At 69.4% G+C, this 55,863-nt stretch carries 51 protein-coding genes and 1 pseudogene (2 of these 52 running past the window's edge); 24 read left to right on the top strand and 28 right to left on the bottom strand.

Going from position 1 to position 55,863, the window contains the following annotated elements; translation table 11 throughout:
- Positions 1-804, bottom strand: partial view of a DNA polymerase IV gene (locus MSPGM_RS24445; RefSeq protein ID WP_003600780.1) — the 5' portion only. The gene continues 474 nt to the left of window position 1, outside the view; 804 of the gene's 1,278 nt are visible here — the first part of the coding sequence; the start codon lies at positions 802-804; its stop codon lies beyond the left edge, outside the window.
- Positions 805-860: 56 nt separating this feature from the next.
- Here MSPGM_RS24445 and MSPGM_RS24450 point away from each other — a divergent pair, with 56 nt between their 5' ends.
- Both MSPGM_RS24450 and MSPGM_RS24455 read left to right on the top strand, forming a co-directional pair.
- Entirely contained in the window at positions 861-1,682 is an 822-nt protein-coding gene (locus tag MSPGM_RS24450; protein ID WP_003600778.1) for a cobalt-precorrin-6A reductase, read from the top strand.
- Between the two features lie 70 nt (positions 1,683-1,752).
- On the top strand, positions 1,753-3,210 hold the full coding sequence (locus MSPGM_RS24455) for a cobyric acid synthase (protein WP_003600777.1): 1,458 nt from the start codon (positions 1,753-1,755) through the stop codon (positions 3,208-3,210).
- Positions 3,211-3,280: 70 nt separating this feature from the next.
- Here MSPGM_RS24455 and cbiB read toward each other — a convergent pair whose 3' ends face one another.
- Positions 3,281-4,282, bottom strand: coding sequence for an adenosylcobinamide-phosphate synthase CbiB (gene cbiB / locus MSPGM_RS24460; protein WP_015857618.1), 1,002 nt, complete (start codon positions 4,280-4,282; stop codon positions 3,281-3,283).
- A gap of 26 nt (positions 4,283-4,308) precedes the next feature.
- Between cbiB and cobD the strand changes: the two genes are divergently transcribed.
- Positions 4,309-5,304, top strand: a complete 996-nt coding sequence (cobD, locus tag MSPGM_RS24465) for a threonine-phosphate decarboxylase CobD (protein ID WP_015857619.1) — start codon at positions 4,309-4,311, stop codon at positions 5,302-5,304.
- Here the strand turns inward: cobD and MSPGM_RS24470 are convergent.
- Positions 5,297-6,481 (bottom strand): MFS transporter, encoded by a 1,185-nt coding sequence (locus MSPGM_RS24470; RefSeq protein ID WP_015857620.1) that lies wholly within the window; start codon positions 6,479-6,481, stop codon positions 5,297-5,299. The genes cobD and MSPGM_RS24470 overlap by 8 nt on opposite strands.
- A 404-nt stretch (positions 6,482-6,885) precedes the next feature.
- Here MSPGM_RS24470 and MSPGM_RS24475 point away from each other — a divergent pair, with 404 nt between their 5' ends.
- From MSPGM_RS24475 to MSPGM_RS24485, 3 genes are all read left to right on the top strand, one after another.
- Complete coding sequence (locus tag MSPGM_RS24475; protein WP_003603680.1) at positions 6,886-7,089, top strand: hypothetical protein; 204 nt, start codon at positions 6,886-6,888, stop codon at positions 7,087-7,089.
- Positions 7,090-7,290: 201 nt separating this feature from the next.
- Positions 7,291-8,700, top strand: coding sequence for a malonyl-CoA decarboxylase (locus MSPGM_RS24480; protein ID WP_015857622.1), 1,410 nt, complete (start codon positions 7,291-7,293; stop codon positions 8,698-8,700).
- Between the two features lie 136 nt (positions 8,701-8,836).
- Positions 8,837-9,193 (top strand): CsbD family protein, encoded by a 357-nt coding sequence (locus tag MSPGM_RS24485; protein WP_003603685.1) that lies wholly within the window; start codon positions 8,837-8,839, stop codon positions 9,191-9,193.
- Between the two features lie 153 nt (positions 9,194-9,346).
- Here the strand turns inward: MSPGM_RS24485 and MSPGM_RS24490 are convergent, their stop codons facing one another.
- Positions 9,347-10,132 carry a 3-hydroxybutyrate dehydrogenase gene (locus MSPGM_RS24490; protein WP_003603686.1) on the bottom strand — a complete coding sequence of 262 codons (786 nt, stop codon included), beginning with the start codon at positions 10,130-10,132 and terminating at the stop codon, positions 9,347-9,349.
- 213 nt (positions 10,133-10,345) lie between these two features.
- On the opposite strand from MSPGM_RS24490, the gene MSPGM_RS24495 reads away from it, so the two are divergent.
- The 5 genes from MSPGM_RS24495 to MSPGM_RS24515 all read left to right on the top strand — a co-directional run bounded on the left by MSPGM_RS24495 (position 10,346) and on the right by MSPGM_RS24515 (position 14,662).
- Entirely contained in the window at positions 10,346-11,299 is a 954-nt protein-coding gene (locus tag MSPGM_RS24495; protein ID WP_182567907.1) for an acetyl-CoA carboxylase carboxyltransferase subunit alpha, read from the top strand.
- Entirely contained in the window at positions 11,296-12,009 is a 714-nt protein-coding gene (locus MSPGM_RS24500; RefSeq protein ID WP_003603689.1) for a DUF1796 family putative cysteine peptidase, read from the top strand. The genes MSPGM_RS24495 and MSPGM_RS24500 overlap by 4 nt, the downstream gene beginning before the upstream one ends.
- 147 nt (positions 12,010-12,156) lie before the next feature.
- On the top strand, positions 12,157-13,545 hold the full coding sequence (locus MSPGM_RS24505; protein WP_003603690.1) for a murein L,D-transpeptidase family protein: 1,389 nt from the start codon (positions 12,157-12,159) through the stop codon (positions 13,543-13,545).
- A 197-nt stretch (positions 13,546-13,742) separates the two neighbouring features.
- The gene (gene rplS / locus MSPGM_RS24510; protein WP_003603692.1) at positions 13,743-14,147 is read left to right on the top strand and encodes a 50S ribosomal protein L19; all 405 of its coding nucleotides are present in this window, start codon (positions 13,743-13,745) and stop codon (positions 14,145-14,147) included.
- Between the two features lie 140 nt (positions 14,148-14,287).
- A complete protein-coding gene (locus tag MSPGM_RS24515; RefSeq protein ID WP_003603694.1) occupies positions 14,288-14,662 on the top strand; it encodes a nucleotidyltransferase domain-containing protein in 375 nt (124 codons plus the stop codon).
- Between the two features lie 274 nt (positions 14,663-14,936).
- Here MSPGM_RS24515 and MSPGM_RS24520 read toward each other — a convergent pair whose 3' ends face one another.
- Positions 14,937-16,133 carry a lytic murein transglycosylase gene (locus MSPGM_RS24520; RefSeq protein ID WP_003603695.1) on the bottom strand — a complete coding sequence of 399 codons (1,197 nt, stop codon included), beginning with the start codon at positions 16,131-16,133 and terminating at the stop codon, positions 14,937-14,939.
- 287 nt (positions 16,134-16,420) lie between these two features.
- Between MSPGM_RS24520 and rpsD the strand changes: the two genes are divergently transcribed.
- The gene (gene rpsD, locus MSPGM_RS24525; protein WP_003603696.1) at positions 16,421-17,038 is read left to right on the top strand and encodes a 30S ribosomal protein S4; all 618 of its coding nucleotides are present in this window, start codon (positions 16,421-16,423) and stop codon (positions 17,036-17,038) included.
- A 128-nt stretch (positions 17,039-17,166) separates the two neighbouring features.
- Here the strand turns inward: rpsD and MSPGM_RS24530 are convergent, their stop codons facing one another.
- The 6 genes from MSPGM_RS24530 to MSPGM_RS24555 form a co-directional block, all read right to left on the bottom strand.
- A complete protein-coding gene (locus MSPGM_RS24530) occupies positions 17,167-18,219 on the bottom strand; it encodes an NAD(P)H-dependent flavin oxidoreductase (RefSeq protein ID WP_015857626.1) in 1,053 nt (350 codons plus the stop codon).
- A 94-nt stretch (positions 18,220-18,313) separates the two neighbouring features.
- The gene (locus MSPGM_RS24535; RefSeq protein WP_003606209.1) at positions 18,314-19,156 is read right to left on the bottom strand and encodes a CDP-alcohol phosphatidyltransferase family protein; all 843 of its coding nucleotides are present in this window, start codon (positions 19,154-19,156) and stop codon (positions 18,314-18,316) included.
- A 74-nt stretch (positions 19,157-19,230) separates the two neighbouring features.
- Positions 19,231-19,983, bottom strand: a complete 753-nt coding sequence (locus tag MSPGM_RS24540; RefSeq protein WP_261926421.1) for a phosphatidylserine decarboxylase — start codon at positions 19,981-19,983, stop codon at positions 19,231-19,233.
- A 20-nt stretch (positions 19,984-20,003) separates the two neighbouring features.
- Positions 20,004-21,074 (bottom strand): sensor domain-containing diguanylate cyclase, encoded by a 1,071-nt coding sequence (locus MSPGM_RS24545; RefSeq protein WP_261926037.1) that lies wholly within the window; start codon positions 21,072-21,074, stop codon positions 20,004-20,006.
- 110 nt (positions 21,075-21,184) lie between these two features.
- Positions 21,185-23,119, bottom strand: coding sequence for an ABCB family ABC transporter ATP-binding protein/permease (locus MSPGM_RS24550; RefSeq protein WP_043708160.1), 1,935 nt, complete (start codon positions 23,117-23,119; stop codon positions 21,185-21,187).
- A gap of 109 nt (positions 23,120-23,228) precedes the next feature.
- Entirely contained in the window at positions 23,229-24,764 is a 1,536-nt protein-coding gene (locus tag MSPGM_RS24555; RefSeq protein WP_261926038.1) for a LysM peptidoglycan-binding domain-containing protein, read from the bottom strand.
- A 216-nt stretch (positions 24,765-24,980) separates the two neighbouring features.
- Here MSPGM_RS24555 and MSPGM_RS24560 point away from each other — a divergent pair, with 216 nt between their 5' ends.
- Together MSPGM_RS24560 and MSPGM_RS24565 are read left to right on the top strand one after the other, a co-directional pair.
- Complete coding sequence (locus MSPGM_RS24560; RefSeq protein WP_003605957.1) at positions 24,981-25,583, top strand: TIGR00730 family Rossman fold protein; 603 nt, start codon at positions 24,981-24,983, stop codon at positions 25,581-25,583.
- Entirely contained in the window at positions 25,583-26,374 is a 792-nt protein-coding gene (locus tag MSPGM_RS24565; protein WP_003605959.1) for a class I SAM-dependent methyltransferase, read from the top strand. The genes MSPGM_RS24560 and MSPGM_RS24565 overlap by 1 nt, the downstream gene beginning before the upstream one ends.
- Before the next feature lie 56 nt (positions 26,375-26,430).
- On the opposite strand, the gene cysS is transcribed toward MSPGM_RS24565, so the two are convergent.
- A complete protein-coding gene (cysS, locus tag MSPGM_RS24570) occupies positions 26,431-27,819 on the bottom strand; it encodes a cysteine--tRNA ligase (protein WP_003605960.1) in 1,389 nt (462 codons plus the stop codon).
- A gap of 328 nt (positions 27,820-28,147) precedes the next feature.
- On the opposite strand from cysS, the gene MSPGM_RS24575 reads away from it, so the two are divergent.
- A complete protein-coding gene (locus MSPGM_RS24575) occupies positions 28,148-28,471 on the top strand; it encodes a hypothetical protein (RefSeq protein ID WP_003605962.1) in 324 nt (107 codons plus the stop codon).
- Between the two features lie 13 nt (positions 28,472-28,484).
- Here MSPGM_RS24575 and MSPGM_RS24580 read toward each other — a convergent pair whose 3' ends face one another.
- Entirely contained in the window at positions 28,485-29,039 is a 555-nt protein-coding gene (locus MSPGM_RS24580) for a CreA family protein (protein WP_003605963.1), read from the bottom strand.
- 73 nt (positions 29,040-29,112) lie between these two features.
- Between MSPGM_RS24580 and MSPGM_RS24585 the strand changes: the two genes are divergently transcribed.
- The 5 genes from MSPGM_RS24585 to MSPGM_RS24605 all read left to right on the top strand — a co-directional run bounded on the left by MSPGM_RS24585 (position 29,113) and on the right by MSPGM_RS24605 (position 35,311).
- Positions 29,113-30,213, top strand: coding sequence for a DUF2865 domain-containing protein (locus tag MSPGM_RS24585; protein ID WP_015857629.1), 1,101 nt, complete (start codon positions 29,113-29,115; stop codon positions 30,211-30,213).
- A 164-nt stretch (positions 30,214-30,377) separates the two neighbouring features.
- Positions 30,378-32,567, top strand: a complete 2,190-nt coding sequence (locus MSPGM_RS24590; protein WP_015857630.1) for an OmpA family protein — start codon at positions 30,378-30,380, stop codon at positions 32,565-32,567.
- Positions 32,568-32,740: 173 nt separating this feature from the next.
- The gene (locus MSPGM_RS24595) at positions 32,741-33,955 is read left to right on the top strand and encodes an MFS transporter (RefSeq protein ID WP_003605320.1); all 1,215 of its coding nucleotides are present in this window, start codon (positions 32,741-32,743) and stop codon (positions 33,953-33,955) included.
- 88 nt (positions 33,956-34,043) lie between these two features.
- Positions 34,044-34,535, top strand: coding sequence for a VOC family protein (locus MSPGM_RS24600; RefSeq protein ID WP_003605321.1), 492 nt, complete (start codon positions 34,044-34,046; stop codon positions 34,533-34,535).
- Complete coding sequence (locus MSPGM_RS24605; protein ID WP_003605322.1) at positions 34,532-35,311, top strand: class I SAM-dependent methyltransferase; 780 nt, start codon at positions 34,532-34,534, stop codon at positions 35,309-35,311. The genes MSPGM_RS24600 and MSPGM_RS24605 overlap by 4 nt, the downstream gene beginning before the upstream one ends.
- Here MSPGM_RS24605 and gltX read toward each other — a convergent pair.
- The 6 genes from gltX to MSPGM_RS24635 form a co-directional block, all read right to left on the bottom strand.
- Positions 35,308-36,657: a glutamate--tRNA ligase gene (gene gltX, locus MSPGM_RS24610; protein ID WP_015857631.1), complete on the bottom strand. Its 1,350-nt coding sequence runs from the start codon at positions 36,655-36,657 to the stop codon at positions 35,308-35,310. The genes MSPGM_RS24605 and gltX overlap by 4 nt on opposite strands.
- A gap of 56 nt (positions 36,658-36,713) precedes the next feature.
- The gene (locus tag MSPGM_RS24615) at positions 36,714-37,793 is read right to left on the bottom strand and encodes an HlyD family secretion protein (RefSeq protein WP_003605326.1); all 1,080 of its coding nucleotides are present in this window, start codon (positions 37,791-37,793) and stop codon (positions 36,714-36,716) included.
- Positions 37,790-37,984, bottom strand: a complete 195-nt coding sequence (locus MSPGM_RS24620; RefSeq protein ID WP_012255798.1) for a DUF1656 domain-containing protein — start codon at positions 37,982-37,984, stop codon at positions 37,790-37,792. Before MSPGM_RS24620 ends, MSPGM_RS24615 begins: the two co-directional genes overlap by 4 nt.
- A gap of 8 nt (positions 37,985-37,992) precedes the next feature.
- Positions 37,993-40,029: an FUSC family protein gene (locus MSPGM_RS24625; protein WP_015857633.1), complete on the bottom strand. Its 2,037-nt coding sequence runs from the start codon at positions 40,027-40,029 to the stop codon at positions 37,993-37,995.
- Positions 40,026-40,460, bottom strand: a complete 435-nt coding sequence (locus MSPGM_RS24630; RefSeq protein WP_003602798.1) for a DUF4345 domain-containing protein — start codon at positions 40,458-40,460, stop codon at positions 40,026-40,028. The genes MSPGM_RS24625 and MSPGM_RS24630 overlap by 4 nt, the downstream gene beginning before the upstream one ends.
- Positions 40,461-40,622: 162 nt before the next feature.
- On the bottom strand, positions 40,623-40,904 hold the full coding sequence (locus tag MSPGM_RS24635) for a hypothetical protein (protein WP_003602801.1): 282 nt from the start codon (positions 40,902-40,904) through the stop codon (positions 40,623-40,625).
- Between the two features lie 359 nt (positions 40,905-41,263).
- Here MSPGM_RS24635 and MSPGM_RS24640 point away from each other — a divergent pair, with 359 nt between their 5' ends.
- Positions 41,264-41,899 carry a glutathione S-transferase N-terminal domain-containing protein gene (locus MSPGM_RS24640; protein WP_003602803.1) on the top strand — a complete coding sequence of 212 codons (636 nt, stop codon included), beginning with the start codon at positions 41,264-41,266 and terminating at the stop codon, positions 41,897-41,899.
- 901 nt (positions 41,900-42,800) lie between these two features.
- Here the strand turns inward: MSPGM_RS24640 and tolB are convergent.
- The 4 genes from tolB to tolQ form a co-directional block, all read right to left on the bottom strand.
- Positions 42,801-44,141, bottom strand: a complete 1,341-nt coding sequence (gene tolB / locus MSPGM_RS24645; protein WP_003602805.1) for a Tol-Pal system beta propeller repeat protein TolB — start codon at positions 44,139-44,141, stop codon at positions 42,801-42,803.
- A gap of 78 nt (positions 44,142-44,219) precedes the next feature.
- Positions 44,220-45,620, bottom strand: a complete 1,401-nt coding sequence (gene tolA, locus MSPGM_RS24650) for a cell envelope integrity protein TolA (RefSeq protein ID WP_003602807.1) — start codon at positions 45,618-45,620, stop codon at positions 44,220-44,222.
- 14 nt (positions 45,621-45,634) lie between these two features.
- Complete coding sequence (locus MSPGM_RS24655; protein ID WP_003602809.1) at positions 45,635-46,084, bottom strand: ExbD/TolR family protein; 450 nt, start codon at positions 46,082-46,084, stop codon at positions 45,635-45,637.
- Between the two features lie 49 nt (positions 46,085-46,133).
- Positions 46,134-46,850 (bottom strand): protein TolQ, encoded by a 717-nt coding sequence (gene tolQ, locus MSPGM_RS24660; RefSeq protein ID WP_003602810.1) that lies wholly within the window; start codon positions 46,848-46,850, stop codon positions 46,134-46,136.
- Between the two features lie 658 nt (positions 46,851-47,508).
- Between tolQ and MSPGM_RS24665 the strand changes: the two genes are divergently transcribed.
- On the top strand, positions 47,509-48,540 hold the full coding sequence (locus MSPGM_RS24665) for a methyl-accepting chemotaxis protein (RefSeq protein WP_244426822.1): 1,032 nt from the start codon (positions 47,509-47,511) through the stop codon (positions 48,538-48,540).
- Here the strand turns inward: MSPGM_RS24665 and ybgC are convergent.
- The 4 genes and pseudogenes from ybgC to ruvB all read right to left on the bottom strand — a co-directional run bounded on the left by ybgC (position 48,527) and on the right by ruvB (position 52,154).
- Positions 48,527-48,958, bottom strand: coding sequence for a tol-pal system-associated acyl-CoA thioesterase (gene ybgC / locus MSPGM_RS24670; RefSeq protein WP_003602815.1), 432 nt, complete (start codon positions 48,956-48,958; stop codon positions 48,527-48,529). The genes MSPGM_RS24665 and ybgC overlap by 14 nt on opposite strands.
- Positions 48,959-49,128: 170 nt before the next feature.
- On the bottom strand, positions 49,129-49,845 hold the full coding sequence (locus MSPGM_RS24675; protein ID WP_003602817.1) for a DUF4142 domain-containing protein: 717 nt from the start codon (positions 49,843-49,845) through the stop codon (positions 49,129-49,131).
- Between the two features lie 305 nt (positions 49,846-50,150).
- Positions 50,151-51,091 (bottom strand): annotated as a pseudogene (locus MSPGM_RS24680) (metallophosphoesterase).
- Entirely contained in the window at positions 51,084-52,154 is a 1,071-nt protein-coding gene (ruvB, locus tag MSPGM_RS24685) for a Holliday junction branch migration DNA helicase RuvB (protein WP_003602820.1), read from the bottom strand. The pseudogene MSPGM_RS24680 and the gene ruvB overlap by 8 nt, the downstream one beginning before the upstream one ends.
- A 262-nt stretch (positions 52,155-52,416) precedes the next feature.
- On the opposite strand from ruvB, the gene MSPGM_RS24690 reads away from it, so the two are divergent.
- Positions 52,417-54,177, top strand: a complete 1,761-nt coding sequence (locus MSPGM_RS24690) for a L,D-transpeptidase family protein (protein WP_015857637.1) — start codon at positions 52,417-52,419, stop codon at positions 54,175-54,177.
- A gap of 148 nt (positions 54,178-54,325) precedes the next feature.
- Positions 54,326-54,853: a Dps family protein gene (locus tag MSPGM_RS24695; protein WP_003607126.1), complete on the top strand. Its 528-nt coding sequence runs from the start codon at positions 54,326-54,328 to the stop codon at positions 54,851-54,853.
- Between the two features lie 109 nt (positions 54,854-54,962).
- Here MSPGM_RS24695 and MSPGM_RS24700 read toward each other — a convergent pair whose 3' ends face one another.
- Positions 54,963-55,863: the 3' end of a bifunctional acetate--CoA ligase family protein/GNAT family N-acetyltransferase gene (locus MSPGM_RS24700; RefSeq protein WP_015857638.1), read on the bottom strand. It continues 1,802 nt past the right edge of the window; only the last 901 of its 2,703 coding nucleotides appear in the window; its start codon lies beyond the right edge, outside the window; it ends in the stop codon at positions 54,963-54,965.

Below are 55,863 nucleotides of genomic sequence, written 5' to 3' on the forward strand. Positions count from 1 at the left end.
GCGCACCGGCCGACGGTCCCGGCCGGCCGCGAGATCGATGAGACGCAGCGCATCGCGCCCGAGGGATGCCTGGAGGCGCGTCGGATCTGCCCGCGGGATGTCGCCGACGCGGTGGATGTTGAGGGCAGCGAGGCGGTTTCGCGCACTTTCGCCGATACCGGGCAGGATGCCGACCGGCTTGTCGGCGAGGAAGGTCGCGGCGTCCTCGCCCGCGATGATCGAGAAGCCGCGCGGCTTGTCGAGGTCCGAGGCGATCTTGGCCAGGAACTTGTTGTCCGACAGTCCCACCGACACGGTGATGCCGACCTCCGCCTCGACCCGTGCGGCGAAGCGGGCGAGCGTGAGCGCCGGGCTCGTCCCGTGCAGGCGCTCGGTGCCGGAGAGGTCGAGGAACGCCTCGTCGATGGAGACCGGCTCGACCAGCGGCGTCAGCGCCAGCATCATCGCCCGCACCTCGCGGCCGACGCGGGCGTACTTCTCCATATCCGGCCGCAGCACGGTGGCATCGGGGCAGCGCTTCAACGCCTCGAACATCGGCATCGCCGAGCGCACGCCGGAGATCCGGGCGAGATAGCAGGCGGTGGAGACGACGCCGCGCTTGCCTCCGCCGATGATGAGCGGCTTGTCGCGCAAAGACGGGTCGTCGCGCTTCTCGATCGCCGCGTAGAAGGCGTCGCAATCGACGTGGGCGATGCTCAAGGCGTCGCGGGCCGCGTGCGTGAGCAGGCGTGGCGAGCCGCATCCGCGGCAGCGCAGGGCGCCCTCGACTTGCATCGTCAGACAATCGCGGCAGAAGGGTCTCACGTCGAAAACCTCGCCCGGCCTTTGCCGGGCTGATGCGGGCGAGACAGGTTGTACGAATGTCCGGAGCCGCCGACCAGGGTTCTCCCGCGCACCATCCCACGCCAAATCCCGATGCCGCTCCCCTGCGCATCCTCGTCCTCGGCGGGACCACCGAGGCCAGCGCGCTCGTCGCCCTTCTGGCGCGCGAGCCGGATGTCTCGGTGACGCTGTCGCTGGCCGGCCGCACCGCCGCGCCGCGGCCCGAACCGGTGCCGACTCGTATGGGCGGGTTCGGCGGTGCGGAGGGGCTGGCGCGGTGGATTGCCGGGAGCGGCATCGAGGCGGTGATCGACGCGACCCACCCCTTCGCCGCGCGGATCTCGGCCAATGCGGCCGAGGCCTGCAGGGCTGTGGCGGTGCCGCTCCTCGCGGTGCGCCGCCCGGCCTGGGAGCGTCAGCCCGGCGACGACTGGATCGCGGCGGCGAACGTGCCGGCCTGTCTCGACGCGCTCGGGGCCGCACCGAGAACGGTATTTCTCACCATCGGCCGGCAGGAACTGGCCGCCTTCGCCCGCGCGCCGCAGCACGCTTATGTCGTGCGCACCATCGATCCGGTCGGCGACGCGCTGCCGGTGCCCAACCTCGTCACCGTCAGCGCCCGTGGCCCGTTCACGCTCGCGGATGAGATCTGCTTCATGCGCGAGGCGCGAATCGAGGTGCTGGTGACGAAGAATTCCGGCGGCGCCGCGACCTATCCGAAGATCGAGGCCGCGCGTCGGCTCGGGCTTCCCGTGGTGATCGTCGACCGCCCTGCCCTGCCGGATGTGCCCGCCATCCCCGATGCCGTGGGCGCGCTTTCCTGGCTGATGGCACGGCGCAGCGAGCGCAGAGCGCCGTAAATCGGCTCGACGCCGCCCGGCCCCGATGCCATGGCAGCGTGATGCCCGCGCCTCGACCAAAGAACCGCCTATGACCCGCGCCCTGATGATCCAGGGGACCGGGTCCGATGTCGGCAAGTCGCTTCTGGTGGCCGGGCTTGCCCGTGCCTTCACCCGGCGCGGCCTGACGGTGCGTCCGTTCAAGCCGCAGAACATGTCGAACAACGCCGCCGTCACTGCCGATGGCGGCGAGATCGGCCGGGCCCAGGCGCTCCAGGCTCGCGCCGCGCGGGTCGCGCCCTCGGTCCACATGAACCCGGTGCTCCTGAAGCCGCAGAGCGAAGTCGGCGCGCAGGTGGTGGTGCAGGGGCGGATGATCGGCACGGCGCGGGCGCGGGAGTACCAAGCCTGGAAGCCGCGCCTGATGGCGTCCGTGCTCGACAGCTTCGCGCGGCTGCGCGGCGAGGCGGACATCGTGCTCGTGGAGGGTGCGGGCTCGCCAGCCGAGGTGAACCTGCGGCAGGGCGACATCGCCAATATGGGCTTTGCCCGGGCGACCGGGACGCCGGTGGTGCTCGTTGGCGACATCGACCGGGGCGGCGTCATCGCCAGCCTCGTCGGCACGCAGGCGGTGCTGGAGCCCGACGATTCGGCGATGATCCGCGGCTTCATCGTCAACCGCTTTCGCGGCGACCCGACGCTGTTTGCCGACGGCATGGCCCTGATCGCCGCGCGCACCGGCTGGTCGCCGTTCGGCCTCGTGCCGTTCTTTCCTGATGCCGGCCGCCTGCCGCCGGAGGACGCGGTGGCGCTCGATGCCCCGCAAGCGCGCCGTGACGGCGCCGTGCCGCTGATCGCCGTGCTGCGCTTTCCGCACATCGCCAATTTCGACGACCTCGACCCGCTAAGGCAGGAGCCCGGCGTCGCGGTGACCTTCGTGCCGCCCGGCGAGCCCGTCCCGGCGGAAGCCGATCTCATCATCCTGCCGGGTTCGAAGACCACGATCGACGACCTCGAATGTCTGCGCGCGGAAGGATGGGACATCGATATCCGCGCCCATCTGCGCCGCGGCCGTCACGTGCTCGGGCTGTGCGGCGGCTACCAGATGCTCGGGCGCTCCATCGCCGACCCGCAGGGGATCGAGGGCGCGCCGCGTGATCTGCCGGGTCTCGGCCTCCTCGACGTCGAGACGGTGATGACGGGTGAGAAGCGCCTCGTCGCGGCCACCGGCACGACGCTCGCGGACGGCGCGCCGTTCTCCGGCTACGAGATGCATATCGGCGACACGACCGGGCCGGACACCGCCCGACCGCTGCTGCGCTTCGCCGACGGCCGGGCCGACGGGGCCGTCTCGGGCGACGGGCTCGTGACCGGCACCTATGTCCACGGCCTGTTCGCCGACGATCGCCAACGCGCGGCCTGGCTCGCCCGGCTCGGCGCCGCGCCGGGCCTCACCCGCTACGAGGCCGGCATCGAAGAGGTGCTCGACCGCTTTGCCGACCATCTCGAAGCGCATCTCGACTGCGACGGGCTGCTGCGCCTGCGCTGAGGGACGCTCAAGCATCATTCCGAAAGGCGGTTGCCGGCTTTCGGAAAAAGATGATGCAAAGACAAGAACCTTAGCGGCCGAAGGTGAGCCAGAGGCCGGTCCCGGCCGCAACCAGCGTGAATTGCAGCGCGCAGGCCGTCCGGTAGAGCTTCAGCGCGCGCACGATGTCGTCGGGGTTGGCCTCGGCCCGCCCGTCGCCCATCCAGGCATCCTCGACGCGGGTGTCGCCGTAGATGCGCGGGCCCGCGAGCCGTAAGCCCAGTGCCCCGGCCATGGCCGCCTCGGGCCAGCCGGCATTGGGCGAGCGGTGGCGGCCCGCGTCGCGGCGGATCGCCCGCCACGCGCCCGCCGCGGAGACATCCCGGCTCAGGGCCGCCGCCGCGATCAGCAGGAGGGCGGTGAGCCGCGAGGCGGGCAGGTTCACGAGATCGTCGAGACGGGCCGAGGCCCAGCCGAACGCCTCGTAGCGGGGGGTCCGGTGGCCGACCATGCTGTCGGCGGTGTTGATCGCCTTGTAGAGCGCGCCGCCGGTGAGCCCGCCCGCGCCGATCCAGAAGGCCGGTGCGACGATGCCGTCGGAAAAGTTCTCGGCGAGGCTCTCGATCGCGGCCCGGCACACGGCCGCTTCGTCGAGGCTTTCCGGGTTTCGGCCGACGATCATCGAGACGGCGGTGCGACCCCCGGCCAGCCCCTCCGTCCGCAGGGCGGCGGAGACGCGCCGGACATGGACGAACAGGCTGCGCTGCGCCGGCAGGCTCGCGGCGAGAATCGCCAGGACCACCAGCCCGAACCCGTGGCCCGTGAGCGCGGCGAGCGCCGTCAGCCCCAGGGTGACAGCGGCCACCGTGGCGAGCAGCCCGGTGAGCGCCAGGATGCCGCCGAGCCGGCGCGTTCGCGGCGTGCCCCGGTTGAGCCCGCGTTCGAGCGCGGCGATCAGCCGGCCGATCCAGGTGACAGGATGGCCGAGCGCCCTGTAGAGGCGGTCCGGATAACCCGCCATGGCCTCGATCAGCAGGGCGAGGGCCAGGATGCCGAGGGTGTCGGGCGGATGGGTCAGGGCGATCCAGGACATCGTTGGTGGGGTCGGTGCGGGGCGGGATGGGCGGACGCGAGGGGCTGACGGACGATTCGCGCGACGGGATCGCGCATGGCGGCGATCTCGACGCGGCCCGCCGGCTGTTTCCGCGCGCGCCCGAGCCGTGGATCGACCTTTCGACCGGTATCAACCCGGTGCCCTATCCCCTGCCGCCCCTCATAGCCAGCGCCCTTTACCGCCTGCCCTCCCCCGCCGACCTTGCCCGGCTCAAATCTGCGGCGGCGGAGGCCTACGGCGCGCCGGGGCCGGACCATGTCGTCGCCGCGCCCGGCACGCAGATCCTGATCGAAACCCTGCCGCGGCTGATGCCGCCGTCCCGCGTCGCGGTGGTCGGGCCGACCTATGCCGAGCACGCCGCCGCCTGGACCCGCTCCGGCCATACCGTGCGGATGGTGACCGATCCGCGCGAGGCGGAGGGCGCCGAAATCGTGGTGGCGGTCAGCCCCAACAATCCCGACGGGCGCGTGTTCTCGGCCGAGGCGCTGGCGCGCGTCGCCGGGCGAGGCCTCGTCGTGCTCGATCAGGCCTTCGCCGACCTTGAACCCGTGGAGCCGGCGCGGCCGGGGCCCGGCCTCGTGATCCTGCGCTCGTTCGGCAAGACCTACGGGCTCGCGGGCCTCCGGCTCGGCTTCGCGCTCGCCGAGCCGGCATTGGCGCGGCGCATCGAATCCGCCCTCGGGCCCTGGGCGGTTTCGGGCCCCGCCATCGCCGCAGGCTGCGCGGCGCTGCCGGATACCGCGTGGCGCCGTGAGGCCGCCGCCGCCCGGGCGAAGGATGCGGGCCGCCTCGACCGGATGATCGGGCGGGCCGGTGGACGGGTCGTCGGCGGGACGGCCCTGTTCCGCACGGCGGATTTCCCGGACGGGCCCGGCCTGTTCCGGGCACTCGGCGAGGCCGGGATCTACGTGCGGCGCTTTGTCGAGGCGCCGGAGCGGCTGCGCTTCGGCCTGCCCCCGGACAAGGCGGCGTGGTGCCGCCTCTCGCGGGTGCTCAAGTAGGCTGGGATCGGCCGCCGAGCCAGGACACGGCCAGCGCGGCGAGCGCAAAGGCCCCGCCAACGGCGCAGACGCCGGGCCAGCCCGCGAGGAGGAAGGCGCGCGAGCCGAGGAAGGCGCCGGCCGCCCCGCCGATGAAGACGGCGGTGAACAGCACGGTGTTGATGCGCCCGCGGGCGCCCGGTGCGAGGGCGTAGGCACGGGTCTGGTTGGCGATCAGCGCGCCGTTGATGCCGATGTCGAGGAGCAGCACGCCTGCCGCGATGGCGAGGAGCGACACCTCACCGGCGAGCGCCAGCACCGCGAAGGCCGCCGCGACCAGGACGCTGCCGACGATCACCACCGGCCGGGCGCCGCGCCGGTCGCTGTAGCGGCCGGAATAGGGGGCGATCAACGCGCCCGCCACGCCGATGACGCCGAACAGGCCCGCGCCCGCCGCGGTGAGGTCGAAGGGCGGCGCTTCGACGAGGAGGGCCAGCGTCGCCCAGAACGCGTTGAAGCTGGCAAACAGCAGGGCCTGCGACAGGCTGGCGTTGCGCAAGATCGGCTGGCTGCGCACGAGATGCAGCAGCGAGATCATCAGCGCGCGATAGCGCAGGCGCTGCTTCGGTGCGCTGCGCGGCAGCGTGCGCCACGCGACCCCCGCCATGGCGACGGCGAGGCCGGCCGCGGCGAAGAACACTGCGCGCCAGCCGAACTGCGCGCCGACGAAGCCGCTCGCGGTGCGGGCGAGCAGGATGCCGGAGAGGAGGCCGGTCATCACCCCGCCGACTATTCGCCCCCGGCTCGCATCGGGCGCAAGCTCGGCGGCGAAGGGCACCGCCTGCTGCGCGGCGCAGGCGAGTACGCCGATGACGAGGCTCGCCGCCGCGAGCACGGCGAGATTCGGGCTGAGCGCGGCGACGACCAAGGCGACGGCCAGCCCCAGCAACTGCCACACGATCAGGTCGCGCCGCGGCAGGGCATCGCCCAGGGGCACGAGGAACAGGATGCCCAGGCCGTAGCCGACGAGGCTGGCCGTGGGCACGAGCAGGGCCGCCCGCTCGCCGAACTCGGCGACGAGGACCGCGAGCAGAGGCTGATTGTAGTAGATGTTGGCGACAGCCCCACCCGCGATCAGGGTGAGCCCGACGCGCGTCGTGGGGGACAGGGCGCGGTCGCCCCCCGCATCACGGCTCATTGCTGCGCCGCCCGCATCTCGGCGAGCTGGGACGGGGGCATCGAGGGGCGGGGAAAACGGCATGGACCGCCCCATACGGCAGGCCACCGCCGGACCGCCAGCCCCGGTGAGACCGTGAGGTGCAGCCATCGCGCGGCAGAATGTCCGATTTTGCTCCGATGGCCCGACGAAACGTGCGGTCAAAGACCGTGTCATCGCCGAGGACGAATGGGGAGCGCACGTCGCACCGGCGACACCCGGACGCGCGGTGGTAGCATCCCCCAAAAGAGCGCCTATATGATCAATTGTAAGAAAAACGCACAGCCTTCGCAGCAGCTTGGCCGGGTAACCATTTACAGATGGGCGCGTGATGGCGCACATTTTCTCCAGGTGGCCGGCCGCCGCTTCAAGATGAGGAGTCGTGTATGTCGAATTACCGCGTCCACTTCGCGAAGCAGATCCTCGGGGTGCCCTTCACGGTCGGCTTCGTCGAGATTTCGCGCGCCCGCGATCCGGAGCGCGCGCTGAAGGCCGCAGAGATCCGCTTTGCCCGCTCACGCGGTGTGAACGATTGGCGCGAACGCGCCGACACGGTGGATCTCGCGCCGCATGCGGAGGCCGAGTTCTGAGGGTCGCCGACGGCTCGGCCTCGGCCGACCATCGCCTGCCGCGACAGGGTGATTCGCGCAGCGGAATGGTGTTGCCGGAGGCGCCCGGCAGGGCTCCCGCATACCTCCCATATCTGGCGCCGAGGCGGCGTAGGCTTTAGGTTCCGGTAACGGCCGAGCCTTGTCTGCGTCGGCTCGGCGGATCCAAGGGCTTGTTCGGTCATGGCGGCGATCTCGTTCCTCGGCGATCTCATCCAGACCATCAGCGACCGGGGCCGGGACCTTATCGGCTTGGCCCGCTCCGATCTGGCGCGGACGGCGAGCGCGGCCGACCTCGCCCGGTTCTGCGAAGACCTGATTTCCCGGCGCGGCGAAGCCTCGGGCGTCGCACTCGCGCGCTTGATCCTCGATCGCTACGCTGCCTTTCCCCTTGAGGACCGGCTCGCCTTCCTCGAACTCATCGCCACCGAATTCGGTGCCGACCACGATGCGGTCGATGCCGCGATCGCCGCTTACCGTGCCGATCCGACGCGGGCCCGGCTCGGCCTGTTGCACGTAGCCGCCGAGCCGCGCTCACAGGAACTGATTCGGCGACTCAACCTCGCCCGCGGCGGCACCCTGGCGCTGGTGCGGATGCGCGAGGATCTGTTCACGCTCCGCAAGCGCCTGAAGGACCGGGAGGCCGCCCCGGAGACGATCGACGCGGCGGTGAGCCTCGACAGCGATTTCGAGCACCTGTTCGCCTCTTGGTTCAATCGGGGCTTCCTCGTTTTGCGCCCGATCGACTGGTCGACGCCGGCTGACATCCTCGAGAAGATCATCCGCTACGAGGCGGTCCACGAGATCGCCGATTGGGACGAATTGCGCCGCCGCATCCAGCCGACGGATCGGCGCTGCTTCGCCTTCTTCCACCCAGCCCTGCTCGACGAGCCGCTGATCTTCGTCGAGGTGGCGCTCACCAACGCCATCGCTCCGGCGATCCAACCGATCCTGGCCGACGGGCGCGAACCGGTGCCCGCGCGCAGCGCCACGACCGCGATCTTCTACTCGATCTCGAACTGCCAGAAGGGCTTGGCCGGCGTCACCTTCGGCAACTTCCTCATCAAGCAGGTGGTCGAGGATCTCGCCCGCGAGATTCCCTCGCTGAAGACCTTCGTCACCCTCTCGCCGGTGCCCGGCTTCCGCACCTGGCTCGACCGGGAGCGTGGCGCCGACGCGCCGCAGGGCCTGACGCGGGAGGATGTGGAGGCGCTGCGCCTGCTCGATACCGAGGATTGGCGCAGCGACAAGACGAAGTGCGAGGCGGTGCGACGCGCCATGCTGCCCGCGGCGGCGGCCTATTTCCTGCGCGCCAAGAATGAGAAGGGCCGCCCGCTCGATCCGGTGGCCCGCTTCCATCTCGGCAACGGCGCCCGGCTGGAGCGGATGAACTTCCTCGGCGACACCTCGAAGAAGGGCCTGAAGCAATCCTACGGGCTGATGGTGAACTACCTCTACGATCTCTCGGCGATCGAGAAGAACCACGAGACCTACGTCAATCTCGGTACCGTCGCGACCTCCTCGGCGGTCAGCCGCGAACTGCGCTCCAACCTGCCGCCGCCGCGGGCGGTGGTGCTGGCCGAGGCGGGCTGATCCGCGTCTTCAGCGGGGCGGCGGACGCCGCTTTTTCGCGGCCGCGCGGGACCGAATCCCTCCTCGCACGTTCTCCTGTCCGACGCCCGCCCGAAACTCTCAAGGTGGCGGGCCTAACAAAAACAGGAGTTCCGCCATGGTGGATTCGGATCGCATCGTCGGCACCGCTAAGGATCTCGGCGGCCGGGCGCAGGGCGTGGTGGGCGATGCGCTCGGCTCGGACCGGGATTCGCTGGAAGGCCGCTACCGGGAAGCCGAGGGCCGCGCGCAGCGCATCTACGGGCAGGCCAAGGACACTGTGCGCGATATCGCCGACGATGTCGGCGGCTATGCGGAAGATGCCTATGACCGCGTCAGCCGCAACGGCGGCACGTATCTGCGCGACGGGCGCGAGCGGGTCGAGACGCAGGTCGGGGAGAACCCGTTCCTCGCTCTCATGATCGCTGGCGCTGTCGGCTACGGCCTCGCCCTGCTGCTGCATTCGCGTCGCTGAGCGAAGTAACCAGAGCGCGGCTCTCGATCATCGTCCTAGATGTCTGATCCAGGACGATGATCGAGGCATTCACTTTTGCATCAGCTTTTTCCGAAAGCCGGCAACCACCTTTCGGGAGCATGCCCTAGTGCCGCGCTCCACTGTTCGTCGGTGCTACTGCGCCGTCCAGCCGCCATCCATGGCGATGTTGGCACCGGTGATCTGGCTGGCGCTGTCCGTGCACAGGAACAGGGCGAGCGCCGCTACCTGATCGATCGTCACGAATTCCTTGGTCGGCTGCGCCTTGAGCAGCACCTCCTCGATCACCTGCTCCTTGGTGAGGCCGCGCGCCTTCATCGTGTCCGGGATCTGGCTCTCCACCAGCGGCGTCCAGACATAGCCCGGTGAGATGCAATTCACAGTGATGCCGTGGGTGGCGAGTTCGAGCGCCGCCGTCTTGGTGAGGCCGACGACGCCGTGCTTGGCCGCGACGTAGGCCGACTTGTAGGGCGAGGCGACCATCGAGTGGGCCGAAGCCGTGTTGATGACCCGGCCCCAGCCATTCGCCTTCATGTGCGGCACGGCCGCACGCAGGGTGTGGAAGGCCGAGCAGAGATTGAGGGCGATGATCTGGTCCCACTTCTCGACCGGAAAGTCCTCGATCGGCGAGACATACTGGATGCCCGCATTGTTCACGAGGATGTCGATGCTGCCGAACGTCTCGACCGAGAGCGCGATCAGCCCGCCGATCTCGTCCGGCTTGGTGAGGTCGGCGGGCGAATAGACCGCCTTGACCCCGAACTCGCTCTCGATGCCGCTGCGGGTCCGCTCGATGTCTTCGGGGTTGCCGAATCCGTTGAGGACCACGTTCGCGCCGTCCTTGGCGAAGCTCTTGGCGATGGCGAGTCCGATGCCGCTCGTCGAGCCGGTGACCACGGCGGCTTTCCCTTGCAGGCTCATGATTTCCCTCCGGTTCGCGGGCCGCGCGGACCCTCTCACCCCACGACTTGCCCCAATGGTTCGGCGAAGTCGATCTTGCTGCGCCGCACGCGCTGACGCTAAGCGGCGGTTGACACCCATGCCCGCTTCCCCGAACACCTCGCGCCGGTCGCAGGGCGCCGGGCGGGTGCACGGCTGCCGAGCAAGAAGTTGGACCGACGATCGATGGCGGTGATGCGCTCCTATCTCGACTTCGAGAAGCCCGTGGCGGAACTCGAGGCGAAGCTCGAGGAACTCAAGGCCCTGGGCCAGCGCGACGGCGCGGTCTCGATCAGCGAGGAGGTCGGGCGCCTGGAGGGCAAGGCGGCCCAGGCGCTCGCCGAAATCTACGCTGCCCTCACCCCCTGGCAGAAGACGCAGGTCGCGCGACATCCGCAGCGGCCGCATTTCGTCGATTACTGCGCCGGGCTGATCGAGGAGTTCACGCCGCTGGCCGGCGACCGCACCTTCGGCGAGGACGAGGCGATCATCGGCGGCTTCGGGCGCTTTCGCGGCCGCCCGGTCTGCGTCCTCGGCCAGGAGAAGGGCGCGACCACCGAGGCGCGGCTGCGGCACAATTTCGGGATGGCCCGGCCGGAGGGCTACCGAAAGGCCGTGCGCCTGATGGAGACCGCCGACCGCTTCGGCCTACCGGTCCTCGCCTTCGTCGACACCGCCGGCGCCTTCCCCGGCATCGAGGCCGAGGAGCGCGGCCAGGCCGAGGCGATCGCCCGTTCCACGGAAGCCTGTCTGGCGCTCGGCGTGCCGAACGTCGCCGTCGTTATCGGCGAAGGCGGCTCGGGCGGGGCCATCGCCATCGCCACCGCCAACACGGTGATGATGCTGGAACACGCCATCTACAGCGTGATCTCCCCGGAGGGCGCCGCCTCGATCCTCTGGCGCGACCAGGGCCGGGCGCACGACGCCGCCACCGCCATGAAGATCACCGCGCAGGATTTGCTGCGCCTCGGCATCATCGATTCCATCGTCCCCGAAGCCACCGGCGGCGCCCACCGCGACCGTCAGGCGGCGCTCAACGCCACCGGTGACGCCATCGCCCGCGCGCTGGCCGAGTTCGAAGGCTTGAGCCCGGACGAGGTCCGCGACCGGCGCGCGCAGAAGTTTCTCGAGATCGGCCGCAAGCTGTGAAACGGGGGCTCGGCGCGGGCCTGCTGAACGGCCTGCGCCGCCTCGGCCGGCGCGACCTCCGCGAGCCCGGCGCCGTCAACCACATTTCGCTCGGCAGCCACTGCCATACCGCGCAGATCCTGAAGGGGCTCGATCTGCGCACATGGTCGGCGCCCTTCGACTGGATCTTCTCGTCGCCGGGAATGGTCCGCGATTGCCTCGCCGACGACTTTTCCGATCTGCTCGACCGGCGCCACTACGAGAGCACGCCCCTGCATGAGCGGCAGGCGCCGAACGAGACGCGTTGCCGCCATCTCCTCTACCGGGATCGGCACGCGATTCCGTTCGTGTTCAACCACCACGACCCGGCGGCCAGCGACGAGGATTACCGCTTCCTGCAAGCCGGCGTGCGGCGGCTGCGTGCGGCACTGGACCGGCCCGGTGCCCGCAACCGCTTCTACCTGATGACCGCCCTCCCCACCGAGGCGGCGACGGTTCGGGCGATCCGCGATGCGCTGACGGCGCGGGGTGCGGACAATCACCTCCTGATGCTTCAGCTGCACCAGGGGGAGAGCCGGACAGTGAGCGTGCTCGCGCAGGAGCCGCATCTCGACTGGCTCCGGATCGAGATTCGTTCGCCATCGGTCGGTGTTCGCTTCGCCGATTCCGCCGATGACGCCTTCGTGAAGGCTGTACTGCGCGAGCGCAGCCCATTTCCTGCGGAACCGTGATGGATTTGCAACGGCTGTCCACAATGTGGATCGCCGTCTTGCGGTAAGCTCTGGGTAAGCTTAGCGAGCCTATAGGGTTCGGGGAGTGACGTCCGCAAAAGGGCAGGAATTGCCCTGCGGGCGAGGACACGTAAGGACGGGTTCCCCATGGCTGTGCGTCCGTTTGTGGCGGCTGCTGCCGTCGCTCTGGCGATGACCCTCGGTGCCTGCCAGGACAGCGCCATGCTTGGCGGCGCTTCGACCCGCAGCCTGACGCCGATTCCCCCGCAGACGCTCGCGCTCATGCAGACCAAGGGCATGAGCCAATCCGACCCGATTCTGATCCGCGCCTTCAAGAAGGAAGCGGAGATGGAGGTGTGGAAGCGCGGCGCCAACGGCCAGTACGCGCTGCTGAAGACCTTCCCGATCTGCCGCTGGTCGGGCCAGCTCGGCCCCAAGCTGAAGCAGGGCGACCGGCAGGCGCCGGAAGGGTTCTACGCGATCACGCCGGGTCAGATGAACCCGAATTCCAGCTACTACCTCTCCTTCGATGTCGGCTATCCCAACGCCATAGACCGGGCCAAGGGCGGCACCGGCAACTACATCATGGTGCACGGCACCTGCTCGTCGTCGGGCTGCTTCGCGATGACCGACGCCTCGATGTCGGAGATCTACGCCATCGCCCGCGAGGCCTTCAACGGCGGCCAGCGCGCGTTCCAGTTCCAGTCCTACCCGTTCCGGATGACGGCCTCGAACATCGCCAAGTTCCGCAACGACCCCAACGCGCCGTTCTGGAAGAACCTCAAGGAAGGCTCGGACTATTTCGAGACCCTCAAGGAGGAGCCGCGGGTCGCGGCCTGCGGCACCAAGTACGTGTTCGGCGGTGCCGACGTGGCGGCGGGCAACTGCACGCCGCGGGTCGATCCGCTGGTCGCCGAGAAGCGCGACCGCGACAGCCACGAGGTTGCCGAGCTGATCGCCAAGGGCACGCCTGCGACCCGCGTCGTCTATGACGACGGCGGCCAGAACCCGGTCTTCCGCCCGCAGAAGCCGGAGGGGCCGACCTTCGCGGCCCTGATCGAGAACGAGAAGGAAAAGGAGAAGGAGCTCGCCTATACGGCCAAGGAATACGGCCGCTATCACCTCGGTGACGTCAGCCGGCCGGAGAGCCTCGCGCTCGGGCCGAACGAGTTCGAGGTCGATGCCAAGGGCAAGCCCGTCCTGATCGCCGCCGCCCCCGCCGATGCGCCCGGCCCGACCAAGGCCGCCGCCGCCCGTAAAGAGCAGGTGAAGCCGACGACGGTGGTCGCCGTGCAGGAGCCGGCCAAGGCGGCTGACAGCAAGGCGGGTCACGCCAAGCCCGGCTCAGCCAAGCCGGCCCGTGTCACCGTGGCCGACGCGGACGGCGATGTAAGCGCCTTCAGCAAGGTCCTGGGCAAGAAGCCCGGCAAGGACGAGAAGGTCGCCGAGGCCCACAAGCCCGAGACCCACAAGTCCGAGGCCCCCAAGGCGAAGCCGCAGGCCGCGGTCACGACCACCGGTTCCCTGCGGAACTGATCGCCCCGACGGATCGTCGGCATCCGGAGTCATGATCGTATCGTGAGGCGCCCGCTCGGGTGATTGCCGGAGCGGGGCGCTAACCCCATCGACAAACCGGCGGGCATCCTGTACAGCCCCGCCCAACTCACAACAGGATGCCGAAATCCTGACGCCCGGACTTTACCGGACGGGCGCTAACGGCCGGAGCTTTTTCAATGAACATCATCGAGCAGCTTGAGCGGGAAGAAGTTGCCCGCCTCGCCAAGACCATTCCGGATTTCGAGCCGGGCGACACGGTCATCGTCAACGTTCGCGTCAAGGAAGGCGAGCGTACCCGCGTCCAGGCCTATGAGGGCGTCTGCATCGCCCGGAACGGCGGCGGCCTCAACGAGAGCTTCACCGTCCGCAAGATCTCCTACGGCGAGGGCGTGGAGCGCGTCTTCCCCGTGCACTCCCCGATGATCGATTCGATCAAGGTGGTCCGCCGCGGTAAGGTCCGTCGCGCCAAGCTCTACTATCTGCGCGACCGCCGCGGTAAGTCGGCCCGTATCGTCGAGCGCTCGGACCGCTCCGATAAGGCCAAGGCCCAGAAGGCCGCTGCCGCGACTGCCGCGGAGTAATCCTTATCCAAGAGTGGCCCTACGGGGCCGCTCCTGCCGATGCGCCCGTCCCGAGATGATCGGGGCGGGTTTTTTGTTTCGCACTTCCATGCACAGAGAGGACCGGCACGGGCAGCCGGTGCTGAGTCCGTCCCAGGTCGATGTGCGATCCGGAGCCGAGCACGGACGCCTGTCGATCGCCGTTTGCGGACGACGCGACGGAGCGCGGCGCGTGCGCTTTTCTCAGGCGGATCGGTGGGCATTACCCCACCCGCGAGGTCTTTTTGTTCGGAAGCCGAGCCCGCGGAACGCATCAGGCTGACAGCGACGCCGATCTCGCCGTTGTACTGGACGGCGATCACGCCGAGCGTAGCCGTATCTCGGGCGAGATGGCCGAGGTCGCCTTCGATATTCTGAGGGAAACCGGTCTGACCGTTCAGGCCGTGCCGCTGTGGGAGAGCGAATGGCGCCATCCCGAGCGCTTTCCCAACCCCATTCTAATCGCGAGCATCCGGCGCGACGGTGTTCGCCTGTGACCGGCGCGATCACCCTCGCCTTCATCGGCAAGGCCGAGCGAGCGCTGGCGGCGGCTCGGCTCCTTTCGCCGGCGATACCGAAGGCGGTTGCAGCCGCCTTCAGGATGTTCGCATCCGCGCCGATGATATGGCCGGAGCACCCTCGGCCGAGGAAGCCGACTGACCTCTCGCTTAGGCCGAGGGGTTCGTTGCGACGATGCGAGAACGGCTTTTCCCGGATTGACGCTGGCTCGTACGCGTAGCCGAAGCCGACGTTCCAGCGTGCGGGTCGCCGTTACCCCCGCCGCAGCGCCTCCAGCACCTTGCCGCCCGGCCGCCCGGTCGCCGGCATGCCGAGTTGGCGCTCGATCTCCTTGATCGCCTCGCGGGTCTTGGAGCCGACCTTGCCGTCCGGCTCGCCGACATCGTAGCCGCGGGCGGTCAGGCGGGTCTGGAGGTCGCGGCGCTCGGCACGCGAGAGCGGCGGATCGTCGGTCGGCCAGTCGGCCTGGACGCCGGGGCGGCCCCGCAGGCGGTCCGAGAGGACGGCGATGGCCAGCCCGTAGGACTCGGCGGCGTTGTAGGAATAGATCGCGTCGAAGTTCTTCGTCACGAGGAAGGCCGGGCCGTTGATGCCGGCGGGCGCGATGATGCCGGCAGGCCCATCTCCCGTCAGCGCCTTGCCATCGACCCGGGTGACGCCGAGCGAGGCCCAATGGCCGACGGCGTGCTTGTTCTTGCGGCCCGCGGCGGCAACGTTGAAGCCGCGCGGCAGCCGCACCTCGTAGCCCCAGGGCTGGCCGTTCGACCATTTGGCGACGCGCAGGAAGTTGGCCGTGGAGGCGACCGCGTCGGCCACCGAATCGACCACGTCGCGCCGCCCGTCGCCGTCGCCGTCCACGGCGAGACGTTGGTAGGTGGTCGGCATGAACTGCGTCTGACCGAAGGCGCCGGCCCAGGAGCCGGTCAGCCGCGAGGCTTCGATGTCGCCGCGCTCGATGATCTTCAGCGTCGCGATCAGTTCGGACCGGAAGAAGTCGCGACGGCGGTTGCTCGAGCAGGCGAGCGTGGCGAGGGACTGCACCAGCGGCATCTTGCCGAGGTTCTTGCCGAAATTGGACTCGACGCCCCACACCGCGGCGATGGTGTGACGATCGACGCCGTAGCGCGCCTCCGCGTTCGCCAAGGCCTGGGCATGCTGACGCATGGCCGCGCGCCCGTCCTCGACCCGCTCCTCGTCGACCAGCGCCGACATGTAATCCCAGATCGGCGTCTTGAATTCCGGCTGCGCCTGGGACAGTTCGATCACCTTGTCGTCGTAGGCGATGTTGGCCGTCGCGGCGCGGAAGGTCTGGGCCGAGACGCCGGCCCCGGCGGCCTGCGCCTGGATGCCGGCAAGGCAGGATTGGAAGTCGGCTCGCGCAGGGCCGGCGAGAAGGCCGCTGGCAAGGGCAAGCCCGATCAGGCTGGCGCGGGTGGCTGGCGTCGGCATGGGTCGGCGCTCCGTCAGAGTTCGGGGATTCTCTCGCGCGATTCAGGCGATACGAGGGTTAACGAAAGGTGAGGACCGGGGTGCGGCGGAGTCGTGCCATGGGGCGCGGCATTGACCGTGTCGGCGTTCTCGTCTAGGCACCCGCTGGTGTACGGGGCTCCGGTTTGGGGCCCCGTCGCATTTCATGCGCACCCGTGGGCGGTAACAGCCGCCCTGTCGCCCTCACCGCTTCGGCGAAGAGGGAGAGGAGGGCGCGTTCCTCAAAATTTTGTTCCAGAGGAACAGCGATGTCAAAACGCGTCCAGGCGAAGCACAAGCTCGATCGCCGCATGGGCCAGAACATCTGGGGCCGCCCGAAGAGCCCCGTGAACCGCCGCGAATACGGCCCCGGCCAGCACGGCCAGCGCCGCAAGGGCAAGATGAGCGACTTCGGCACGCAGCTGCGCGCCAAGCAGAAGCTCAAGGGCTACTACGGCAACATCACCGAGAAGCAGTTCCGCCGTTACTACGCCGAGGCGATCCGCCTGCGCGGTGACTCCGGTGAGAACCTGATCGGTCTGCTCGAGCGCCGCCTCGACGCCGTGGTGTACCGTTCGAAGTTCGTGGCGACCCCGTTCGCGGCGCGCCAGTTCGTCAACCACGGGCACATCAAGGTCAACGGCCGCCGGGTCAACATCCCGAGCTACCAGGTCAAGGCCGGCGACGTGATCGAGGTGAAGGAAGCCTCCCGCCAGCTCGAGATCGTGGTCGTGGCTTCCCAGCTCGCCGAGCGCGACGTGCCGGACTACATCGAGGTCGATCATCACAAGATGACCGCCCGCGTCACCCGGATCCCGGGCCTCACCGAGGTGCCCTACCCGGTGCAGATGGAACCGAACCTCGTCATCGAGTTCTACTCGCGCTAATTATTCGAGATCGTCTCGAAATGTGAAAGGGCCGCCCCTCGGGGCGGCCCTTTTTCGTTGCGGCTCCAAGTCTTTCTTGTGACGCGCATTCTTTCAACGAACCGGTGGCCACTTCGTCGGAATGCGCTTTAGCTCGGCACGCCGCTCGCCAGCAGGCGAGTCAGTTCCGCCGCCGGCCGCTCCCGCGAGAGGCCGACCGCCTGCCCGGACCAGAGCGGCGAGAAATCGCCCGAGCCCGCCGCCTCCGCGGCCGTGCGCAGGGGCTGGAGCGCCACCGCCGCGCCGGGAAAGGCCGGAGCGAGCGGGCTGACGGGTCCGAGCTCGCGCACGGCACGGGTGAGTAGGCCGCGGGCCGGGCGCCCGGTCAGCACGTTGGTGAGCGCCGTGTCCTCGTCGCGGGCCGCCGCCAGCGCCGCACGGTAGGGCGCGGAAATGCCGGCCTCCGGGCAGCGCAGATAGGCGGTGCCGACCTGTACGGCGCTGGCGCCCAGCGCGAAGGCGGCCGCGACGCCGCGGGGATCGCCGATGCCGCCGGCCGCGATCACCGGCACATCCACGGCGTCGGCGATCTGCGGCACGAGGGCGATGGTGCCGACCTGCGAGGCGGTCGCGTCGGTGAGGAACATACCGCGGTGACCGCCGGCCTCCGCCCCTTGCGCGATCACCGCATCGACGCCGCGCTCCGCAAGCCAGCGCGCCTCGCGCACGGTGGTGGCCGAGGACAGGATCAGGCAGCCCACGTCCCGCACCCGCCGCAGCAGCGGCTCCGCCGGCAGGCCGAAATGGAAGCTGACGACGGCCGGGCGCAGCTCTTCCACCACCTCGGCCATCGCGGCGTCGAAGGGCGCGCGATTGGCCATCGCCACCGGCGCCGTCGGGTCGAGCCCGAACGCCGCGTAGTAGGGCGCGAGGGCGGCCCGCCACGCAGCCTCGCGCGCCGGATCGGGTGCGGGCAGCTCGTGGCAGAAGAAGTTCAGGTTGAATGGCGCCTCCGTCACGGCCCGGATCGCGGCCGTCTCGGCGCGGATCTGATCGGGCGTGAGCGCGGCGCAGGCAAGGGAGCCGAGCCCGCCCGCCCCGCTAACGGCAGCGGCTAGCGGCGCCCTCGGGCCGACCATGGGAGCCTGGATGATCGGATGCACGATCCCGATCCGCCGGACGAAATCCGTCTCACCTGTCACGGCTGTCTCCTCACTCGCCCCAATACGGGTCACGGGACGAGGCCGGACGGGGCCAGATCCCGGTCAGCGGAGGGATCGTCGCCGGGGCGGAGCGCTAGGCCCCCGGCGACGCCGGATGCTCTGCCGTCGCGGCGGCAGTCGTGCGCGCGGCCTCCTGCTTCAGGCGCTTGCGGTACTGCGCGGCGCCGAAGGGAAGGCCCGCGAGATAGGCTAGGCTCACCGCCGCCATCGCCTCGAACGGGAAGCTGATCACGAGGCCGAAGCCGACCACGACCACGAGGAAGATCGGCACCACGAGGTCGCGCGGCACGCGCTTGCCCCAGGTCTTGCCCGAGAAGGTCGGTACGGTGGAGACGACGAGGAGCGCGATGGCGAGGACGTAGACGAGGATCACCGGCCGGCCCCAGGCACTGAAGTCGAGGCCGAGGAAGTGCAGATAGAGCGGCAGCATGCCGGTGATGGCGCCGGCCGGCGCCGGCATCCCGACGAAATAGTCCTTCTTCCATTCCGGGCGGTTGGGATCGTCGAGCATCGCGTTGAAGCGCGCGAGCCGCAGGCACATGGCGATGGCGAAGACCAGGGCGACGATCCAGCCGACGGACTTCAGGTTGTGCAGGGTGAAGCTGTAGAGGATCAGCGCCGGGGCACAGCCGAAATTGACGAAGTCGGAGAGCGAGTCGAGTTCGGCGCCGAAGCGCGACGTGCCCTTGAGAAGACGCGCCACGCGGCCGTCGATCCCGTCGAGAACGGCGGCGACGATCACCGCGATCACCGCCGGCTCGAATCGGCCCTCGAAGGCCAGCCGGATCGCGGTCAGCCCGAGGCAGAGCGCGAGCAGGGTGATCATGTTCGGCGCGATCATCCGGAACGGCACCGGCCGGAACCGGCGCGGCCGATCGTTCGGGTCCGGCGCGAAGGGCGGGAACAGATCGTCCATGTCGTCGCTCGACTCGTCTCTCGACGTGTCTTTCGGCTCGTCGCTTCTCGGCATGTCGCTCTTCTGCAAAGAGATCAGATGCGGCGGAAGGCCCGCTCCGAGCCGCCACCGAGGTCGGCCAGCACGGTCTCGCCGGCCACCGCCTTCTGGCCGAGGCCAACGAGCACGCGGGTGCCGAGCGGCAGGTAGACATCGACCCGGGAGCCGAAGCGGATGAGGCCGAAGCGCTCGCCGACTTGGCGGGACTCGCCGGCCGAGACGAAGCCGACGATGCGCCGGGCCACGAGGCCGGCGATCTGGACCACGCCGATGCGGACCGGCTGGCCGCGATGCGTCGTCTCCATGACGAGGCCGTTGCGCTCGTTGTCCTCGCTCGCCTTGTCGAGCTCGGCGTTGAGGAACAGGCCCGGCGTGTAGTGGATCTGCCCGATCTTGCCGGAGACCGGCACGCGGTTCACGTGGCAGTCGAATACGTTCATGAACACCGAGATCCGCAGCATCGGCTCGTGCGAGAGGTCGAGTTCGGCCGGCGGCAGCACGGTCGAGATCAGGTTCACGCGCCCGTCCGCGGGGGAGACGATGAGGCCGTCGCCGACCGGCACCACCCGCTCGGGATCGCGGAAGAAGTAGCAGACCCAGAGCGTCAGGATCAGGAAGATCCAGCCGAAGAACTGCGAGAAGTAGCCGAGCACCACGGTGAGCACGATGCCGATCAGGATGAAGGGGTAGCCCTCCTTGTGGATCGGCACGAGCGTCCGGCGGATCGTCTCGATTAGGTCGGTCATGGTCTCTTGAAGCTTTTCGCGCGGGGCGCTCCGCTGCCGGATGGCAGGGGCCTCGGCATCCGTCAACCGCCCCGTGGCGGACGCCCGACCCGGGATGCCGCGGCAAGGCCGCCCGCGTCGAACAGGCGATAGGTGCGCCGTCCCGCCGCCTTGGCGGCGTAGAGGGCGGTGTCCGCCAGCGCGAACGGGTCCTGCACGTCTCGGCACAGCGCCGCGCCGACCGAGGCGCCGAGCCGGTAGCGCCGTCCCCCTTGGTCGAACGGGCGACCGAGGATCTCGACGAGCCGTTCGGCACAGGCCGCCGCCTCTGTCGCATCGGCGTCGAGAATCACGGCGAACTCATCGCCGCCGATGCGCGCCACGAGCTCGGCGCGGGGGCAGGTCAGGCTGATTCGCCGGGCGGCTTCGAGAAGGCAGCGGTCGCCGGCCGGATGCCCGTGGGTATCGTTGATCGCCTTGAAGTCGTCGAGGTCGATCAGGAGCAACGCGCTCACAGGGTCCCGCAGGCGGGCGTCGAAGCAAGCGCGGTTGGCAAGACCCGTCAGGGCGTCGGTCTGCGCCTGTAGACGCAGCTCTTCGAGGCGGCGGCGCTCCTCCGTAACGTCCTGCTTCAGCCCGTACAGCCGCATGGGCCGGCCGTTTCGAAGCTCGACCGTGGCGGTGATGCGGATCCAGCGATGGCCGCCACCGGGCGGAAGGAGTTCGGCGTCGAGGCTGAACCCGCCTGCCGCCGCGATCGCCCGGTCGCGCAAAGCCGTCAGCCGCCGTCGCGATGCGGCGGTATAGAGGGCGAGTGCCTGGGGCCGCTCAACCGGAACACCGTGGGGCAGGCCGAACAGATCGTAGACGCCGTTGCTCCAGGTCAGCCGCTCATCCGGCAGGCTGCAGATCCACAATCCCATTCCGGCGACCCGCAGCGCCGGTTCGAACGGTGCCTCGGCCCGCACCAGAGCCGCCCGCTGCGCGCCGATGATCGCCGCCTGGATGCGCAGCTGCATCCGCAGGCGCTCGAGTTCGGCGCTCCCGCCCGCTCCCGCTCGCGGCAGATCCGGATGCCTATCGTCGGTTGCGCGAATCGGGAGGCCTCGTTGCGGTTGGATGCCTCTACATCTTTCATAAAAGCTGCTTTCCACAAGGTGAAGGCCGATCCGAATCGGCCGGCTTGAAGGACCTCACAAAACGCCCGATCACCGATCGTCTCACCGTTGGGCACGGCTGCGCAGCGGGCGTTTCGTGAGGACGCTCAGGCGACCGGCTCCGAGCGCCGTGCCTCTTCCAGCAGCAGGCGCTCGTCCTCGGCCCGCTTGAGTGCCTCGCGGGCGGCATCCGCCTCGCGCTGGCGGTTCCAGAGCGCGGCGTAGACGCCTCCGCGGGCGAGCAATTCGGCGTGATTGCCCCGCTCGACCACGCGGCCCTGGTCGAGCACGAGGATCTCGTCGGCGTTGATGACCGTCGAGAGGCGGTGCGCGATGACCAACGTGGTACGGCCCTGGCTGACGCGGTCGAGGGCCGTCTGGATGTCACGTTCGGTGAACGAGTCGAGCGCCGAGGTGGCCTCGTCGAGGACGAGGATCGGCGGCCCCTTCAGGATGGTGCGGGCGATCGCCACGCGCTGCTTCTCGCCGCCCGAGAGCTTGAGCCCCCGCTCGCCCACCGGCGTGTCGTAGCCCTCCGGCAGGCTTTCGATGAAGCGATCGATCTGCGCGAGGCGGGCGGCCTCCCGCACCTCGGCCTCGGTCGCGTCCCAGCGGCCGTAGCGGATGTTGTAGCCGATCGTGTCGTTGAACAGCACCGTGTCCTGCGGGACCATGCCGATCGCCGCACGCAGCGAATCCTGGCGGACGGCGGTGATGTCCTGGCCGTCGATGGTGATGCGGCCGGCCCCCGGCTCGTAAAAGCGGAAGAGCAGGCGCGACAGCGTGGATTTGCCCGCACCCGAGGGGCCGACGATGGCCACGGTCTTCCCGGCCGGCACCTCGAACGAGACGCCGCGCAGGATCGGCCGCTCCGGGATATAGGCGAAGCGCACGTCCTCGAAGCGCACCGTGCCGGCCTCGACCTTGAGCGGGGGCGCGCCCGCGCGATCGGCGATCTCCGGGTTGCGGTGGAGGATCAGGAACATGTCGTCGATGTCGATCAGCGCCTGTTTGATCTCGCGGTAGATCATGCCCATGAAGTTCAGGGGCATCGAGAGCTGAATCAGCATCGTGTTGACGAGCACGAAGCCGCCGATGGTGGTGTTGCCCGCCATGATGTCGCGGGCGGCCAGCAGCATCACCGCCGTCATGCCGACGGTGAAGATCACGGCCTGGCCGGCATTGAGCACGGCGAGCGAGACGTAGGTCTGCGTCGAGGCCTTCTCGTAGCGTTCCATCGACGCGTCGTAGCGGGCGGTCTCGCGCCGTTCGGCACCGAAATACTTCACCGTCTCGAAGTTCAGCAGCGAATCGACCGCCTTGGAGTTGGCCTCGGTGTCCGAGTTGTTCATCCGGCGGCGGATGCCGATGCGCCAGTCGGTCGCCTTCCAGGTGAAGCCGAGATAGCTGGCGATCATCGCCGCCACGACCACCGAGTAGAGCCAGTCGAACTCGTAGGCGAGGATGCCGAGCACGAGGACCAGCTCGACGATGGTCGGCACCAGCGTCAGCACCATCAGGCGCGACAATTCCTCGATGCCGGAGCGGCCGCGTTCCAGCACGCGGGTGAGGCCGCCGGTCTTGCGCTCGAGGTGGAAGCGCAGGGACAGGCGATGCATGTGCTCGAACGTCTGGAGCGCGAGCTTGCGCACGGCATGCATCGCGACCTTGGCGAACAGTCCGTCGCGAACCTGCGTCAGCCCGGCCATGGCGATCCGCGACAGGCCGTAGAGCGCGATCAGCAGGAAGGGCGCCGAGAGGAGCCCGGCCGGCACCGCAGCGGCAGCGGCCTCGCCGGCGCCGTCCTTGGAGCCGATGGCCGCGACCAGCGCGTCGGTGGCCCATTTGAAGGTGAAGGGCATCACCATCGTCGCGGCCTTGGCGACGAACAGGAGGCCGAAGGCGAGGAAGACCCGGCGCTGAAGATCGACGCGGCCGTGTGGCCAGAGATAGGGCCAGAGCCGGCGATAGGTCGTCAGGAGGCCAGGGCGTTCGAGGGGCGCAGACGCGCCCTCCCCCGCCGGCACGGGTGCATTTGCCATGATGAGGTTCGAAGAGATCTTTCGGCGCCAGGCGGCCGTCGCGAGGCGCATATAGGCGCTCGCACCGGATCGCACATCCTCTTCGCGCCTCGGGCCTCCGCCCGTTCCGTCAGGTCCGGCGGTCCGGGCCGCTTTTGGTAGACGGCACGCTCGGCTTGGATTCGTTGTTCGGCAGCACGAACATCTGGCCGGGATAGATCCGGTTCGGGTCGCGGATCTGCTCTTGGTTGGCGTCGTAGATCACGGTGTAGCGGTTGCCGCGGCCATAGGTGCGCCGGCTGATCTGCCACAGGCTGTCGCCGCGCGTGATCCGGGCGGTGGCGACCTCCGGCACGAATACGGCGCCCCCCTCGACGCCATCCGGACGGCGCGGCGAGAGCGCGGCGGCTCTGCCATCCGCGCCCGGCGCCGGTGCCGCTGCGGCCAGCGACCCGGTGCCGGATGCAGCCGGACGCTCCGGTTCAGTCCCTGCCGCGCCGCCGGCCCTGGCCGGGGGAGCCGTGGGCCTCGGTACGACCCCCAGGTCGCCGGATTTGAGCTTCGCCGCAGCCGGTGCCGTCGCGGAAGTCTTGCCAGTCGCCGCGGGTGCTGTTGTCTCGGCTGAGCTGTTGTCGGCGTAGCGCGTCGGCGGCACGCTGTCGGGATAGGCGAAGGCGACCTCGGCGCGGGCCTTCACCTTGCTGCCCCCCGAATCGACGGAATCGACGCGGATGCGGTAGGCGCCCGGCTTCACCCCACGCCCGATCGTGAACGCCACGCGCCCGTCAGCTCCGGATTGTCCCGAGGCGACCATGGTGTCGTTGAGGTAGAGGCGCAGGCTGCTCCACGCCGTCGTCTGGCCGGTGACGTGCAGGCGCCCGCCCTCCTGCGCGTCCACGCTGACGATGCGAAGGGCGCCCGCTCCCGGTGCCACCTTGCCGGCTCCCCGCGATCCCTCGGCGACTTTCGGCTCGGGCCCAGCCCGGCCGGGCGTTTCGGCGGCAACCGTGGCCGGCGGCTTGCCGGAGGCGTCCGGCGCGCCGGGTTGAGACAGAACCCGCGTCGGCGCGTCCGGGGCCGTCAGGGCGATCAGCGGCTTGGTGTTGCGCGACTCCGCGACCACGACGGTCACGCTCTCACGTCCCGGCAGCGGCTTTCCGTCAGCGCCGGTGGCGCGCAGGGCGATTTCGCTCGAGCCCGGCGGCAGGTCCGGCGGCGTCAGGGCGAACTGGCCGGAAGCGTCGGCCTGAGCGCTGGCGAAGGGTTTTCCGTCGCGCAGCAGCTCGATGCGGCTGTTCGGCGCCGCGCGCCCGGCGATCACGCTCGCTCCGTCGGGCTCGACACGCACGATGTCGAAGGTCGGCGTGCCGTCATCCGCACGCGGCTTCGCATCGGCCGCGCTCAGTTCTCCCGGCCCGATCCCCTCTTGCGAGAGGGCTCCGAGGGCGGCATGAGGGGAGTCCGTCGAGGGCGCCTTACCCGCGCGGTCGCCGGTCTGCGTCCCGGCCGAAGGCTTGTCCGGCGTGGCCGGTGTTTCGGCAGAAGGATTGACCGCCGCGTTGCGCTTGAGAAGCTCTCCGGTCCCGAACAACGCGACCACCATGGCGAAGCCGCCGAGCAGGCCCGCAATCGCGAGGACGATGCTTCGCCGTACCTCAGCCGTCATGGCCGCCTACTCCCGTACGCCACGGGCCGCCGCGGGCGCGCACGATCTGCCGCCGCGTGTCGAAAACCCGTCTAAATCCGGTGACATATTAACGAACATGAGAAGAACACCAAAGCTCGAACACGGCTGCGCCGTCGTTTCCTCGGCAAACTCAGCAATCTGTCGCTCGGATAAAGGCCCGGCCGTGTCCCGCCGTCGCGGTCGGGGAGGCCTGTGATGGTGCCGCTCACTTCCGTCTGCGTCTATTGCGGGTCCGGCTTCGGCGGTGATCCGGCCTTTGCCGACGCCGCCCAACGGCTCGGCACGGTGCTGGCCCGTCAGAGGATCAAGCTCGTCTATGGCGGCGGCAATGTCGGCCTGATGGGCACCGTCGCGAGTGCGACGCTCGAGGCGGGCGGCTACGTCACCGGCATCATCCCGGACTTCCTGAAGTCGCGCGAGCGCATGCTCGATGCGGTGCAGGAGACGATCGTCGTCTCCGACATGCACACCCGCAAGCGGCTGATGTTCGACCGCGCCGACGCCTTCGTCGCCCTGCCTGGCGGCATCGGCACGCTGGAGGAACTGGTCGAGCAGCTCACCTGGGCCCAGCTCGGCCAGCATCGCAAGCCGATCCTGCTGCTCTCGGTAAACGGCTTCTGGGACCCGCTGATCACCCTGATCGACCACATGCGCGCCCACGGCTTCATCCGCGAGGGGCTCGACCTGAACTACCTCGTCGGCGAGGATCCCGACCTCGTTGTGGAAACGCTGCGCGAGGTTCTGGGCCGGGTCGAGCCGGCGCCGCTGGCGGATGAACTGATCGAGAAGCGCTTCTGATGGCCGCCACGATCGAGCCCGGCCAGACCATCGCCGGCGAGCACCAGGGCGAGTATTACGGGACGGTGCTGGCCCGCCTCTCGCGCAATGCCGCCGTCCAGCGCTACCTCGAAATCGGCGTTGCCTTCGGCGACATCTTCTCGGGCATCGCCTGCCGTCACGGCGTCGCCGTCGATCCGGAGTTCCAGCTCAAGACCAACGTCGCGGCCAACAAGGTCAGGGTCTCGCTGTTCCAGACGATGAGCGACGTGTTCTTCGCGAACCTGAACCTGCGCCGCCATGTCGGCGGGCGGATCGATCTCGCCTTCCTCGACGGGATGCACCTGTTCGAATTCCTGCTGCGGGATTTCTTCAACACGGAAGCGATCTGCCGACGGGATTCGATCATCGTGATGCACGACTGCCTGCCGGTGGCCGCGCCGATGGCCGACCGCGACCCGATGCAGGCCGGCATCCGCGGGCGCGGCACCCCGTTCGAGAATTGGTGGACCGGTGACGTCTGGAAGATCGTGCCGATCCTGAAGCGCTACCGGCCGGATCTCGACGTGATGCTCGTGGACGCCGCGCCCACGGGTCTCGTGATCGTCACCGGCCTCGATCCATCCTCGCGCACGCTCAAGACGAACTACGACGCGATCCTCGAGGAGTTCTCGCGGCTGCCCAACACGGCCGCCGAGATCGCGCAGGTCTATGCCGAGTACCCGATCGTGCCGACAACCGAGGCTTTGCGCCGCCTCGGTGGGCGCTCCTACGCCCATCGTGGCGGCTGGTTGCAGCGGCTGAAGGGCTGATACGCTTCAGCCGCTGCGCGCCTCGGCCAGCCATTCCCTAAGGTTCGGGCAGCCCTTCAGCCCGCCACCGTCCAGGTGGTGGTGCCGTCCTTGTTGTCCTTCACGCTCACGCCCAGGGCAGTGAGCGCGTCGCGCACCCGGTCGGAGGCCGCCCAGTCCTTCGCGACGCGGGCCGCCTTGCGCTCGGCGATCAGCGCCTCGACCCGCGCTACGTCGATCCCAGCCGCGCCGACCCGCTCCGCTTCGCGCTGCGCCTGCGTGACGGCCAGGAAACCCATCAGTCCCGCGCCGGCCTTAAGCGCGGAGGGGCTGGTGCCGGCAAGGCGATGCAATTCTCCGAGGGCCGCGGGCGTGTTCAGGTCGTCGCAGAGCGCCTCGACCACGCCTTCGGGCACCTCCGCGTCGGGCGCCGCTTCGCCGGCCGCCTCGTACCAGCGGTCCAGCATCCGGCTCGATTCCTCCAGGCCCCGCAGGGTCCAGTCGATCGGCTGCCGGTAGTGGGTCTTGAGCATGTTGAGGCGCACGACCTCGCCCGGCCAATCGTCCAGCACTTGGCGGATGGTGATGAAGTTGCCGAGCGACTTCGACATCTTCTCCCCCTCGACCTGCAGGAAGCCGTTGTGGAGCCAGACATGGGCCATCACGTCGGTGCCGAAGCAGCAGCGCGACTGGGCCACCTCGTTTTCGTGGTGCGGGAAGATCAGGTCGAGGCCGCCGGCATGGATGTCGAAGGTTTCGCCGAGATGCTTCCACGACATCGCCGAGCACTCGATGTGCCAGCCGGGCCGGCCGGGCAGGTCGATCCCGCAGGGTGAGGGCCAGGACGGTTCGCCCGCCTTCGAGGGCTTCCACAGCACGAAATCGAGCGGCGAGCGCTTATAGGGCGCGACCTCGACCCGGGCGCCCGATTCCATCTCGTCGAGCGGGCGCTTCGAGAGCGCGCCGTAATCGGGCATGGAGGGGACGTCGAACAGAACGTGCCCTTCCGCCACGTAGGCGTGGCCGGCCACGACCAGCCCCTCGATCAGACGGTGCATCTCGGCGATGTGGTCGGTCGCCCGCGGCTCGATGAAGCGAGCCGGCTCGCCCGCGCGGTTCACGTCACCGGCCATCAGCACGCCGAGGTCGCGGATGTCCCGGTGGAACTGTGCCAGCGTGCCGTCGGTCAGTTCGCGGATGGTGATGCCGCGTTCGAGCGCGCGGGCGTTGATCTTGTCGTCCACGTCCGTGACGTTGCGGGCATAGGTGACGTGCGCCGCCCCGTAGAGGTGGCGCAGCAGCCGGAACAGCAGGTCGAAGACGATGATCGGCCGCGCGTTGCCGATATGCGCCGCGTCGTAGACCGTCGGCCCGCAGGCATACATCCGCACATTCGTCGGATCGATCGGGACGAAGGCCGCCTTCTCGCGGGTCAGCGTGTTGTAGAGGCGCAACATCGGCGTCATCGACTGCGTTCCTGCCGGGCTTGCCCGGCCTCCCCTGCGGCCTGCGCCGCCCTCGTCGTTTGTCGTTGCGGCCCAGCATCTTCCGCCGGCCGTCCCACGGCGCCGAACGGCACCGCTGCCACAGTGTCGCCGGAGCCGCCGGCCGCCGCTGTTGCGCTGCCGCGACGGTCGCCGCGCCAGGGTTGGGCTACCGCAAAACGGTGATGAATTCGAGCGGGGCGGCGGATGCGCCCTCCCGCAACCGACCGAAGGCGGACCGGCAAGGATTTGTTTACCGCGCCGTCCGAACACTCCGCACTCGAACGAACCCGTTCACAAGGTTTTCACCATGCGCCGCACGGTCGCCGCCCTCTTCGTCCTCGCCACCGCCGCCCTCCCGGCCATCGCCGGCAGTGAGCCCGCGCCTGCGCCCAAGCATGTCGAGAAGACGTTCCTGATCCCGGCCGAAGACGGCTACGGCGTCGGCGAGTGCCTCAGCGGCGGCCCGAGCGAATGCGGACAGGTCGTCGCCAACGCGTGGTGCGAGTCGCAGGGCTTTGCCAGCGCCGCCAATTACGGCGTCGCCGCGCAGGACGAGTATACCGGCGCCATCGGCGACGCCGCTCCGGTGAAGAGCGCGCCGCGCCCGCTGCGCATTACCTGCCAGGATTGATTCGGCGGACGCGCTACTTCACGAAATCCGCGCATTTCGGCGGCGGCTCGGTCCCCCACGGTGCAAGCGGCACGGCGGAGGTGGAGTTCTTGGGCGAGCCCTGAACCACCTTGTCCGAATAGACCATGTAGATCAGCGTGTTGCGCTTGACGTCGCAGCCACGCACAATCTGCATCGATTTGAAGATCAGCGAGCGGCGCTCGCTGAACACCACCTCGCCCTGTTTGACCTTGTCCTTGAACTGGACCGGGCCGACTTGCCGGCAGGCAAGCGAGATGTCCGAGACATCCTCGGCAAGACCGAACGTCCCCTTGATGCCGCCCTTCTCGGGCTGGGTGTACCAGCAGGCGATGCCGGCCACGGCAGGATCGTCGATGCCGTAGACCACGAGCTTGTCGTTGGGTGTGAGCGGGCGCCAGACCGTCGACTTGTCGAAGATCCGGTCGGGCTCCTGGGCCCGGGCCGGGGCGGACGCGGCGAGACAAGAGACGACGAGGGCGGCGACGCCCGCGACGAGGCCGGCCGAGACCGAGCGGCCGCTCCCATTGGTGCCCGTGAGCCACATCATCGACGCAATCCCCTCAAAGCTTAGCCGCAGAGACGTGGTGTCTCTGTCCCGAAAGGGCGAGGGGCTTTAACACATGTCGGTGATCGCTTGTGCCGCTTCGTGCGGCCCGGCATCCTCACGCGTCCTTCCCCGCGACCTCCTGCTCGAGAATCCCAGCATCCGCACCATGCCGATGATCGGACCGCAGTTTCGCCGCGTAATCGGCGCCGCGCTCGCCGCGCTTGTCCTCGCTGGAGCGTGGCCGGCTGCGGCTGCGCCGGATGTCTGGGCCTGCCAGCGCTACCGCACGGAACTCGCCAACCTCAACGCCAGCGCTTCGACCGCGTCGGCGCTCCAGAGCGAGGTCGCGCGTCTCGAGTCCTACTATCGCAGCCTCAATTGCGAGGGCGGTAAGTTCCTGTTCTTCGATACGCGGCCCCCGCAATGCGGCGCCGTCGAAGCGCGGATCCGTTCACTCAACGCCACCTATGGCGGTGGGGATGGCGAGGTCGTCGCCGCCCGCCGTCGGCAACTCGTCTCCGCTGTGTCGAACGCCTGCACCGGCCTGATCCCCGGCGAGGGACAGGAGGGCGTTTCAGGCGGCCAGACCGCCCGGGGTGGCCCGAAGGTCATCTGCGTGAAGACTTGCGACGGGTCCTATTTCCCGATGGGCAACCTGCCGGACGGGCGCGGCGGGGCCGACGAGATGTGCCAGGCGCTCTGCCCCGGCACGGAAGCGGTCGCCTACTCGATGCCGCATGGGGACGACGCCCTGAAATACGCCGCCACGCTCAAGGGCAGCCGCGCCTACACGGCGCTGCCGACCGCCTTCAAGTTCCGCAAGAGCTTTACCGCCGACTGCTCCTGCAAGCAGGAGGGCCAGACCTGGGCCCAGTCGCTCGTGAAGGCCGAGAGCATGCTGGTGCGGCACAAGGGCGACATCTTCGTCACCCCGATGACGGCCGAGAAGCTCTCCCGCGCGCCCAAGGTGCGCCTGACCCTGGTCGGCCGAGCCGACCGGACCGCGGCGGGCCTCGCGGCCGACGCCGCCAACCGCGACGGCGCCGTGCCCCCGGCCGCGAAGGACGCCGCCGAACAGGCCGAACAGACAGGCTCGACCGGCGAGAGCCGCAGCGCCATTCGCGTCATCGTGCCGAGTCTGCTTCCGCCCCCGGCCCTGACACCCATCCCCTGAGTCCCACGCCATCGGGCGCAAAAGCCCGGTTTCGTCGCCTGAAGGGCCGCAAACGAAGCACCTGTCTCGACCGGTCGCCGTCGGATCTCGACATGGAGGCATCGGGAACCAATCCGGTCCGACCGTGTTCGGAACCGCCGATTGTGTTTTACGAGGCCGACTTTATGCGGATGACCCGCTCGCTGCTCCTTGCCGGCACCATGCTGCCCGCGCTCGTCCTGTCCGATCTGTCCGCAGCGCGGTCTCTCAGTGACGGCGGGCGGATCGAGTTGGCCCAGCGCGAGGATGCCGGCGAAGGTCCGCGCGGTGGCGGACGCGGACCGGGTGGTCCCGGCGGACTTGGCGGTGCCGGCCCGGCGGAGCGAGGTGGCGTCGAGCGCGGCGGCCCGCCGGCAAGGGAGAGGCCGGACCGATCCGAGAGTCCGGAGCGGCCCGAGCCGCGCCAAGCGCCCGCCGCCCGTGAGCGGCCCGAGGCCGCCGAGCGGCCGGCTCGTCCCGAACGTCCGGCGGCGCAGGAGCGGCAAGAGCGGCCTGAGCGGCCTGAGCGTCAGGAGCGTCCTGATCGCCAAGAACGTCAGGAGCGTCCTGATCGTCAGGAGCGTCCCGATCGTCCGGACCGTCCCGAACGTGCGACACCGCCCCAGCGGCCCGATCGCTCCGAAGAGCGGCCGGCGGCGCCTGCATCCCGCGAGCGCACGCAGGACCGCGACGCACCCGCCCGGCGCGAAGCGCCCGAACGCGAGGCGCCTGCCCGGCGCGAGACCCCGGACCGGCCCGACCGTGATGGCCAGGACCGTCCGGGCCGTCCCGCCGGCCGAGAGGCCGATCGCCCCGACAGCGCCCCGAACCAGCGCCGGGCTCCGAACGCGCCGACGCCGCCCAATGCGGAACGCCCGGAGCAGCCGACGCCGCCCACGGCCCCGAATCCGGCTCAGCCGAACACCCCGCCGAACCAGCGGCCCGGTGTTCCCGGCCGTCCAGCGACGCCGAATGTGCAGCAGCCCACCCGACCGGACCAGCCGGCCGCACCTTCCGCGGCGCAGCCCGACGGCGCGCGGGAGGCGCCCGGCGGTCGCACGCCGCCGAATCAGCAGCCGGGCGTTCCCGGCCGTCCGGTGGCGCCGAACCAGCAACCCGGTGTTCCCGGCCGTCCGGTTCAACCGCCTGATGGTGCGGCCCCGACCCAGCCCGGTGCCGTCCCGCTCGGCCAGCCGGCGCCGGCCCCCGGCACGCAGCCGGATTCGCGCAACCTCGATGATCGTCGTGACGGCGACCGCCGCGATGACCGACGAGACGACCGGTATGACCGCCGTGACGGTGATCGCCGCGACGAAAACCGCCTCGACGACCGCCGTGGCGACCGTCGCGACCGCTTCAACGTGCCGGGCACGCCGGCCTACGTCCCCGGCGGCTTCCGCGACGACGATTATCGCGGCCGCGACTACGACACGATCCGCCGCGACCGCCGCGAGTACGATGTCGATGGACGGACCTATTACCGGGAGCCCGGCCGCATCATCGTTCGCGACCGCGACACCACCTTCATCCGCCACGACGAGAACGAGCGCTTCCGCACCATCTATGGCGACCGCGGCTATCGCAGCGAACGGCGTGGCGGCGAGATTTACAGCTACGTCGACAGCCCGGCGGGCGGCCAGATCATCACCGTCGTGGACGATGACGGCCGGCTCCTGCGCCGCTCCCGTCGCTACCGCGACGGCCGCGAGGTGGTGATCATCAACAACGCCTATGGCGGTGCGCCCCGGCCGATCTACGAGGACGTGGTGGAGCTGCCGCCGCCGGACATCCGCATCCCCCGCGACCGCTACGTGGTCGATTACGAGCAGGCGGACGAGCGCGCCGTCTACGAGGCGCTCTCAGCCCCGCCGGTACAGAAGCTCGATCGGCGCTACACGCTCGATCAGGTGCGTTACAGCCCGCAGCTGCGGGCGCGGATGCCGTCGGTGGACATCAACACGATCACCTTCGACACCGGCTCCTTCACCGTCACGCCCGATCAGGCCAAGCGCCTCTCGACCATCGCCGAGGCGATCAACCGGACGATCAAGGACAATCCGCAGGAGGTGTTCCTGATCGAAGGCTACACCGATGCGGTCGGCTCAGACATCGACAACCTCTCGCTCTCCGACCGCCGGGCGCAGTCGGTCGCCTCGGTGCTGACGCAGAACTTCCAGGTGCCGCCGGAGAACCTCACCACGCAGGGCTACGGCGAACAGTACCTGAAGGTGAACACGCAGGACGCCAACCGCGAGAACCGCCGCGTCACCGTCCGCCGCATCACCCCGCTGCTCCAGCAGCAGGCGGAGGGGCAACAACCCGCTGCACCGCGTTAATCGAAGATCTTGAGCATTGTCCCGAAAGGTGGTCGCCGGCTTTCGGACAAGACGATGCAAGAACCGGAATCAAGAGCCTCGTCCCGGATACCCGATCCGGGACGAGGCTCTTGACCCTCCCCTAGCTGCGGCGCAGGTGGGGGAGGGTTAAGCGTGAGCAGCACGGGACGGCGATGGCGGACGACAGCGACCGGTTCATCGAGGCCGGGACGCCGACCTTTCGCCGGGCGACGCTCGCCCTGTTCGCGGCGGGGTTTTCCACGTTCGCGGTGCTCTACGGCGTCCAGCCGCTGCTGCCGATCTTTCACGACACCTTTGCGGTCTCCCCGGCCGAGAGCAGCCTCGCGCTGTCGCTGCCCTGCGCCACACTCGCGATCGCGCTGCTGGTCGTCAGCCCGCTCTCCGAGGTGTGGGGGCGCAAGCGGGTGATGGCGGTCTCGCTGTTCGCCTCGGCCCTGCTCACCATCGGCGCCGTCCTGATGCCGAGCTGGCATGGATTCCTGGTGCTGCGGGCGCTCACCGGCATCGCCGCGAGCGGCCTGCCCGCCGTCGCCATGGCCTATCTCAGCGAGGAGATGCACGGCCGCGCCATCGGCCTGTCGATGGGGCTGCTGATCGGCGGCAACGCGCTCGGCGGCATGGTCGGGCGGCTGCTCGCGGGGGTGATCGCCGATCACGCCTCCTGGCGCTGGGGCCTCGGCATCATCGGCGTGCTGGCGCTGTTCGCGGCTCTGGCCTTCCAGTTCGCCCTACCGCCCTCGCGGCACTTTCTCGCCCACCGGATGCGCTGGCGCGAGGTTCCGGGCACCTTCACCCACCATTTCCGGGATGCGGGCCTGCCCTGGCTGTTCTTCGAACCGTTCCTGCTGATGGGCGGATTCGTCTGCGTCTACAACTACATCGGCTTCCGCCTGCTCGATCCGCCCTTCTCATTGAGCCAGACGGTGATCGGCCTGATCTTCATCGTCTACCTCGCGGGCACGGCGAGTTCGGCCATCACCGGCCACATCGCCGGGGTGCTGGGGCGGCGCAAGGTGCTGTGGCTGGCGATCCTGCTCGGGATCGGCGGCATCGCCCTGACGCTGGCGGACAACCTCGTGCTCATCATCAGTGGCATCGTCGTCGTCACGGTCAGCTTCTTCGGCGCGCATTCGGTGGCGTCGAGCTGGGTTGGGCGCCGGGCCTTGAGCGACCGGGCACAGGCCTCCGCGATCTATCTCTGCATGTACTATCTCGGCTCGTCCCTGCTCGGCACGGCGGGCGGCTGGTTCTTCCTGCATTACGGTTGGCCCGGCGTCGCGGGCTTCTTCGGCAGCCTCTACGTGGCGGCTTTGCTCATCGCCCTGCGCTTGACGCGGCTCGCGCCACTCCCGCCCACGGGCGGCTGACACGGCGCGGCGTTGAGACGGTCAGGCGACCCGATTGAGTTTCGGGCCGTGCGCTCGTTATCCTGTCGGAGGAGAGGGAGAGCGCGACATGACCAGCGTCAGCACCTGCCTGTGGTTCGACAAGGACGCGGAGGCGGCCGTCCGCCTCTACGTCTCGCTCGTCCCCGATTCGCGGATCGATCACATCCAGCGCGCGCCCGGCCCCTGGCCCGGCGGCGAGACCGGCGAGCCGATCCTGATCGCCTTCACTTTGGGCGGGCAGAGCTTCCAGGCGCTGAACGGCGGCATGTCCGTCGATTACGGGACCGCCGCCTCCATCTCGGTCTCGTGCCGGGATCAGGCCGAGGTCGACCGCCTGTGGTCGGCGCTCACCGCGGAAGGTGGCGCGGAGATCGCCTGCGGCTGGCTGCGCGACCGCTGGGGCGTGCCGTGGCAGATCGTGCCGGAGAGGCTGCCGCGCCTCCTCGCCGATCACGATCCGAATGTGGCCGCCCGCGTCTTCACCGCCATGCAGGGCATGGTGAAGCTCGACGTCGCGGCTCTCGAACGCGCTGCGGCTGGGGCGGAGCCGACGCCATGAACCAGCCGCTGAGCCACGATGCCCACACCGCGAGCCAATTCGGCAGCCGCGCCGCCGAGTACGTCGCGAGCGCCGTCCATGCTACGGGCGAGGATCTCGCCGCTTTGGCCCGCTTTGCCGCCCTCCCCCATGCGGCCGTGCTCGATCTCGGCTGCGGCGGCGGCCACGTCACCTACGCAGTGGCGCCGCAGGTCCGCTCCGTCACCGCCCTCGACCTGTCGCAGACGATGCTCGACGCGGTGGCGGCGGAAGCGCAGCGGCGCGGCTTGGCGAACGTCGCCACGCGGCGGGCCAGCGTCGAGGCGCTGCCCTTCGCCGATGCGAGCTTCGATGGCGTGGTGTCGCGCTACAGCGCCCACCATTGGGGCGACGTGCCCGCCGCCCTGCGCGAGGCGCACCGCGTGCTGGCCCCTGGGGGGCGCTTCGGCCTGGTCGATGTCGTGCATCCCGGGCCGCCCCTGCTCGATACCCATCTCCAGGCCTGGGAGCTGCTGCGCGACCCCTCGCATGTCCGCGATTACGGCGAGGCGGAGTGGCGCCGGATGCTGGCGGAGGCCGGCTTCGTGCCCGGCGCCGTCCGGCGCTGGCGCGTGCGCATGGAGTTTTCGTCGTGGGTCGCCCGGATGGGCACGCCGGAGGCGAGCGTCGCCGCCATCCGCGCGCTTCAGACCGGCGCGCCGGAGCCGGTGCGATCTCACTTCGGCCTGGAGGACGACGGAAGCTTCACCCTCGACGTCATGATGATCGAGGCCGAACCCGATGGTGTTTCGGACTAAGCCCCCTCGCCCGCGAGCCGCCGCACGGCCCGCTCGCGCCCGATCAGCGGCAGCAGCGCCGCGAGGTCCGGCCCGTGGTCGAGGCCGGTGAGCGCGAGGCGCAGCGGCATGAACAGGGCGCGGCCCTTGGCGCCGGTCTCGGCCTTCACCGCGTCGGTCCAGGCCTTCCACGTACCGGGGCCGAACGGCGCCTCCGGCAGCAGGCGGGCGGCCATCGCGATGAAGTCGGGCTCGGCGATCACGGGCGTCACCGGCCCGTTCACCACCCGCCACCATTCGGCGGCGTCCGAGACGCGGCCGAGATTGGCCCGCACCGCCAGCCAGAAGGCTTCCGCTGCCTCCGCGGGGACACCGAGGGCGGCGAGGCGTTCGCGCACGTCTTCGAGCGGCATGTCGTGGACGAGGCGCGCGTTCATCCCGTCGAGTTCGGCCGGGTCGAACCGGGCCGGGGCGCGGGACAGGTGGGCGAGGTCGACGAGACCCGCCAGTTCGTCGAGAGAGGCGATCGGGCGGACGGCCTCGGCCGAGCCGGTCAGCACCGCGAGCGAGCGCACGGCCGCGGGTTCGTAGCCGGCCTCGCGCAGCGAGCGAAGAGACAGGTGGCCAAGGCGCTTCGACAGCCCCTCCCCGTCCGCCGTCGTCAGCAGGTTGTGGTGGCCGAAGGCGGGCACGGCGGCGGCGAGGGCTTCGAAGAGCTGCACCTGCACGCCGGTATTCGTGACGTGATCCTCGCCGCGGATCACGTGGGTCACGCCGACCTCCGCGTCGTCCACCACCGAGGGCAGCGTGTAGAGGTAGCTCCCGTCGGCACGCACCAGCACGGGGTCGGAGAGCGAGGCGCAATCGACGTGGCTCTCGCCCCGCACGAGGTCGTTCCAGGCAACGACGCGGTGGTCGAGCTTGAACCGCCAATGCGGCTGCCGGCCCTCGGCCTCGAACGCGGTGCGTTCGGCCTCGGTCAGCGAGAGCGCCGCGCGGTCGTAGATCGGCGGCAGGCCGCGGCCGAGCTGGCGTTTGCGGCGGCGATCCAGCTCCTCCGGTGTCTCGTAGCAGGGATAGAGCCGACCGGCCGCCTTCAGCCGCTCGGCCGCCGTATCGTAGAGGGCGGTGCGATCGCTCTGACGGAAGAATAGGTCCGGCTCGATCCCGAGCCAGCCGAGATCCTCGGCCACGGCGGTGGCAAATTCCTCCGTCGAGCGCTCGCGGTCGGTGTCGTCGAGGCGCAGCAGGAAGCGCCCGCCCTCGCGGCGCGCGAACAGCGCGTTCAGCAGCGCGGGCCGGGCATTGCCGATATGCAGGAAGCCGGTCGGCGAGGGAGCGAAGCGGACGAGGGGGGAAGCGGCCATGAAGCCGCTCTACCCAATTTTCTTGGGCGCTGCACCGTCCACACTCAATCGCGCCGTCAGTTCTTCGGCGCCGCGCCGGACTCGGTCCGGTCGGGACGACCAAGGATCCAGTCGCGCGCCGCCTTGACCCAGGCCGGCTGGCCCTCGCGGCCGTCGCCGACCACCACCGTCGCGGTCATGCCCGCCACCAGGGTCACCTCCGGCGGCACATGGTCGATGCGGATGCGCACCGGCACCCGCTGGGCGAGCCGCACCCAGGTATAGACCGGATCGACGTTCGGCAGGCCTTGCGTGCTCGTCGCGGCGTTGGCGGTCGAGATGCCGAGCGTCAGGCTCTCCACCGTGCCCTTCAGCGAGGCGCCGTAGCCCATCAGCGCCATCTCGGCGGGGGCGCCGACGTGGATATGCGCCATCTTCGTCTCTTCGAAATAACCGTCGACCCAGAAGGAATCGGTGTCGATCACCCGCGCGTTGGCGGTGCCGGTCTGCGCGTAGTCGCCGACCCGCAGCAGCAGGTTGGTGACGCGCCCGTTCACGGTCGAGCGCACCTGCGTACGTTCGAGGTTCTTCTTCGCCTGCGAAAGCTGCGACCGGGCAGTCTCCAGCGCCGCCTCGGCAATCTTGGCGGTGCCCGCGAATTGCTGCTTCTCCTCGACCGAGGTCGAGACTGTCGAGAGCGCGGCGCGCCTGGCCGACTGCGCCTCCTTTACCGAGAGGTCGGCCTCGCGGTTCTTGATCGCGGCCTCGGCAGAGACGACCGCCTCCTGATAGTCGAACGGGTCGATGACGTAGAGAACGTCGCCCTTCTTCACCTCCTGGTTGTCGGTGACTCGCAGCTCGACGATGGTGCCGGCGACCTGCGGGGCGATGTTGACCACCTGTACGCGGACCCGCCCGTCGCGTGTCCAGGGCGCCGTCACGTAGAACTGCCAGACGACGGTGGCCGCCACCGCCGCGAAGGCGAGGACGAGGCCGGTCGCGGCCAGCCGCAGCAGGCGGCCCCCTCGCCGACGCCGTCCGATCGGAAGCGCCTTGGCCGGGCCTTGCGCCTTGGGCGGCTCGTCGGAATGCGCCTCGCTGGCCGGGATGTGATCCTGTTGCCGGCTTTCGGCCGGCCCGTCATCGTCGCGTTTCACAGGAGCACCACCACGAGCGCGAGAAGGCAGACGTAGATCCCCGCTTCCGCCAGAGGCGGGTTGGCGACGAAGCGCCCGAACCGGATCCAGCGGAACACGACCCGGAGGGCCACCAGCAGCGCGAAGGCGATCAGCGCGTAGGCGATGAAGGGCGAGACCAGAATTCCGCCGATGGCGAGGTCGTGCTGCATGGGAGACATCAGGAGTTGGGAAGGGAGAGGCGCCGGAAGAAGCGCCCGTGCCGCCGGATAACGCGCGAGGCGGTCGCGAGGTCTGTCGCGGCACGCGCGAGCTGCATGCGCACGGTCCGGTCTTGCACGCGCGCCTCGCCGATCAGTGCGCGCGCCGCCCGGTCGAGATCGTCGGAGCCGGCAGCGGCCAGCGCTTCACGCGCCCGACCGATCAGCGGGGCGAGGCCGCGGACCTCGCTCAATGGGCGCAATTGCGCGTGGGCCCGCGCGGCGGCGGCCTCCAACTGCGCCACGGCGAAGGCATGGTGCAGGCTCGCCCGGCGTACCGCGCCGCTGCCGGAGTTCCAGGCCGAGAATTGGAACAGCCGGTCGGCATTGAGGCTGGTGCGCGTGGTGGCGTCGCCGCCCTCCCCCGCGAGCGCTTCGGCGAGGTCTTCACGGGCTTCTTCGAGGGCGAAGGCACGGTGCTGCGAGGCGGAGATCGGCAGGACGAGACGGATCGTCAGGAACAGGATCACCGCCGCGAAGACAACCAGCAGCGCGTTCACGAGGAAGGTCTGCGGATCGTAGGATTGTGGGTTCTCCGGCGCCAGCAGCACCGGCGTGAACACGAGGGTGATGAAGCCGATGGTGAAGCTCGGCGGGTGGAGCGACACGAGGCAGCCGAAGAAGACCGGCGGGGCCATGGCGATGGCGAGCAGGGGAAAGCCCTGGTTGCCGTTGAGCACCACGAACAGGATGAACCCGGCGCAGAGGGCGGCGAGCGGCATCCCGATCAGGACGCCTTGCGCGAACTTGCGCGGATCGGGCGTGACCGAGGACAGCGAGCAGGTCGCCGCGACCTGAACCAGGGCGAAGGAGGATTGCGGCAGCCCGAGCAGGATGAACAGGCCGGCGGCGAGGCCGAACGCAATCATCACGCGCAACGCCGCCCGCAGGGCGACCTGAAAGTCGCGATGGGTCGGCAGGGCGATGTGGCGCAGGGGCTCGTGGCCGTCCGACAGGGCGCGCACCCCGTCCTCGGCGAAGGTCGCGGCGTTGACGACGTCCAGGGCGCGCTGGAGCGCCACGATCTCGTCGAGAGTGGCGCCGGCATCGCACATCCCGGCATCCACGAGGTCGCGCAGCCGCTCGCCGTCGCGGGCAAGCACCTCCGGGCGCGATCCGTCCCCCTCCGAGACCGCGCGCAGGGCGAGCGCCTGCGCTTCGCGCACCCGCTGGCCGGGCTCGGGGATGCGGCTCATCGCGGCCGTGAGCGCCCGGCTCGCCGCGGCCAGGACGTAGAGCGCGGCGATGGCGCTGCGGGCGCCGGCAGCGCGATGCACGCCGTCATCGAGTTCGCCCGCGATGGCGCTGGCATCGCCCCGCATCGGCGCGATCTGCCGGATCAACGCGGCGGTGCGCTCGGGGCCGGGATCGCCCTGTGTCAGGCTCTCACGGGCAAAGGCCTTGGCCGCTGCATGGGCCGCGGCGAGGCGCGGGAGCAGGGCTTTCCAGGTGCTCGGCGAGGCGAGCGCATCGTTGATGAAGGTGATCGCGACGATGCCGACGGCCATCGCCGCGACGCGGCCGATGGCGGCATCGAACACCGTCTGCGGCGCATCGATATGCGCAACCGCGATGATCGCCACGGTGTAGCCGGAGAGCATCGCCCCGTAGGCGCGGGTATCCTGCAGGAACTGCGCGACGAAGACGCAGAGGCCGAGCCAGCAGGCGAAGCTGACGAGCAGGAGCACCCGGTCCTGCCCGAACAGGGCGATCAGCACGATGCCGACGATGCCGCCGACCACCGTGCCGAGGAAGCGGTAGCCGGCCTTCGACAGGGCCTGGCCACGCTTGGGCTGGGCGAGGATGGCGACGCAGACCGCGGCCGACGACGCGCTGTCGAGCTGGAGCCAGAACGCGGCGTAGAGCGCCAGCATCATGGCGAGCCAGATCCGGATCGCAAAGGCCCAGGCGGCGGGTTGGGGCACCCAACGGTCGAGGGTGTCGATCAGGCGCTCGCCGAGGCCGGCGCCGCCGGTCTGCTGCGCCGCCCCGCTCACCGCACCGTCTCGAGGCCGTGCGCCAACTCTTGCCGCTGATCCCGCGCCTGGCGCGCGACCCGCATCTGCCACAGGCACAGCAGCGGCGTGACGACGAGTTCGAGGGCGAGCGCCGCGAGCATGGTCAACGACGGCACGCCGGTGAGGGACAGTCCAAGCAGTCGCGCCAGCCCGCCGAGGACGACGACGAGGGTGAGGAAGCGGAACAGCCGCGACTTTTCCTCGATCCCCGGCACGCAGGTGAAGAACAGGATGCCGATGCCGGTCAGCAGGCCCGACAGGTAGCGGAAATGGCTGTCGGCCGAGACGTTGACCGGCGTGCCGCCGCCGATGCCGTCGATGCCGAACAGCACGCCGTAGAGCCCCGCCAGGACGGGGACGATGGCGACGACCGCCACCGTGCGCTGCAGGAAGCGGCGTTCACGCTCCATATCGGTAAGGCTTTCGTCTTCGCTTTCATGCGCTCCCGCGCAGAGCCGGCATCCGCTTCGGCTCGGGAGCCCGTTGGAACAGGTCGGCGGGGCAACACGCTCGCCGCCGTTCGGTTCACCCGGTGCCGGTTCGATTGTCGGTCAAGGCGATCCCCGGCCGCGTCAGGCCTTCTGTTCCTTCAGGCGCTTGACGCACTTGCTGTAATATTGCGGCCATTTCGGCCCCTGGGCCGTCTTCTCGGTGGCGGACAGCGCGCGCCACTCGGCGCCGCACTTCTTCTGCCGCTCGCGCGCGGCGGATTGGGCCACGCTCGGCTCCTTCGCCGTCTGCTCCTTGGCCGTCTCTTTGGCGCTCGGCGCATTCCAAGCTTCCTTGGCCGTTGCGGCCTGGGCGAGGAGGAGCGGCGCGGCCAGCAGGGCGGCGGCGAGGAGACGAGAGAACATCGAGCGACTCCGGTGGGTTGGATTCGGCGGCTTGGCCGTCCACCTCGCATCACAGCCGCATCGGGGGCCAAAGAGCAAGCGCCCTCCACAACTTGCACACGATCGCCCTGGTGATGCTTGGGCCTCAATCGCCGGCGCCCGCCTCCGCGGGCTCAGGCTTCCGCTCCGCTCGATGAGCTTCCAGAACTGACGTTCTGGAAGCTCCCGCTGCGCGCGGCGCTCTTCGCGCCGCGAAGCCGCCCTGCGGCTTCGAGCAACGGCCCTGCCTGGAGCTTGGCCTTCGGCTTGAGCCGTCGGGCCGTTCCGCGCTACCTCGTGAAGTGAGGATGGGCGCGGGCCCGCTTTTCCGGGATGCCAGCATGGCGGTCACGACGGCGCAGCCGATCGAACTCTACACCTGGAGCACACCGAACGGGTGGAAGATCCCGATCATGCTCGAAGAGTGCGGGCTGCCCTACCGGGTCGTGCCGGTGAACATCGGCAAGGGCGAGCAGATGGCGCCCGACTTTCTCAGAATTTCCCCCAACAACAAGATCCCGGCCATCGTCGATCCGGACGGGCCGGGCGGCACGCCTATCTCGGTGTTCGAGTCGGGCGCGATTCTGCAATATCTCGGGCGCAAGACCGGCTGCCTCTATCCGAGCGACGAGCGCGCCCGCACCGCGGTGGACGAGTGGCTGTTCTGGCAGGTCGGCGGCCTCGGGCCCATGCTGGGGCAGGCCCATCATTTCCGAATCTACGCGCAGGAGAAGATTCCCTACGCCATCGATCGGTTCACGGAGGAAGCCAAACGCCTCTACGGCGTCCTCGACCGGCGGCTTGCCGACCACGAATATCTCGCCGACGCGTACTCGATCGCCGATATCGCCGCGCTGACTTGGGCGAAGTTCCACGGCAAGCAGGGCATCGCGATCGAGGATCTGCCGAACGTCCGCCGCTGGCTCGACGCGCTGCTCGCCCGGCCGGCGGTGCAGCGCGGCCTCACCGCGATCTGACACGAGGGCGTCCGACCGGTCCGAGACAGGACGTCCAAGAGGTATTTGTCCGCGGGCCGGCCCACCTGCCGGGGAGCTTCAGGCCGGCCCGCGGGCCCGTCCTGGCGCCGGATTGGAGGCGAGGACAGGCTCCCCAATCTCACCGACGATTGATGCTGCTTTGTGTCCGCCAACGGCCGCGCTCCACCGTGATGGGGGCGCTTGCCGCTACGTGCGCTGTCTTTGTCGATGCGCTGAGGGGTCTTCTCCGCTGGGACGTGCGCAGCGTCGGGAGCCGCCCTCGGAGGGGTGCTGCCAGCGCTCGCGTCGTATCCGGCGCTGATGTCCCGCCCGATGCGGACAGCCCTTTCGCATCGCCGGTCGTAAGCCGTTGCCGACGAACGATTTTACTCATCAAGCATTCGTCGGAACGAAAATCAGAAGGCTTGGCGGTAAATTCCCGCTTGACGGCCTGCCAATACGGACGCAGTCTACATTCGTGCTTCGCGATCGCAAGCACATCGGCCAGTAACCGCGTGGTCTTTGCGTGGTTTGTTGGTGAAAGCTGGAGGAGACAGGGATGACTCCACCGCAGCATGAAGCCGCAACGATAGTCTGAGAACCCGTTCGGTCTTGGACTGAGTGGCCCGCCACGAACACCGGACGGAAGCGGCTCCTTAGGGGCGCAGAAGCGGCCGACACGGCACGACTTCGAACACGCATCAGCCCCACCTGCGGACCGCTTCCGCCGCGGTTTTTATTATCAGTGCGAAGGTTTTCACCGTGCCAGCCGACGAGGCTCGCGCGGATTTCAGCGCGGGCCGTGCTGTTGAAGCGAAGCCGTTCGGCTCTCAACGACGGTGGGGGTTTGCCGCTCCGTCATTGCGAGATTTCGGCCGCGCTCTGTGCGCTTCCGGCCGGCTTACTTGCCCGACAACAGCGGCGACCAGGTCGGGTCCGAGGCGAAGGACGGGGTCGGCACCGGCTGCTCCACCTTGCCGGTGATGTCGACCATGTAGAGCTTGCCCCCGCCCTGACCGCCGGGATCGCGGAAGAACATCACGTACTGGCCGTTTGGGGCGAAGGTCGGGCTCTCGTTGTGGAAGCCCTCGGTCAGCACCCGCTCGCCCGAGCCGTCGGGCTTCATCACGCAGATGGCAAAGCCGCCCTTGCGCTGCCGGGTGAAGGCGATGAGGTCGCCACGGGGCGACCAGGCCGGCTGCGAGGCCGAGCCTTCGCCGAAGGAGAGCCGGCGCGGGTTCGAGCCGTCGGCGCCCATCACGTAGATCTGCTGCGAGCCGCCGCGGTCGGACTCGAACACGATCTGGCTGCCGTCCGGCGCGTAGCTCGGTGAGGTGTCGATCGCGAGACCTTGCGTGACCGGCGTCTGCGCCTTCGAGGCGATATCGACGGTGACGATGTCGGCGTTGCCGCCCTGCTGCACGCTCATCACGAGGCGGCGCCCGTCCGGCGAGAAGCGCGGGCTCGCGCTCATCGAGGCGAAGTTGCCGACCGTCTGACGCTTGCCGGTCTCCAGATCGATCATCTGGACTTTGGGCTGCTGGCCCGGCGCCTGGGTCATGAAGGCGATGTCCTGCCCCGCCGGCGAGTAGCGCGGCGCCACCACCGAGACGTCGCCGCCCCCGGTCAGCGCGCGGACATTGGCGCCGTCTTGATCCATCACCATCAGGCGCTTGCGGCGGTTCTCCTTCGGGCCGGACTCATCGACAAAAGCGACGCGGCTGTCGAACCACGGACCGAGGCCGGTGACCTTGGTGTAGACCGCATCCGACACGAGATGCCCGGTGCGGCGCGCATTGGCGACGTCGGTGCCGTATTGCTGACCCGTGATCTGCTGGCCCGAGGCCACGTCCCACAGGCGGAAGGCGACGGTGAGCCGGCCCGAGGCGTCGCGCCCGACCCGGCCGGTCACGAGCGCCTGGACGCCCGCGCCCTTCCACGCCTCGAAGTTCGGCGCGGCGTCGAAGCTCGGATTCTCAGGGAAGCGCCCCTTCTCCAGCGGCGTGAAGTAGCCGGACCGGCGCAGGTTGTTCGTGATGACGCTGGCGACCAGCGTGCCGAGGCTGGCGTCACCGGCGAAGTCGGCGACGGCGATCGGCATCGGCTGGAAGGCGCCGCTGCCGATGCGGAGCTGCAGCTGCGCCCGCGCCGGTGTCGCGGCGGGCAGCGCCAGGGCGAGGACGCCGAGCGCGGCCGTGAGCGCCGGCAGGAGGGTGCGCCGGGTGAAGGCTGTTCCAGGCATGGGACAAGTCCAGGTCGTTCGGGGAATGCGAGACAGAAAGGCCGATGACGCGGTGGATCGGCGGGTCGAGCCGGCGGATCACACGGGCGAGAACTCGAACTCGGCGTTGATGGCCTTCCAGTCGTTGTAATACGGCGCGTACTGGGCCGGAATCTTGAAGGGTGCGCAGCGCCGCACTGCCCGCAGCGCTGCCTGGGCGATCGACTGATCCACCGAGTTGTTGCCCGCGCGCATGACCCGCGGCTCGGTGGTGAGCGATCCGTCCGGGTTGAGGCGGATGTCGAGCATCGGCAGCACCACGCCCTGCGTCGCTCCGGGCGGCGCTGAGTAGCAGCGCTCAATCTGCTGCTGCAGCATCCCGACGAGGGCGCCGCGCAACGACGGTGACAGGCGCTGGGCGGTGCCAGAGGCCGTGCCGAGCGAGGCCGTGCGCTGCACTTCGCGGCCGGTCGAGCCGGTCGATTGCGAGGCGGCGCGGGTCTGCGTCTCGCGGCTGTCGCCCGGGCTGGTCCTGTTGGCGAGTTCCGCCTGCTGGCGCGCCTTGGCCTCGGCATCGGCCTTCGCTCTTGCGTCGGCCATCGCCTTGGCCTTGGCTTTCGCGGCAGCTTCGGCTTTGGCCTTCGCGTCGGCCTCCGCCTTGGCTTTGGCTTCGGCGACCTGCTTGCGGTGCTCGGCCTCCGCCTCGGCTTTGGCGGCCGCTTCGGCCTTGGCCTTCGCTTCGGCTTCCGCTTCGGCCTTAGCTTCTGCTTTCGCCTTGGCTTCCGCCTCGGCCTTGGCCTCCGCTTTCGCCTTGGCGTCGGCCTTCGCCTTGGCCTCGGCGCGCGCCTTGGCCTTCGCCTCGGCGGCCTTGGCCGCGGCTTCGGCCTCCGCCTGTTCGTGCTCGACCAGCTTCTGCAATTCCTCGCGCTTCTCGGCCTCCGCCTTTGCGGCGGCCGCCTTCGCTTCGGCCGCCTTGGCAGCCTCGGCCTTCGCCGCTTCGGCTTTCGCGGCGGCATCCGCCTTCGCTTTGACCTCGGCCTTGGCCTTCGCCTCGGCGGCCTTGGCTGCGGCCGCCTTCTCGGCTTCGGCCTTGGCCGCGGCGGCCTCCGCTTCTTCCTTCACCGGATCGGCGGTGTCGGCCCGCAGTGGCATCGCATCGACGGCGGCGAGGCGAGTGTCGGCGGTGCGGGTGGGCGCGGCCGGCGCGTCGGTCTTGGCGTTCTCGGGCTCGCGCTGCTCCTGCTTCTCCGCCACGCGATCGGCGCGGTTCGGCTTGTTTTCGGGCTTTTCCGCGTTGAGCTCGCCACGGGTCAATTCGGAGAATTGCTGCTCGGTCAGCACCTCGACCGGCACGCCTTCCTCCCCTTCCGGCAGGACCGGCGCGGCGACGACGAACAGGGCGGCGCCCAGCACGACGGCATGGACCGCGGCCGAGATCCAGACGCCGGGTTCGCGATTTCGAAAAGACTCGGTGAGGGAAGTGGGCCAGCGCAGAGCCACGGTGCCTTGCTCCGCTAATTCGCTTCCGGCTCGGTGACGAGGGCGACCTTCTTGAAGCCGCCGCCGGTCACGATCGCCATCACCTGGGCCACACGCCCGTAATCGACGCGCTTGTCGCCGCGCACGAACACCCGCTCCTCGGTGCCGGTCTTGGAGGTCTGCATGAGCTGGGGCACGATGTCGTCGTCCTTCAACTCGACCTCACCGAGATAGACCTCGCCCGTGCGGCGGATCGAGATCGTGATCGGCTTGACGTCGGAGTTGAGCGGGCTCGCCTTCGATTGCGGCAGGTCGAGGGGGACGCCGACCGTCATCATCGGGGCCGCGACCATGAAGACGATCAGAAGCACCAGCACGACGTCGATGAACGGCGTCATGTTGATTTCGTTGATGGCGCCGTGTCCGCGCCGTCCGCGGCGGCGGCGCTTGCCGCCGCCCTGTGCCGCGCCGTGCGTCATGCCCATCGCGTCTTGCCCATCGATTCAGCTCCCGCTCTCGATCTGCTTCAGGCGCTCAGGCCGCGACCGACAGGCGCTCGTCGATCTGCCGCGACAGGATCGCCGAGAACTCGTCGGCGAAGCCTTCGAGCCGCGATTGCGACTTCGCCACGGTGGCCTGAAGCTTGTTGTAGGCGAGCACCGCGGGAATCGCCGCGAACAGGCCGATGGCGGTGGCGAACAGGGCCTCGGCGATGCCGGGCGCCACGACGGCGAGCGACGTGTTCTTGGAGGCCGCGATCGAGGTGAAGGCGGTCATGATGCCCCAGACCGTGCCGAACAGGCCGATATAGGGGCCGGCCGAGCCGATCGAGGCAAGGAACAGGAGGCGGGAATCGAGCCGCTCGACCTCGCGCTGGATCGTGACGTCGAGCACCTTGTCGATGCGCTGCGACAGCGAGTGGATCTGCCGGCCCGAACCTTCGAAGGAGCGCTTCCACTCCCGCATGGCGGCGACGAACAGCGCGCCGAGGCCGGTGGGCTGGCGGTCGTTGAAGGAGCGGTACAGTTCCTCCAGCGAGCGGCCGGACCAGAACGCCTCCTCGAAGGCGTCCATCTCGGCTTCCGTGCGGCGGAACAGCAGCGTCTTGTCGACGATGATCGACCAGCACCAGATCGAGGCGCCGAGAAGGCCCACCATCACGAGCTTCACGACGAAGTGGGCCTGCCAGAACAGGCCGAACAGGCTCATGTCTGCGACGGGCGCGGCCTGCATGGCATCGGCTGGAGTCATCGAACGATCCTCGCGTCGTCAGGGCCGCGCCGAGGCGCACCGGACTGCCGACTGATCCATTGAGCGATAGGGTTTGAGATCACTCGGGAATCTGTCGAAAGTAAGGGTCGGGGTCAGTCAGGCTCCACCCGTTCCGCGGTGCCATGCGAGCCGTCCCACGCCTGATTCTAAGCCCGTGGCATGGTTAAGAAATCGTTGTCGCAGCCGCGCTGCTCGCGCTTCGAGAAACGCTCGGTGAAGACTGTCGAAGCCGGTGAGCGCATCTGAGATCGGCAAAAAACTTGAAATAGACGTGCGCGGCATTTTTCTACTTGGCCGCCTTATGGCAACGAATGTTTACTTTTGTTGTGCCCTTCACCGTTCTTAAACCAACATATGTAAGGCTATCTCTCGTCGAAACGGGCCGCTTCGGCCCTCAAGCGAGCAGGTGTTTTTTCCCATGATTCTCCGGCGACGGGCATCCCAAGCGGCCGCGCTACAGCCGCGGGAGCATGCAAACACACTTGCCGTTGATTACGCGGCCGTTCTGAACGCGCTCCCGGTCAACGTTCTCGTCCTCCATCCGACGGAGGCGACCATCACCTTCGCGAACCAACGCAGCATCGAAACACTTCGCAGTCTGCGCGAGCATCTGCCGGCCTCCGTCAATCCGGATGCGATGGTGGGCCTCACCATGGACGTGTTCCATAAGAACCCGGCGCACCAGCGCAGCATCGTCGCCGATCCCGCGCGCCTGCCCTGGCGCACCAAGATCCGGCTCGGACCGAAGACGCTCGACCTTCACGTCTCCCCGGTCCGCGACACGGCCGGCCGCTACATTGCCGCCGTGTTGTCCTGGGCTGACGTGACGCCCTTCACCGAATCCATCGCCAGCTTCGACGCCGCCGTCCGAACCGCTCTCGGTGAGGCCACCGCGGCCACCGGCGCGATGCGCGGGGCGGCCGAGCGCGTCCTCTCGGCGACCGACGCGACCTCCCGCGCGGCGGACAGCGCCGCCACCGGCGCGACCGACACGACGGTGAACGTCCAATCCGTCGCCGCCGCCGTCGAGGAACTGACCGCCTCGAACGGCGAGATCACCCGGCAGGTCAACCGCTCCAGCGCGGCGACCGGACAGGCTGTGAATGAGGCAGGCGCGGCCATGGAGAGCGTCAAGGCGCTCTCTGAGACTTCGCAACGCATCGGCGAGGTCGTCGGGCTGATCAGCTCGATCGCCAGCCAGACCAACCTGCTTGCCCTCAACGCCACCATCGAGGCGGCCCGGGCCGGCGAGGCCGGGCGGGGCTTCGCCGTGGTGGCGACCGAGGTCAAGGTGCTCGCCGGCCAGACCGCGCGGGCCACCGGCGAGATCGCTCAGCATATCGGGCTGATCCAGGCGGCGACCGCCCAGACGGTTGCGGCCATCGAGCGGATTTCCGGGGTGATCCGCGGCCTTGACGACGGCGCCACCACCATCGCCGCCGCGGTCGAGGAGCAGTCGGCCACGGCCGGCGAGATCAGCCGGAGCGCCCGCGAGGCGGCCGATCGCACCGGGCTCGTCGGGGGCAGCATCGCCCAGGTCGCTACCACGGCCGAGACCTCGGCCGGCTCGGCCCGCTCGGTCCTCTCCGCGACGACGATCCTCGACCAGCAGATGGAGCAGGTGACGCGGGCGGTTCAGGAATTCCTGGTCGAGGTCAGGCGGATCTGAGACCGGCCGGCGTCATGGCGCGGCGCAGTCCTTCGGGCAGGCGGATCGCGCGTCCGTCCCTGACGCAGGCGACCACGACATCGGCGCGCACCAGCACCTCGTCGCCGCGGCGCACCTCCTGGGCGAGGTGCATCGAGGCGCCGCGCAACTCGCTCGATCGGGTGTGAACCTCGATCCAATCGTCCATGCGGGCGGGCTTGAGGAAGTCGAGGGTCATCTTCCGCACGACGAAGACGAGCCCTGTGCCCTCCGCGTGCATCTCGGACTGGTCACCCGCGAGCGTGCGCAGGAGTTCGGTGCGGCCCCGCTCCATGAAGCGCAGGTAGCTCGCGTGATAGACGAAGCCCGAGAAATCGGTGTCCTCGTAGTAGATGCGCAGCGGAAGGCGGTGCGCATCGGCGCCTGTGGTCGGATCCATGGACGTCCGGGTTCGTGGGGATCCCGTCATTTAGCGGGTCTCGTCATGGGTGGCGAGAGGTCGGGCGGCGCCCTTTCCGGCGAGCCGGCTCGACATCGGCAACGGTGCCTCGAACGGCAAGGGCCGCCCCTTTCGAGGGCGGCCCTGCACGGCAGTCGGGTTCGGGTCGATCAGCCGCCGATGCGGTTCGCCAGGGTGGCCGAGTGGGCGTGCTCGTCGGCGATGTAGGGCAGCGCCTCGTTGGCGAAGGTGCGGCCGGCGGCGCTGTCGCCGTTGCGGGCATAGGTGCCGTAGAGCGCCAGCGTGCGCGCATCGGAGCGGGCCTGCCCGCTGACATAGGCCCGGTCGAAGTCGCGAGCCGAGCGGGCCGAACGCAGGCGCTCGAGGCGCTGCTGGCCATTCGGGCCGAGGGCGACGCGACGGCCGGGCTCGCCCGGGCTGTTGTCGATCAGGCCGACGCCGCCGAGCACGCCGCCGACGATGCCGGTGCCGATGTTGGCGGCCAGCGTCACCGGGGCCAGCACCACGCCGATCGGGTTGTCGAGGCGGGTGGGGATACCCTGCTGGTCGGAGACGACGCGCCCGCTGGCGGTCAGCGACGTGCCCTCGGGCAGCAAGGCGCGGGTGGTGGCCTGACGCTCGACCAGAATCCGGTTGGCGTAGTTGCGCACATGCGGGTTGCGTGAGCGCTCCAGGGCGATCCGGCTGGCTTCGATGCTGGTGGCATCCGAGCGCAGGGCCTCGGCGCGGAAGTCGCGGGTATCGGTTCCGGCGCGCCCGATCGGTGCGTCGCTGCCGATGCGCAGCGGCAGGGCGTCCTGAGCCAGGGCGGGCGTGGCGAGGGCAGCGACGGACAGGCCGAGGGCGGCCAGGACGGTCGTCTTCATGGCGGAGGGTTCCTTGAAGGTCGTGCTGGAATCGTTCGTTGGGCCGGCGCTCCCGAAGAGCGTGGTCGGGCCCTCAACTTGTGCGATGCACGCCTGTTCCGCATACCGCCGGTCACGCCATCGAGAACCACGGATGCGCCGGATTGCCGCTGGAAAGACCGAAAAACCTCGAATAATTTGTTTTATAACAAGGGTTTGTTGTCAATTGGCGTCGCCTTGACGGTCGCTGATACAGTCTAAAATGATTAAGATACGCCGACGTTTTCGTCGATTATGACGCAGACGATATGTGCTCGATGCATCCCTCAGCGCTTCGCGTCTTGGGCTCCGAGCTCAACCACGACGATCTCCGGCGGCACGCCAAACCGCACCGGCGCGATGCTCGTGCCGAGCCCGCCGGAGGTGATGAGATCCGACTGCTCGCGGACATGGCCGTAGGCGAAGCGGTTGCCGTAGCGGGAGGGGACGACGGGAGAGCGGCCGAACAGACGCACCTGTCCGCCATGAGTATGGCCTGAGAGCGTGAGCGCGATCCGCGGCGGCACCTGCGGAAAGATGTCGGGCTCGTGTGCCAGCAGGATCGCGGGCGCGCCGTCTGGGATCTTCGCCAGCGTTCCGGTCAGGTCGTCGAGGCCGATGCGGGGATGGCCATGGCGCTTGCGACCCGGCAGGAGCGCGAGCTGGTCGCCGAGGCCGGCGAGCCAGACCGTGTGACCTTTGACCGAGAGCGGCAGCGCGTCGTTCTCCAGCACGGGGATACCGACGCGCCGAAGCGCCTCGCCCGCGATCGTCGGGCCGGCGCCACGGGCCTGCGCCGTCTTGTCCTCCCACAATCGTGATTGCCGAGGATGGCGTAGGTGCCGAGCGGTGCCGCGAGTTGTCCGAGCACGGGCGCCCACTCGGCGGCGTCCACGTAACGCGTGACGACCCGCATGCCGGCGACGTAGTCACCGAGCAGCACGATCACGTCGCCCTGGAGGGCGTTGGCTGCCGCGACGATGCCGGCGATGCGCGCGGTCGACATCCAGGGCTCGCAGGCATGGATATCAGCCAGCGCGACGATCCGCAGGGTCAAGCCCTCCGGCCAGGGGCCGATCGGCTTCAAGCGGTAGCGCGTCACCGCGAGCCGCATCGGCTCGATGCCGACTGCATAGGCGCCCGTCCCCACCCCGGTCAGCGCCGTCGCGCCGAGCCCGATCAGCACCGTCCGTCGCGTGACGGAGACGGGGCTTCGGCCCTCAGGCATCCGGGTCGTCGCTGCCGCCGAACAGGCCGAACTGCGAGCCGGGATCGCGCCGCGGTTCGGCAAAGCCCATGTGCCGGAAGGCGTGCGGCGTCAGCACCCGCCCGCGCGGGGTGCGCTGCACGAAGCCCTTCTGGATCAGGTAGGGCTCGATGATGTCCTCGATCGCGTCGCGCGGCTCGGAGAGGGCCGCGGCGATCGTCTCGATCCCAACCGGACCACCGCCGAACGAGGCCGCGATCAGGGTAAGATACTTGCGGTCCATCACGTCGAGACCGACAGGATCGACGTCGAGCATCTGCAGCGCCCGGTCGGCGATGGCGCGGGTCACCGTCGTCGCATCCTCGACGATGGCGAAGTCGCGCACCCGGCGCAGCAGGCGCCCAGCGATACGCGGGGTGCCGCGGGCTCGCTTGGCGATCTCGTTGGCGCCCTCCTCCGACATCCCGAGGCCGAGCACCCGCGCGCCGCGGCGGACGATGAGTTCCAGTTCGTCAATCTCGTAGAATTCGAGGCGGATCGGGATGCCGAAGCGGTCGCGCAGCGGCGTGGTGAGCAGGCCCGCGCGGGTGGTGGCGCCGACGAGGGTGAATTTCGGCAGCTCGATCTTCACCGAGCGGGCGGCCGGGCCTTCGCCGATGATGAGGTCGAGCTGGTAGTCCTCCATCGCCGGATAGAGGATCTCTTCCACCGCCGGGTTGAGGCGGTGGATCTCGTCGATGAACAGGACGTCGCGCTCCTCCAGATTGGTAAGCTGCGCCGCCAGATCGCCGGCCTTGGCGATCACCGGGCCGGAGGTCGAGCGGAAATTGACGCCGAGTTCGCGGGCGACGATCTGCGCCAGCGTCGTCTTGCCGAGGCCCGGCGGGCCGACGAACAGGACGTGATCGAGGGCCTGGCCGGTCTTCTTGGCGGACTCGATGAAGATCTGCATGTTGGCGCGCGCCGCCCGCTGCCCGATGAACTCGGAGAGGCTCAAGGGGCGGATCGACTGGTCGGCGTCGTCCGGCCGGCGCTCGGGGCTCAGCAGGGTCTTGCCGGGCTTGGAGGTCTTGTCTTCGCTCACGGGGGTCTCGCGGGGCGTCGGCCGAATGGCACTCGCAAAACGCCCGCTGCGCCGTCGCCCAGAGGGGAAACGGCCGGCGGCGGGGCGTCTCGTGAGGGATTCCAACCTCGCGTTTTGCACATCCTGCACGCCCGCACCACCGCGGCAGAACAGTCCGCTCCCGAGCGGCTTGCGTGCTTCGGCACACGCCGTGGGCGAGGTGGTGAGCGAGTTGGTAACCAACCCCGCCGATGATCGGGCCCTGCACCCGATGAGATCCGCGATGCCGAATGTTATCCCCGCCCTGCGCAGGCCCTGCCGCGCCCGGCTCATCGGCGGCACCGGAGCCGCCCTCGCCCTGTTGCTCGCCGCCCCGCTCCGGGCCGAGTCCGTCTCCGAGCCGCAGCCCGATTCGCGGATCAACCTGCGGATCGAGCCGAAGGCCGAGGCCGCGCCGGAGCCGAAACGCGAGCTGAGGGCCGATCCCAAACCGGAACCCAAGGTCGATCCGAAGCCTGACCCGAAGCCCGACTCGAAGACCGCGCCGAAACTGGAGCGCCCGACCGCCGACACGGTGGCGGTTCCGGCCGACGCGCCCCCGGCAAAGAAGGTGTCGCGGGAATTGCCGCCGGTCGTCTATGCCCGCGTGTCCGAGGATCCGCTGCCGAGCTACACCGCGCAGACCTTCGTCGACACGATGCGCGCCGCCGAGCGCTACCAGGTCTACGCCGAGGCCGGCGGCTGGAAGACGCTGCCCGCCGACTTCGCCCCGAAGCCCGGCGACAGCCACGCCGCCATCCCCTCGCTGCGCCATCACCTCACCCTGACCGGCGACCTTCCCGCCGACGCGCCGCCCTCCGACCGCTTCGATCCGCCGCTGGTCGCGGCCGTGAAGTCGTTCCAGGCCCGCCACGGCCTGCCGGATGCCGGCATCTTCGGCCGGCTGACGCTGAACGCCCTCAACGTGCCGGCCGACGTGCGGCAGCGGCAACTACGCGCCTCGGCGCAGCGGCTGATGGGGTCGAACTTCGGCTTCGGCGAGCGCTACGTGACCGTGAACATCCCCTCCGCCACGGTGGAGGCGGTGGAGAACGGCGCGGTCACCCGCCGCTACGTCGCCGTGGTCGGCTCGCCCGACAAGCAGACGCCCGCGGTCGAGACCCGCATCACCGATGTGAACCTCAATCCGACCTGGACCGTGCCCGTCTCGGTGATCAAGAACGAGATCATCCCGACGATGCGCAAGAATCCGGGCTATCTCGCCAAGAACCGCATCCGCATCCTCGGCCCCGGCGGCGTCGAGGTCGATCCGAATGCGATCGACTGGAACACGCAGAAGGCGACCAACTACACGCTGCGCCAGGATTCCGGCCTCGACAATTCGCTGGGCCAAGTGCGCATCGACATGCCGAACCGCCACGCGATCTACATGCACGACACCCCGTCGAAGTCGCTGTTCGCCGGCTCGGTGCGCTTCCACTCGCATGGCTGCGTGCGCGTCGGTCAGGTGAAGGAGTTCGCCGCTTGGCTGCTTCAGGGCACCGAGGGACCGAACGGGCCGGGCTCCGCTTGGGGCCCGATCGAGATCGAGACCGCTATCGCCGTCGGCGAGCGGCGCGACGTAAAGCTCGTGAAGCCGACGCCGGTCGCCTTCGTCTACATGACCGGCTACGCGACCTCGGACGGCCGTGTGCATTTCCGCGACGACATCTACGGCCTCGATACGCCACCCGCGCCGGCCGCGGCGACGCCGCCCGCCCCCGACGTGACGACCACCGGTGCCATCACGCCCCGCACGGCGCCGGCACCCCGCCCGGCCGCACCGGGCGTCGCGTCGCGTCCCCTGCCGCCCACGGCGCAGGGTGCGCCCGCCAAGCCGGCGGCGGCCAAGCCCGCACCGGTCGGAGCCGCGCCCGTTCCGGCGCCCGCAACCGCCCTGCCGGCTCCGCCGAAGCCGCAGGCCCGGAAAGCCGCGCCACCCGCCCGTGGGCCGGAGAGCGAGCCGGTGCCGATGCCGCCCGGCCTCGTCGGAGGCCGGGGCTGAGGCGCACCGGCGGCGCCGCGTCCCATCCAAAGCAGCGCTGCCATGCGGAGCGGAACAAAGCTTCCCGCTTCCTCATTCTGCCGATCGAGTACCGGCGCGGTTGTCGCCCGTCTGAATTCGATTGCAGAGTGTTAAGGATACCCCCCTCATGGCTAAAGCGAAGCTGCGCGTCCCGAGTGACCGGCTCAACACCCCGACCGATCTCGACCCGAACGACGTCAAGAAGATCTCCGAGGGCTTGACCGTTCTCCTGTCGGATCTATTCGCGCTCTATATCAAGACCAAGAATTTCCACTGGCATGTCAGTGGGCCGAATTTCCGCGACTATCATCTGCTGCTCGATGAGCAGTCCGAGCAGATCTTCGCGATCATCGACGCCGTGGGCGAGCGCGCCCGCAAGATCGGCGGTACGACCCTTCGCTCCCTCGGACAGGCCGAGCAGCTCAAGCGCGTTCCCGACAACAACGCGGATTATGTGAGCCCGCTGGAGATGCTCAAGGAGCTGCGCGACGACAACAAGGCGCTGACCGCCAACATGCGCGAGCTGCACAGCGTCACCGACGAGGCCAACGACGTCTCGACCACGAGCCTCTTGGAAGAGTGGATCGATCAGTCCGAGGAGCGCACGTGGTTCCTCTACGAGTCGACCCGCGAGGCCACCGACAGCGGCCACTGAGCCCTTTCTCGATGTCGAGGAACCGCCGATCCGAAAGGGTCGGCGGTTTTTCTTTGTCTGCGGAGTGTCGCGCGAAAAGGCCGGTCGCGATCGGGGCCGTACGCGGTGATTATCCCCCGACGCTCAGCGTCGCCTTCACGAGGCTCGGGTCGTCCGGAACCGCTTTCTCCACGAAGCCGAGGTGGCGGCAGACCGCTCGCATCGGCCGGTTCTCGGCCAGCACGCTGCCCTCGACCACGGCGATGCCCTCGGCCCTGGCCCAGTCGATCATCATGCGCATGAGGGCGGCGCCGAGCCCCGTGCCCTTGATGTCGGAGCGCACGAGGATCGCGAATTCTCCCGTGTCGTGGTTGGCGTTGGCGTGCAGGCGGACGGCGCCGAGCATGCGCCGGTCCTCCTCCGCCGCATCGTCGAGGGCGACGAAGGCGATGGCACGGGAGTAGTCGAGCTGGGTCAGCCGGGCGAGGAAGGCATGGCTGAAGTCCCGCACCGGCGCGAAGAAGCGCAGGCGCACGTCCTCGGGGTCCACCTGCGCGAAGAAGGCGCGGAACATGTCCTCGTCGTCGGGCCGGACCGGCCGGACATGCACGCACCGCTCTCCGACCTCGATCCGCCGCTCCCAATCGGACGGATAGGGGCGGATCGCGAAGCGCGGGTGCCAGTTGCCGCGGCGGCGCTCCGGCGGGCTCGGCTCCGGCGCGATACGCACCCGCGCGTCGAGGGCGACCGCGCCGTCGGCGTCGGCCAGCAGAGGGTTGATGTCGAGTTCGCGCACCGCCGGCAGGTCGGCGGCGAGTTGGGCGAGTTTCACGAGCAGTAGGGCGATCGCCGGCAGATCCGCCGCCGGCACGTCGCGATAGGCTTCGAGACGGCGGGCCACACGGGTGCGGCCGATCAATTCGCTCGCCAGGGCCAGATCGAGCGGCGGCAGCGCCAGAGCCCGGTCGTCGATGACCTCGACCGCCGTGCCGCCGCGCCCGAACACGACCACGGGCCCGAAGACCGGATCT

This window comes from Methylorubrum sp. GM97, from assembly GCF_024347855.1.
Lineage (GTDB): Bacteria > Pseudomonadota > Alphaproteobacteria > Rhizobiales > Beijerinckiaceae > Methylobacterium > Methylobacterium extorquens.

Bases quoted from the DNA above. Each gene is read 5' to 3' on its own strand.
- MSPGM_RS24450 (WP_003600778.1), top strand. From the start codon at position 861: ATGTCCGGAGCCGCCGACCAGGGTTCTCCCGCGCACCATCCCACGCCA.
- MSPGM_RS24455 (WP_003600777.1), top strand. From the start codon at position 1,753: ATGACCCGCGCCCTGATGATCCAGGGGACCGGGTCCGATGTCGGCAAG.
- cbiB (WP_015857618.1), bottom strand. From the start codon at position 4,282: ATGTCCTGGATCGCCCTGACCCATCCGCCCGACACCCTCGGCATCCTG.
- cobD (WP_015857619.1), top strand. From the start codon at position 4,309: ATGGGCGGACGCGAGGGGCTGACGGACGATTCGCGCGACGGGATCGCG.
- MSPGM_RS24470 (WP_015857620.1), bottom strand. From the start codon at position 6,481: ATGAGCCGTGATGCGGGGGGCGACCGCGCCCTGTCCCCCACGACGCGC.
- MSPGM_RS24475 (WP_003603680.1), top strand. From the start codon at position 6,886: ATGTCGAATTACCGCGTCCACTTCGCGAAGCAGATCCTCGGGGTGCCC.
- MSPGM_RS24480 (WP_015857622.1), top strand. From the start codon at position 7,291: ATGGCGGCGATCTCGTTCCTCGGCGATCTCATCCAGACCATCAGCGAC.
- MSPGM_RS24485 (WP_003603685.1), top strand. From the start codon at position 8,837: ATGGTGGATTCGGATCGCATCGTCGGCACCGCTAAGGATCTCGGCGGC.
- MSPGM_RS24490 (WP_003603686.1), bottom strand. From the start codon at position 10,132: ATGAGCCTGCAAGGGAAAGCCGCCGTGGTCACCGGCTCGACGAGCGGC.
- MSPGM_RS24495 (WP_182567907.1), top strand. From the start codon at position 10,346: ATGCGCTCCTATCTCGACTTCGAGAAGCCCGTGGCGGAACTCGAGGCG.
- MSPGM_RS24505 (WP_003603690.1), top strand. From the start codon at position 12,157: ATGGCTGTGCGTCCGTTTGTGGCGGCTGCTGCCGTCGCTCTGGCGATG.
- rplS (WP_003603692.1), top strand. From the start codon at position 13,743: ATGAACATCATCGAGCAGCTTGAGCGGGAAGAAGTTGCCCGCCTCGCC.
- MSPGM_RS24515 (WP_003603694.1), top strand. From the start codon at position 14,288: ATGTGCGATCCGGAGCCGAGCACGGACGCCTGTCGATCGCCGTTTGCG.
- MSPGM_RS24520 (WP_003603695.1), bottom strand. From the start codon at position 16,133: ATGCCGACGCCAGCCACCCGCGCCAGCCTGATCGGGCTTGCCCTTGCC.
- rpsD (WP_003603696.1), top strand. From the start codon at position 16,421: ATGTCAAAACGCGTCCAGGCGAAGCACAAGCTCGATCGCCGCATGGGC.
- MSPGM_RS24535 (WP_003606209.1), bottom strand. From the start codon at position 19,156: ATGGACGATCTGTTCCCGCCCTTCGCGCCGGACCCGAACGATCGGCCG.
- MSPGM_RS24550 (WP_043708160.1), bottom strand. From the start codon at position 23,119: ATGGCAAATGCACCCGTGCCGGCGGGGGAGGGCGCGTCTGCGCCCCTC.
- MSPGM_RS24555 (WP_261926038.1), bottom strand. From the start codon at position 24,764: ATGACGGCTGAGGTACGGCGAAGCATCGTCCTCGCGATTGCGGGCCTG.
- MSPGM_RS24560 (WP_003605957.1), top strand. From the start codon at position 24,981: ATGGTGCCGCTCACTTCCGTCTGCGTCTATTGCGGGTCCGGCTTCGGC.
- MSPGM_RS24565 (WP_003605959.1), top strand. From the start codon at position 25,583: ATGGCCGCCACGATCGAGCCCGGCCAGACCATCGCCGGCGAGCACCAG.
- cysS (WP_003605960.1), bottom strand. From the start codon at position 27,819: ATGACGCCGATGTTGCGCCTCTACAACACGCTGACCCGCGAGAAGGCG.
- MSPGM_RS24575 (WP_003605962.1), top strand. From the start codon at position 28,148: ATGCGCCGCACGGTCGCCGCCCTCTTCGTCCTCGCCACCGCCGCCCTC.
- MSPGM_RS24580 (WP_003605963.1), bottom strand. From the start codon at position 29,039: ATGATGTGGCTCACGGGCACCAATGGGAGCGGCCGCTCGGTCTCGGCC.
- MSPGM_RS24585 (WP_015857629.1), top strand. From the start codon at position 29,113: ATGTCGGTGATCGCTTGTGCCGCTTCGTGCGGCCCGGCATCCTCACGC.
- MSPGM_RS24590 (WP_015857630.1), top strand. From the start codon at position 30,378: ATGCGGATGACCCGCTCGCTGCTCCTTGCCGGCACCATGCTGCCCGCG.
- MSPGM_RS24595 (WP_003605320.1), top strand. From the start codon at position 32,741: ATGGCGGACGACAGCGACCGGTTCATCGAGGCCGGGACGCCGACCTTT.
- MSPGM_RS24600 (WP_003605321.1), top strand. From the start codon at position 34,044: ATGACCAGCGTCAGCACCTGCCTGTGGTTCGACAAGGACGCGGAGGCG.
- MSPGM_RS24605 (WP_003605322.1), top strand. From the start codon at position 34,532: ATGAACCAGCCGCTGAGCCACGATGCCCACACCGCGAGCCAATTCGGC.
- gltX (WP_015857631.1), bottom strand. From the start codon at position 36,657: ATGGCCGCTTCCCCCCTCGTCCGCTTCGCTCCCTCGCCGACCGGCTTC.
- MSPGM_RS24620 (WP_012255798.1), bottom strand. From the start codon at position 37,984: ATGCAGCACGACCTCGCCATCGGCGGAATTCTGGTCTCGCCCTTCATC.
- MSPGM_RS24630 (WP_003602798.1), bottom strand. From the start codon at position 40,460: ATGGAGCGTGAACGCCGCTTCCTGCAGCGCACGGTGGCGGTCGTCGCC.
- MSPGM_RS24635 (WP_003602801.1), bottom strand. From the start codon at position 40,904: ATGTTCTCTCGTCTCCTCGCCGCCGCCCTGCTGGCCGCGCCGCTCCTC.
- MSPGM_RS24640 (WP_003602803.1), top strand. From the start codon at position 41,264: ATGGCGGTCACGACGGCGCAGCCGATCGAACTCTACACCTGGAGCACA.
- tolB (WP_003602805.1), bottom strand. From the start codon at position 44,141: ATGCCTGGAACAGCCTTCACCCGGCGCACCCTCCTGCCGGCGCTCACG.
- MSPGM_RS24655 (WP_003602809.1), bottom strand. From the start codon at position 46,084: ATGGGCATGACGCACGGCGCGGCACAGGGCGGCGGCAAGCGCCGCCGC.
- tolQ (WP_003602810.1), bottom strand. From the start codon at position 46,850: ATGACTCCAGCCGATGCCATGCAGGCCGCGCCCGTCGCAGACATGAGC.
- MSPGM_RS24665 (WP_244426822.1), top strand. From the start codon at position 47,509: ATGGTGGGCCTCACCATGGACGTGTTCCATAAGAACCCGGCGCACCAG.
- ybgC (WP_003602815.1), bottom strand. From the start codon at position 48,958: ATGGATCCGACCACAGGCGCCGATGCGCACCGCCTTCCGCTGCGCATC.
- MSPGM_RS24675 (WP_003602817.1), bottom strand. From the start codon at position 49,845: ATGAAGACGACCGTCCTGGCCGCCCTCGGCCTGTCCGTCGCTGCCCTC.
- MSPGM_RS24690 (WP_015857637.1), top strand. From the start codon at position 52,417: ATGCCGAATGTTATCCCCGCCCTGCGCAGGCCCTGCCGCGCCCGGCTC.
- MSPGM_RS24695 (WP_003607126.1), top strand. From the start codon at position 54,326: ATGGCTAAAGCGAAGCTGCGCGTCCCGAGTGACCGGCTCAACACCCCG.